Raw genomic sequence first — 57,544 nt, 5'->3', positions numbered from 1 at the left:
TCCGCATCAATTTGGCGAACTTGGTAAGATACTCCATGGCCGTGCCCGTATCGTTCTTGAGGATATAATCCCCAATGGAATTGAGGGAATTGAAGATGAAATGGGGGTTCATCTGTGCCCGGAGTGCTTTGAGTTCGGTATCGGATACCATGGCCCTGAACTCGGCCTCCTTTTTTTGTTCAACCGCATCCCGTCGGCGTTTGTATAGCATAAAACCAAATACCGAGGCTAGAAGCAGGCCTCCGCCCCCCAATAAGGTCGCCCTTTTAAGGGTGGTCTGTCGTTCAATCTCTGCCTTGGTGACGGTCCTTTCCTTTTCAAAATCAAATTCCAGCTGCTTTCGGTTGATCTCCACTCTCCTGTTCTGGCCATTGAGACTGTCCTTCAACACCGAGAACTTTTTATAGGCTTCCAAGGCATCTGAAAAATCTCCATTGGCGGCATACACATCGGCCAGCGTACCCCAGGCCGATTTTTGAAGGAAGAGATTTCCCTGCGCATCGCTGAGTTCCAATGACAGCTTTGCATACTTTTCGGCCATTTCATAGTCGTTGTTGCCCAGATAGGCCATGGAAGCATTGGCATAGGCCGTAGGCCGGACAAACTCGATTCCATAGTCTTCAATGAGTGCCATGCTTTTCTCTGCCGAGACCAGTGCGGAATCCACTTGTCCATCCTGTCCATAGATCAACGAAAGGTTGCTGTACAGATTGGCCTTGTAGGTAGGATTGTTCCTTACCTGTTCCAAACTCAATGCCTTGTTGTAATAATAGATTGCGGAATCCAACTGGTTGAGGGAGCCATAAATATTGGCCATGTTGGCCGTTGCAGTAAGTTCAAGGCTCTTGTCATGCTTCAACACAAGTTTGAAAAAATCCAGGGCCTTCCCATATTCTTCCTGTTCATAGTAGAGGGTACCGATACCGCCATAGATGCTCCAACCGTAGGGACGCAATTGTTCGTCCCCTTCCATGAGGGACAGCGCCTTGTGATAGAACTCTTGGGCCTTATACGGATTGGAAAAAGAATATTGGTAGATGAGGGCCATTCGCTCATAGGCAAGCATGGTTCCCCTGCCGTACCCCATCTTTCTTGAAATTTCAAGGGTCTTTTCGGCAAAGTCCAACAGTGTGGTATCCGAAGGATTTGCAAAAAGGGCCTGCTTGGTGTAGTGGTTCCTCAGGTCCACCGTTGCGGTATCGCTGGCCGATTGGCCTTCCATCAATTGTGAGAGCGAATCCAATTCCCGCCGAAACTGCTGTGCAGAAGCGTGGAAGATGATGGCTACAAAAGAAAGCACGTACAAAAAGTACTTCATGAGAGCAAAGGTTTAGTCTAGTGTCAAGGAATGATGAATGTACACATTTTGACAAAAAATAAACGTTCCCCTGCACAAAATAAAAATACATGGGCGCAGGATCACTATGGGTTTTGAAGGTGGGATGGTTCCCCTAATTTCGAAATCGTAAAACCAAACCTCATAACATGGATAAGGAAACCATCACCCTCTTTTTCACCCGTTCCGAAAAATCACTTTTAGGAGTCTGCAGTACTATTGCCAAAACCTTCAAACTGCCACCGGTAGGGGTCAGGGTGGCCCTCATCGTCCTAACGCTGATTTTTATCCCTTTAGGGATCATCACCTACATAGGGCTGTATTTGGCCTTCAACAAGAAGAAGGGCAAGATGGTGACCTTTGGGCTGCTCGGAGCCTTGTTGGGGATTCCGTTGAGCTATTATTTTCAATCGGATATCATCCAAAATTATGGGGGCAACAGCGGAATGTTCAGTTATCTAAGAAATTTTATCTCCATGGTCGATGAATATGACCGATTTGTGGGCAATGGTTGGGACATTGTCTTCAATGTGTTCCTGAGCATCATTGTATTTGCCTTGGTTGGTGCAGCCATCGGATACTTTATGGACAAAAATGAAAATACCAATAATCAACCTAAATAAAACTCAACCGTATGAAATCCAAATCATTCCTTTTGATGACCGTATCGTTTGCCATCCTAATGCTTTCCTGTGGAAGTTCCCTTGAAAAAGATGCCAAGAAATTTGCCGAGCTGCAATGTGAGACCATGCAAGATGCATTAAATGGTGGACTTGGTGCCATAAATACCTCCAGGGAAGAACTGATGGACGAATTGGAAGCCAAGTACCGAAATTCGAACGAGCTTACAAAATTCAAGCAACAGGTGGATAAAGAGTACAAGGAAAACTGTAAAACAGCTCTAAAATGAAGAGCAATCCAATGAAAAATACACATATACATTTTTTAGTGATTCTGCTGGTGAATCTGTTCCTGTTGGGCTGCTCGAAAAGTGACAACGGGCCGGACGGCGTTGCCAGTGATTATTATTTCCGCTTCAAGGTCGATGGTGCCCAAGTTTCCTATGAATTCACACCCGATACGCAAATCAATCTGACCGGGATTATAGATTATGACAACGAATCGGGCCTACATGCAGTCAATATTGCGGGGATAGACAATATTTTCGAAACCACCTTGACCAATAGACTTACCATTTTTTTGGGAGATTCCAATAGTTTTACCACCGGCACATCGTACACCAACATAGAGGGTCAGGGCGATAGCACCCCTGATTCCCTGTTCAGCATGGGCTATTTTGATGAGGAAGGAAATCTCTACAATGCCGGATTGAACAGTACCCCAACCCCGCTCTATGATTTGGCCACTGTACAGTTTACGGAAATCACGGATTCCCATATCAGCGGATTGTTTTCAGGTGTCCTGAAATGGTATGATACCAATGGCGGCACTGTGGATCTGGTAGGATCGGTGATCATTTCAGAAGGAACCTTCAAAGTGCCCCGTTACTAAGTTTCCCATATATGATTGATATTTCAAAAGAAGCTGCCCAACAGAAATCTGCTTTTTAGGGGAACGATTACATTTCATTTTTGGTCAAAAACAAAAAAACCGTCCTTCCCATCCATTTCTTTATACTTTTTCGCAGTATTTTCATCCCAACTATAAAAAAAAGTATCATGAAACGAACACTGCTATGCCTATTGGTCTTCCAATTGGTGGGATGTACGGAACTCCAACAGGTGGTCAACCAGCTGCCCCAAGGAGGCACAGGAATCGGAAATGCCGAAATAGCCCAAGGGCTGCGCGAGGCCCTCAACATGGGCATCGAGAAACAAGTGAACAAACTGGCCAACGAGAATGGTTTCTTTAGGAACGAACTGGTAAAAATCCTTCTCCCTGAAGAACTTCAAAAAGTGGACAAGACTTTGAGAGATGTAGGCTTGGGAAGCTTGGCCGATGAAGGGCTCAAAATCATCAACCGTGCGGCCGAGGATGCCGTTGGTGAGGCCACCCCTATTTTTGTGGACGCCGTGAAGGGAATTACTTTCAATGACGCCAAGCAAATTTTGCTGGGAGCGGATAACGCCGCTACACAATATCTTGAGCGGTCCACAAAGACCCAACTGTATGGAAAGTTCAACCCGATCATCAAAAATTCGTTCCAGAAAGTGGGTGCAGACAAGATCTGGAGCAACATTATCACCAAATACAACAATTTGCCACTCACCAATGATGTGAACCCCGACCTGACGGATTATACCACCAATGAGGCCTTGGAGGGTGTATATACCATGATTGCGTTGGAAGAAAAGGAAATACGGACAAAAGCCTCATCGAGAACAACAGATTTGTTAAAAAGAGTGTTCTCCCTTCAAGATTAATCACAATTTTTTCACAATAATGCAATAAGTGAAAAATAAGCCCGTTATTAACTCAATAAAAGAGAACAAGTATAACATATTCCTAAAGTTAAATTAACCTCTTGCTGAAGGTTAAACAGGAATTTTGCAACGAGTTAGTTATCTGAGTTAGCATTTTTTTGAGTTAGTTAGTTTAAAAAACCGGTGGGCCACACCGGTTTTTTTGTTCATTGCTTTTTGTAAAAGCCATCAAAGGCAGTGGATACCACTTTTTCACCTTGCAGCACCTCCCATAACTGCCGAACGGTACCATCGCTGTTTTGGGTCCAAGTGATCCGGTTACGATAGTTCTTCCCATCATCTTTAGTAAATTCATCGGATACCAATATCATTTGATCATTCCTCCTATCTCCTTTCAATTTTAAATGAGCACCGGAATTGTCCACCCAGAGCTGTTCCCATTGTTGGGTATCCTTGTTGTAAAAGTTCAAGCTGGTGCCCGTGTACCCTGCAATGGCACTTGTCCAGTTTTCCCTGATCACACAACCGCCCTCTTCCTTACTGATGATACTGGTGCCAGCAGGCTTGCCATCAGTGGAATTCACTACCTCCCATTCCCCTATCCAAAAGTCGAATGCCCGCTGCTCTTCTGAACAGCAGTTGCAGGCATCCTTTTCCTGGGCATTTGACACCGCGAAGACCATAAATGCAAAAAATACCATTCTTTTCATACGCTATCGGTTTTTGTAGCCATCCATACTTATATTAAAGGTACGTTAATTTAAATCTAAAGAAATGTGAGAAAATGTACCCATGGAGGTCGGTTTCGTTAAATTTTAGATAAAATACCTGATTTCTAGACATATATCATCGGAAGCCATCATCCACAAGTCCGTTTTGGACGTATCTTTAGCATAACAAATCTTGGGAACAATGGACAATCAATATTGCAAAGTAGGGGCAGTTACCCCGATCACCAGCGGAAACCAGGCAATCTATGTTCTGGAAGTAATGTACAACAACTTCGTTGAAAAAGCGGCCAATGTATCACAGGCCGATATGCACCTGGGCGAATTTTTCAAAAGGAAAGCACAGAACATCAAAAAAATATTGGAAAGTCTGGGTTGAGCCTTACGGCAATTTGGCCAGTTCCAACTCCATTTCCTCTTGGATTTCCTTTGCCTTTCTAGCAGCAACCTGCGCAAAATCATGCCCGTTCGAGGCATACAATATGCCGCGCGAAGAATTGACCAAAAGTCCTATGTCCCTTGTAATTCCATAAGAGCAGACTTCCTGCAGGCTTCCTCCTTGCGCTCCGACCCCAGGCACCAATAAAAAGCTATCGGGCACTATTTCCCTGATCTCTTTCAAGAAAGAGGCCTTGGTCGCCCCGACCACATACATCAACCTTTGCGAACCCTTATACGTTTTTGAGGTGGCCAAAACTTCTTTGTAGAGTTCCCTGTCCCCCACTTTTTGGGTCTGGAAATCAAATGCCCCTTGATTGGAAGTCAGGGCCAACAAAATGGTATGCCTATCCTCAAATTCCAAAAAAGGCTCTACAGAATCCCTACCCATGTAAGGCGCAATTGTAATGGAATCAAAATCCATTGTCTCAAAAAAGGCCTTAGCATAGCGTGTGGAAGTGTTCCCGATATCTCCTCGCTTGGCATCGGCTATGGTGAAGATTTCTGGATGATTACTGTTCAAGTACTCCATGGTACGCTCCAAAGACTTCCAACCCTTCAACCCATAGGCCTCATAGAAGGCAATGTTAGGCTTGTAGGCCACACAATAGAGGTGTGTGGCTTCGATAATGGCCTTGTTGAATGTAAAAATAGGGTCTTCGTCGTCCAGTAAATGTGCTGGAATCTTGTCCAAATCTGTGTCCAGACCAACGCATAGAAACGATTTTTTCTGACGGATCTGGGAAACTAGGTGTTCTATTTTCATTTCAAAAGGTTCTCGACTGCGCTCGAACTGACATACAAGACCAGTCAATAAATAGTTTAAAAAATCTCGGAAGCCTCTTTCAATTTTTCGGTGTTCTCTACCAGCATCAGCTCATCGATTATTTTTTGGACATCGCCGTTCATGATGTTCTGCAGGTCATAAAGGGTAAGTCCGATCCTGTGATCGGTGACCCTTCCCTGCGGATAGTTGTACGTTCGGATCTTGGCCGAACGGTCCCCACTGCTTACTTGCGAGTTTCGCTTGGCGGCATCCTCGGCCTGCCTTTTGGCCAATTCCATATCGTACAATCTCGAACGGAGTACCTTGAAGGCCTTGTCCTTGTTCTTGTGCTGGGATTTTTCGTCCTGGCACTGGGCCACAATACCTGTGGGAAGGTGGGTCAAACGTACCGCGGAATATGTAGTGTTCACCGATTGTCCTCCAGGTCCTGATGAACAGAAATAATCGATACGTACCTCCTTGGGATCTATCTGCACGTCAAATTCTTCCGCTTCTGGAATCACCATTACGGTCGCCGCACTAGTATGCACCCTACCTTGGGTCTCGGTCTGGGGCACACGCTGCACCCTGTGCACACCAGCTTCAAATTTCAAAGTACCGTACACATCCTCTCCTGTGACCTCAAAATGGATTTCCTTGTATCCGCCACTGGTCCCTTCGCTCAAGTCGATGACGTTGGTCTTCCAGCCTTTGGACTCACAGTATTTGGTGTACATGCGGAACAGGTCCCCGGCAAAGATACTGGCCTCGTCGCCACCGGTCCCGGCCCTGATCTCCATCACCACGTCCTTGGCATCTTCAGGATCTTTGGGAATTAACAGGAACTTGATCTCCTCTTCCAACTTGGGCAATGCACTTTTGGCCTCATCGAGCTGTATCTTGGCCATTTCCACCATCTCAGGATCACTGCCGTCGGCGATGATTTCCTCGGCCTCGTTGATGTTATTGGTCAGAGTTATATAATCTTCACGCTTTTCTGCGAGCACTTTAAGGTCCTTGTATTCTTTGTTCAATTTGATGTAGCGCTGCTGGTCCGAAATCACATCGGGTTGGATGATCAAATCGGAAATCTCATCGAAACGTTGCTTTACTATATGGAGCTTATCTAGCATAGATCAATCTTACTTAGGGATGCGAATTTACGATTTTTTAGTTGGATTCTTTTCCAACAAAATTGGGTCAGTTCCCCACAAAAGTAGTCCCAAGGGTAAAGATAAAAGCGTTGAGGCCATTGCTCCTGTCGTATTGGCTAAAACGGAGGTCGATGGTCTTCAGGCCAAAACTGAACACTTTGGCCGAAGCAAAAATGTCCCTGTACTGCACTCCCATTCCATATTGATGGGCATTATAATCCGACAGGTCATAGTCCGAAGTGTAGTAGCTATCCGTGGACAGTGCTTCTTCCTTGGGATAAAAATAATCAGCTGCGGTCTGAGTGTAGTAACGGTACGTAGGATACAGGGTGAACTTGTCCGTGACCTTGAACGGTACTTCCAAACTGGCCGTATGCGAGGTAATCCCCCAATCGTCCCAATAGAAACGATAATAGGTACGCAACACCACCAGGTCGTTTAGATAGTAGTTCAGCCTACCCCCAAAGGGTATTTTGAACCTACTGTCCGGCAATTGTTCCACATTGTCCGCCAATTGGAAATCATCGATATAAAAATCTTCAAAATCCGCAAAATAGACACGTTGGAACGGGGTGCTCAACAATCCGTTCTGGGAAACCAGGTCCATGAAAAGGGCCCCTTGCAATTTTTTCCCCATGATCTGCGAAAAACTCAACGAAAGCGAATAGGAGTTTCTGCTCTCCTTTTCAAATTCCGAAAAAATGGGATTATAGGTCCCGTTCCCCGTAATCCGATCGTCAAAAAAACCTTCACGCAGCTCAATGGGGTATTGCGGGTTCCATTTGTCAAAAAACACCCGGCCGCTCAAGGTCAGTTCGGTGTTCTTCTCATTGAACAAACGGGTATAGCTCCCTCCAAAACCAAGGGAAAGATAATCGTACTCCGTGGAAAAATAGGCATTGGCGCTCCAGATGGAATTCCTGTCATCGGAACTGTGCTGGTAGCTGGGGTTGATGTAGGTCAAAAGGTCTTTTCTGGATTCCCCAGAAGAAGCATCGAATGGTGAAACACTGGGTCCGCCGTCCAAGGGGTTCACATTGCTGGAAGAGGCAGAAGTATAGGCAGACAGGCCGACATCCACCGTCAGGATATCACTTTCGTTCATGGGCATCCGCAGTACAATGCTGGAAGTGGCATCGGTCAACTCTTCGGTCCCCTCTCCCCCGGTCACCGCGGCATTTTGTCCATCCTGCTTGTAATAGCTGAACAACAGGTCGACCTCGCTGGTCTCCAAAACACGTTTTTGGTAAGAGGTATCGGTCTGCTGCGAACGGATGGCCATACAGCAAAGGAAGAGCAATCCAGAACTGAACAGTGTCCTTTTGGCGACCCCTGTTCTTTTGATGCAATTTTTCATAGTGTCCCGTACCATTTAATTACAACCACAACCGCCCCCTGTTTTGCCTCCATTGGCCCCGGCGGACGCTTCCCGATAAATGTGGAAATTGGTCTCAAAGCGTTCACTGGCCCTGGCACCCAATTGCATCTCTGCATCGTTCAGATAGGCCTTGTCGTACTCACGCACGGCCACACAGGAACTCGAAAGGACCAATATCAGGAGAAAAATCATCGCTTTGATCATGGACTAAATTTACGGATTCATATCGAATATGATACCCGAACTCTTATGAATTTTATTGTCCGAGTCCACGACCACGGCCTCTACCCCATCCATCTGGTTGATCATGTGCAGGCCAACGTCCCTTCCCATAATGAAAACCGCTGTGGCCAAGGCATCACAAAGTTCCGCCTGTTTGGCAAAAATGGACACGCTGTTGATCCCCGTAGTGGGATATCCTGTCCTGGGGTCGATGATGTGGGAATATTTTTTTCCGTTCAGGATGATGAACTTTTCATAATTGCCTGATGTGGCCACCGAGGATTCGATGACGGGCAACCAACTGAACACCTTGTCTTTGCTCAACGGATTGGCAATGCCCACCAGCCACTTTTCCCCTGTCACCTTGGTCCCCCATGTGGTCAGGTCGCCAGAAGCGTTGATGATGCCTCCTTTCACATCCTTGGAAACCATAAGTTCTTTGGCCTTGTCCGCTGCATACCCTTTTCCAATGGCCCCAAACCCGATGCACATGCCCGGTTCCGGCAAGAATACGGTTTGGTTCTTGGGGTCCATCACGATTTTTTGATATCCGATCTTTTCCACGGCTTTTCGGATATCCTCTTCTTTGGGTGCAGTTTCCATGCTGCCATCAAACTTCCAAATATTGTCCATGGAAGCATAGGTAATGTCGAAGGCCCCATCGGTAATCTCAGAAATCCGTATGGAACGCTCAATAAGGCCAAAAAGCTCTGGACTTACCTTGACGGGCTTTATCCCTGCATTTTTGTTGATGAGCGAGGTCTCGGAGTTTTCATCCCAAGAAGAGATGATCTTTTCAATACGCTGGATCTCGGAAACGGCCTCATCAATGTTGATATAGCCAATTTCCTCGTTCGGGGCCACCACGGTGACCTCAAAACGGGTTCCCATCAACTTGAGCGTCTTTTTCACAGTGACATCCTTCTGCCCCAATTGCCCCAAGGACAACAGACAGGATAGGCTGCTCAAAAGAAGGACGACCGCTTTCATTTTATGAATTTGTTGAGAAGAGAAATATATTTCTCAGGGGTAAGCCTGGGGTTGAATCCTGTTTCTCCCAAAACAGATCCATTCTTGTCCAAGACCACGACCAAGGGGAAATAACCTTTGGGATTGTATTTTTCGGCCAGCATTTTGTTCACGCCCGATTTTTCTTCGGGAAGCTGGTTTTGTTTTTTTCGAGGAAAATCGGCATTGTACAGCACATAGTTCTTGGAGGCATAGGTCTTAAACTCCTCCGTATCCAGAATGCTTTTTTTCAAACGGATACAGGGAGCGCACCAATCCGATCCGGAAAATACCAGAACAATGGGTTTGTCTGCTGTATTTGCCCTATCCAGTGCACTGGCATAACTGTCCTGCCACTCCTGTGCGTGCAGGGCACCAAGACTTACAAAAAAAATGAAGGTCAAGAATCGTTTCATAAGATTTGGGACTACAAATTACTCAAAGATCCGGAGTATGGACCCATCAAGTTCGGTATTGAATACTTTGAGGGCACGTGCCGGTTTACTATCCACTTGGTTCAATGGGGTTCCATCTTGCGAAAAGCGGGATCCATGGACATCACAATAAAAAATACCCCCATCCTGATTGACAAACCTTACTTGGTCATACGATTCATGGCTGCACACCTGACTGGCCGCCACATATTCTCCCTGGAGATTTCTGGCCACAACGACCAAGTTCTTTAAGATGAATCCTCCATTTGCCGATAGGGCCTGTCCTTCCTGGGAAGTAAGGTCTACCGTAAAGTCCACACCCGTGGGAACTTCTTCAATATTCCCGTCGATTTGGTCCTTGGAACATCCTTGCAAACAGGGAAAAGTAAGGGCAAATGCTGCACCTGCGCCTAAACTTCTTAGAAAATCCTTCCTTTCCATAGCTCGGGGTTTATAAACAAGAACGCTAAACTGGAACGAATCGTATGCTAATAGTGAAACTTACCATACTCACTCTGGATGGTCAGTTTTTTGGTTTCCGATGACTCCACCCTGCCTATGATCTGCGCTTCTACATCGAAGCTTTTGGAAATCCTGATGACATCTTCAGCAACTTCCTCATTTACATAAAGTTCCATTCGGTGTCCACAGTTGAACACCTGGTACATTTCCTTCCAATCGGTACCGGATTGCTCCTGGATCAATTTGAACAGGGGTGGTACAGGGAACATATGGTCCTTGATGATGTGAAGATTGTCCACAAAGTGGAGGATCTTGGTCTGCGCCCCCCCGCTACAGTGCACCATCCCATGGATTTCCTTGGGTGAATAGGCTTCCAATATCCTTTTGATGATGGGCGCATAGGTCCTTGTGGGTGACAGCACCAATTTTCCTGCATCCAAGGGAGAATCTGGCACGGCATCCGTCAATTTAATCTGACCGGAATATACCAACTCCTCTGGAACGGAGGCGTCATAGCTTTCCGGGTATTTTTTTGCCAAATATTTTCCAAAGACATCATGTCTGGCAGAGGTAAGCCCGTTACTGCCCATCCCACCATTGTATTCGGTCTCATAAGTGGCCTTTCCATAGGAAGCAAGCCCTACAATGACATCCCCAGCCGAAATATTGGCATTATCGACCACTTGGCTCCTTTCCATCCGGGCGGTGACCGTGGAGTCCACGATGATGGTCCGCACCAAATCGCCTACATCAGCCGTTTCCCCACCCGTTGAATGGATGGTGATCCCATGTTTTTTCAGATCGGAGATCAATTCCTCCGTACCATTGATGATGGCCGAAATAACTTCTCCCGGAATCAGGTTCTTGTTCCTTCCGATGGTCGAGGAAAGCATGATATGGTCGGTGGCACCCACACAGATCAGGTCGTCCACGTTCATGATCAGGGCATCTTGGGCAATCCCTTTCCAAACGGACAGGTCGCCCGTTTCCTTCCAGTACATATAGGCCAAAGAGGATTTGGTCCCGGCACCATCGGCATGCATTACAAGGCAATGGTCCGCACTACCAGTGAGATGGTCGGGGACAATTTTGCAAAAAGCCTTGGGAAAAAGTCCTTTGTCTATATTCTTGATGGCACTGTGCACATCTTCCTTGGAAGCGGAAACCCCTCTCTGGGCATATCTTTTACTCGTGTCGGATGACATAAAAATGGGTTTGGGCAAAAATAACGGAAAGCCATCAATTAATCGATAGGCTTTCCGTAGGTTTTCATTTTTTGGGGCTTGTGCTATTTAGCAAACAGCAATTCCCTATACTTGGTGAAGGGCCATAGATCGTCCGCTATGAGTTTTTCCAATTTATCGGACTGTTCCCTGATCTTATCAAAATAAGGTTTTACGTTGTTACAATAGGCCTGTGCCTTTTTGTTGCTCATGGCCATCCCATTGGCACGTTTTCTGGCATCGATCATCTCATCCGTTAGCTTTTTGATCTGGACAATGTGTTCCCCCACCTGTTCCAGAATGTTCAATTGGCTTTCGGCCACATTTTTATGGGCTGCGCCATAGACCTCTTTTAACCCGCTCACATTCTTCAACAGGATATTTTGGTATCGGATAGCAGCAGGGATAATGTGGTTATAGACCATTTCGCCTAGCACCCTTCCTTCAATCTGGATATGAAAAATATACGCTCCCAATTCCACTTCCTGATGGGCCTTGAGTTCCACTTCGTTCATCACGCCCATTTCCTTGAAAAGTTCCAAACTCTCCTTGGAAGTGATTACCTGTAGGGCCTCTGGGGTGTTCTTGTTGTTGCTCAGCTTGCGTCTTCTGGCCTCTTCCTGCCATTCCATCCCATACCCATCACCCTCAAAACGGATACGTTTGGAAGTCTTTATGTACTCGCGGAGCACGTTGAAAACGGCTTCGTCCTTTTTCAGGCTCTTTTTGTCGATCAGCGCATCCACCTCCTTTTTAAAATCTGTGAGCTGCTTGGCCACGATTGTGTTCAGAATGGTCATGGGTTTGGCACAATTGGTCTTGGAACCCACTCCCCTCATTTCAAATTTGTTCCCCGTGAAGGCAAAGGGAGATGTACGGTTCCTATCGGTGTTGTCCAAAAGAATTTCCGGGATCTTACCCACTACGTTGAGCTTGAGCTCCGTTTTTTCCTCTGGCGACAGTTTTCCTTTGGAAACCCCTTCCAACTCGTCCAGCACATTGCTCAATTGTTTTCCGATAAAAATGGAAAGGATGGACGGTGGGGCCTCATTGGCACCCAATCTGTGGTCGTTGCTTGCAGAGGCAATCGAGGCGCGCAAAAGCTCCTCATAAGTGTCCACTGCTTTTATGGTATTGACGAAAAAGGTCAAAAATTGAAGATTCTTCATGGGCGTGCTCCCTGGACTGAGCAGGTTCACCCCGGTATCGGTGGCCAGGGACCAGTTGTTGTGCTTGCCGGAACCGTTGATCCCTGCAAAGGGCTTTTCATGGAACAGTACTGAAAAATGGTGGCGGTCCGCAATCTCTTCCATGACGTCCATGAGCAACAGGTTGTGGTCCACGGAAAGGTTGGCTTCCTCGAACACCGGTGCCAACTCAAACTGGTTAGGGGCCACTTCGTTATGTCTTGTTTTGACCGGAATTCCCAATTTGGTACATTCCTTTTCCAGGTCGCTCATAAAACTTAACACGCGAGGCGGTATCACTCCAAAATAATGGTCGTCCAACTGTTGGCCCTTTGCGGAAAAATTGCCCACCAAGGTCCTACCGGTCATGGAGAGGTCCAAACGGGACTTTGCCAATGCCTTGTCCACCAAAAAATATTCTTGTTCCCAACCCAAGGTGGCATAGACCTTTCTCACGTTTTTGTCAAAATACTGTGCAACCCCTGTTGCGGCCTGGTCCACAGCGTATAGTGCACGTAGCAATGGTGCCTTATTATCCAAGGCTTCACCGGTGTAGGCCACAAATATGGTGGGGATGCAAAGGGTCGTTTTATATATGAATGCCGGTGAGGTCGGATCCCAAGCGGTGTAGCCCCGGGCCTCGAAAGTATTTCTGATGCCTCCACTGGGAAAACTGGATGCATCCGGTTCCTGTTGCACCAATTGTGCCCCTCCAAACTTCTCCATACCCCTGCCATCGGGAAGGATATCGAAGAAGGCGTCGTGCTTTTCGGCGGTGGCTCCGGTCAAGGGTTGGAACCAGTGGGTATAGTGCGTGGCACCCATGCTCAGGGCCCATGCCTTCATCCCTTCGGCCACCTGGTCGGCAATTTTACGATCTATCTTGTTTCCTTGAAAAATGGCGGATTTGACATTGTCAAAAGCTTCCTTGGTCAGGAATTGGAGCATTTTGTCCTCATTGAAAACATTCTTCCCGAACAGCTCGGAACGTTTCCCTGCTTCGTTCATCTCGGTATGCTTTCTGTTGCGGCTTTCTGCCAAGGCTTGGAATCTTACTTTCGGCATTTTATTTGTATTTAGGCCTCAAAATTACAATTAACAATTTAATAATATATGTCCTAAAAAATACTTTTTTTTCACTTTGCCCCACACAAAACAGGGGTATTATAAATTATATCGACAATTTTGTGATTTTACCCCTGCGAAACATTGATTATTAAATGAAAAAACTATTTTTGTCTCCATTAATTTGAGAACGATTAACTACCAAAAATTATGAGCAAATCTAAATTAGAGTATATCTGGTTGGACGGTTATACACCAACTGCCAACATGAGAAGCAAAACTAAAATCGAGGAGAATTTTAGCGGCAAACTGGAAGATTGCCCTATATGGTCATTCGACGGCAGTTCCACTGAGCAGGCCGAAGGAGGTTCCTCAGATTGCTTGCTTAAGCCCGTTGCAATTTTTCCAGATCCGGGAAGGATCGATGGTTATTTGGTGATTGCCGAGGTATTGAACCCAGATGGAACCCCCCACGCGACCAACTCAAGGGCGACCATAGATGATGAGAACGATGATTTCTGGTTCGGTTTCGAGCAGGAATATTTTATTATGGATACCAGGACCCAACTACCTTTGGGCTTCCCTATCAATGGTTATCCAGGGCCACAAGGAATGTACTATTGCTCTGTAGGTGGTAAGAACACCCATGGCAGGGATTTGGTGGAGCGTCATGCGGATATGTGTCTTGAAGCTGGTATCAATTTCGAGGGTATCAACCAAGAAGTTGCTTGCGGACAGTGGGAGTTCCAAATTTTTGCCAAAGGTGGAAAAACTGCCGGTGACCAAGTTTGGGCTGCCCGCTACCTTTTGGATAGATTGACCGAAGATTATGGTTACTATATTGAATATCACCCAAAACCCATCAAGGGAGACTGGAACGGTTCCGGTATGCACGCCAACTTCTCCAACACTACTTTGAGAACCTGCGGTTCCAAGGAGGTTTATGAGAAAATTTGTGAGGCCTTCAGACCTGTTACCGCAGAGCATATAGCTGTCTATGGAGCATACAATGACCAACGTTTGACCGGTAAGCACGAAACTGCTTCCATCCACGATTTCAGCTATGGAGTTTCCGATAGGGGCGCTTCCATCAGGATTCCGATCATGACCGTTGAGAAAGGATGGAAAGGATGGCTGGAGGACAGGAGACCTGCCTCTAACGCAGATCCATACAAAGTTGCGGCCAGGATCATCAAAACAGTAAAATCTGCTAAGGTATAGCCGGTAGCAAATAAATTAGTTGTTGATTATAGATGAAAAACCGTCCCTACCAAAGGGGCGGTTTTTTATTTTACGGTCAAATAGACAAAAGCGATATAGATGGTCAAAAGCACAAGACCGTCCCTCCACCCCAAGCGCAATCCTTTTGGGAAGAACACCAAGGGCAGTATCAAAAAGGAAATGCCCAACATCCAAAAGATATCATTATGAAGCAATCCCGTATCCACTACATTTATAGGCGTAATGATGGCTGTTATTCCCAAAACAGCCAGTAGGTTAAAAATGTTGGAACCTATCAAATTACCCAACGAAATGGCCTTTTCCTTTTTTAGCACTGCAATTACGGAGGCTGCCAATTCAGGAACACTGGTCCCTACCGAAACCACAGTGATGCCAATGATTCTATCGCTCACTCCAAAAACGGAGGCCATGCCCACGGCACCCCTGATCAGCAGTTCCGATCCGCCCCAAAGTGCCGTTCCCCCTATGCCAAGCAACAATACCGTCCTATATAAAGGTAGGGGAACATCATCTTCCGGCCTTTCATCCACAACCGCTGTTTGTTGAAACCTGAGAAGGTACACCAAGAAAAGAAAAAGACAGGATACGAGGATGATACCTTCATATTGCTGCAGAACAGCATCAAAATAAACAAAGCCACAAAACAAGAGGGAAGCGACCATCATCACAGGCCAATCGGTGGAATAGAAACTTTTTCGCACATCTATGCTCCCCAATAGTATGGTAATGGACAGCACGAGCCCCAGGTTTGCAATGTTGGATCCCACTACATTGGCCAGGGCAAGATCTGGAAAACCGTCCAAGGCCGCTTTTATGCTCACGATAAGTTCTGGTGCCGATGTGGCAAAGGAAACCACCGTCATGCCGATCACGATCTTTGGGATGGACAACCTAAGGGATAGGGCCACTGCCGATTTCAACAACCAATTTCCCCCGGCAATAAGAAGGGCCAGCCCAAGGGTAACATAAAGTAGATTTTCCAAAGAATCGAGTTTTGCGTAAAAATAGCGGAAGATTCCATCAACCAAAAACGTTCACAGCAAAATAAAAACTACAAAAATAGTTAACAAACTATAAAAATAGTTGTTTAACTATGGAATTAGTATTATGTTTGGACTGTAATCAGTGAGACTATGCAAAAATTGACCAACAAGGAAGAGGAAGTGATGAAAATTCTCTGGAAGTTGAAAAAAGCCTTCGTCAAGGAGATTTTGGAAGAGATTGATGGCGAAAAGCCCCATTACAACACCCTCTCCACCATTGTGAGAAACTTACAGGAAAAGGGGTACGTAGGGCACGAGGCCTTTGGGAATACCCACCGCTATTTTCCCATGGTAGCCAAGGAACAATATCGCAAAAAGTATGTCAACGCCGCCATTGCCGATTACTATGACGATTCCTATAAAAGTTTGGTTTCCCATTTTGCCAATGAGGAAAAGATATCGGTTAAAGAGTTACAAGAAATCATTGACCTCATCGAAAAAAAGAAATAATGGAGCCTATCATCTTATACTTTGCAAAAACAGTATTGATATCCTCGGTTTTTCTAGGGGTTTACCATGCATTCCTCAAGCGGGACACTTTTTTTATGGAAAACAGGCTCTTCTTGCTTGCCGGGCTCGTCCTTTCGCTCCTCTTTCCCTTCATCAGGATTGAGAGAGTCGTTATGGCCGCAAAGCCCGTTCTGGTCGGTGCAACGAGTAATATAAACGGAACCGATGCTCCCCTTTTGCAAACCGCCTTTACGTTGGAACATGTATTTTGGGCCATCTATGCAATCGGATGCCTCATACTATTGGTGAAATTTTTGATCCAATTGAGTTCACTGAGAGCCTTGGCCAAAAATGCCAGAACCTGGAGGGAACACCCCTACATGCATGTGGAAACGGAAAAACGGATCTCGCCTTTCTCCTTTTTCAACTACATTTTTTACAACCCAGCCTTGTTCAACACAAATGAACTAGGGACCATCCTAGAGCATGAAAAGGTACATGCAAGACAATACCATACTGTGGATATCTTAATGCTCGAAGCCTTGAAAATTTTGTTCTGGTTCAATCCTGTCTTATGGTTCTACACCAGGGCTGTGAAACAGAACTTGGAGTTTTTGGCCGATTCGGAGACCATCAGCCAAATGGAAAACAAAAAAAACTACCAGTACCTCATGCTAAAGCAAGCTGTGGACGGACAGGAATACAGACTCACAAATTCATTCTATAATTCATTAATCAAAAAACGAATAGTCATGTTAAATCAAAATCAATCAAAAAAAATCAATGTGTTCAAAACGTTGTTCGTGCTACCTCTGCTGGGACTATTTCTGGTCAGTTTTAGTATAGAAGAAGTATATCGTTATTCCAGTTCCGAAAGCATTGAAAGCATCATGGCCGATAAGTCTGTGGAACTTATCATCAACAAGGACACGTCCAACGATGAACTGGACAAGATGAAGAAAGACCTGTCCAAGGATGGGATAGATTTCAGTTACACCGCTGTCAGGAACGACCAAAAGGAAATTGTGGAGATCAACTTGAACTTGAGCGGAAAAAATTCCAAAGGGGAAAAGTTCAGTAGCAATTACAGTTCCAACTCCGATGGCCCCATAGATCCATTGACTGTTTTTTATGACGATGAGGCCAACTTAGTCTCTTTTGGCAATGCCAAGCACAACAAGATCCGCATCCATAAAATGGGGGATGATGATGTCACTTGGACCACTTCGGACAAAACATTGATCAGGGTTGATGGTTCCAAGGCCAAAAAGACCGTTATCGTCAATGGGAAGCAACTTAGTGACGACGAAATCAAGGAAATGGAAATTGAGAAAGGGACATCCATTCATTTCGACTCCGATGAAGATGGGGAGAACGTCAAAAAAATAAGAATACGAAAAGTGGAGGACAAGGACAGTAAAAGCCATGTCATGATCATCAAGGACTCTGATGACGATAAGGATATTGAAGTCATTGAAAAGGATGCCAGTTTCTTTTATATAGATAATGATGGAGGTAGCGAACCGCTCTATTATATAGATGGAAAAAAAGTGTCCGGCAAAGACGTACAAAAAATCTCACCCAGCGATATTGAAAGCATGAATGTGCTCAAAGGTGAAACGGCCATTGAGAAATATGGAAAAAAGGCCAAAGATGGGGTCATAGAGATTACCACGAAAAAGGGCAAGCAGTAGAAAAAAACATCCCTAAAAAAAGAAAGGAACCGCTCATAAAAAAGTGGTTCCTTTTTTTTTCGAGCAAACGAGAGGGCCAAAAAACGGCCTTTTGGGAACGAAACCGCCCTAGGTTTTCAAAAAACACCCAAAAACACCCCTACAAAAGTTACATTTATCAATATTAAATGTTATTTATCATTACACTTTAAAACTTATAACAAGGAGTATATTTAATATTCAAGGAGTATCTCGTTCAAAAGACTACAATCTTGTATGCAATTGTATAGATTTCAATCTAAAAGTTTGGCAGCATGAATCTTATCATTTTATATTCGAAAAACACAATCGGTCAACACTAGTTTTTAACCTAAAAAATCAATCGAACAATGATCGCCATAGTAAAGTTTTTCGTCATGCTCCTCATCCATCTCATTACTATTATTTTCATGTAGTAGAGACCCCTGGCTGTTTAGTATATTTGTCATAATCAACACTACAACCATGTTTTACAAGATTCTGGCAAAAATCAACAAGGCAGTTCTGCCTTCCTTCACCAAAAAGGGTCTAGACCTGTCCAAGGCATCCAAGTGGCAATTGGCCGTTATCGGTTGGCGCTACTACGTCACCACAAGGGCGTTGGAAGAAAATTAGTACCGGAGCAACGATTTGATGGGGTACCCGTTGAGTTTCTCTGCCCCTTGTAAAAAGGTAAGATGTATCAAAAAATTACATTGGACCACTTCCCCCCCTAGCCGTTCCACCAATTTACACACCGCTTTGGCCGTGCCACCAGTGGCCAGGACATCATCGTGCACCAGCACTTTATCGCCCTTTTCAATCGCATCGGAATGGATTTCAAGGATTTCTTGCCCATACTCGAGTTCATAAGATTCGGACAAGGTGTTGAAAGGGAGTTTTCCTGGCTTTCGGACAGGTATAAAGCCTGCTCCCTTTTTTTGTGCCAATAACGGTGCAAAAATGAACCCACGACTATCGACCCCAACGACCTTGTCTACCCTCATATTGGCTGTATAATGCAAAAGCAGTTCGGTGGCCGCCTTCAAAGCCTTTGGGTCTTTTAGAAGTGGAGTGATGTCCTTAAAGACCACACCTGGCTTCGGGAAATCTTCTATATCACGTATGTAGGCTGAAAGGTCCATTATTTTTGTATGCCAAGGTTTTGTGGTAAATTTAAAAAGAAATATATTTGCAGCCCATTAAAACGGCCTCGTGGCGCAACTGAATAGCGCATCTGATTACGGCTCAGAAGGTTGCAGGTTTGAATCCTGCCGAGGTCACTAGGTAGCAATACCAAAATAATGGAAAACCTTACAGAACTTATAACTGTAAGGTTTTCAGCGTTTTTAGGGGTACATTTAATTTGTTTTGATTTCATATCAATCGGTAACAAATCGGTCAACAAAATCCAATCGTCAACAGTGTTGACCGAATACTCCCCTAAAGCACTGACACATAGTTGATTTGACTTTCATCTTAACATTTAAACCTAAGATGACAACTATGAAAACATCACACACCTTTTCAATCCTATTCTGGATTAACAAATCACGAGCTATTAATAATAAAGCGGAAATCTTTGTAAGAATAACCGTTAATGGAAAAAGAGCCAATATTGGTATTAAGAGAAAGATCAATATTGATCTATGGGACAACCTTAATAAAAAAGTCAAAGGAAAAACAAAAGAGTCTCAAGATATCAATCGGTACTTAGATCTTGTTCAAGCCAGATTATTGAATATTTACCAAGATTTAAAATATAAGGGCGACCTAATAACTCCCCAATTGGTCAAATCACTTTACAACGGAGAAAATATCAACTCCAAAACTCTATTGGATTTACTGGAATACCATAATAGAAAAATCGAAAACACACTAGCCCCAGGCACCATTAGAAATTTTGGAATCACCGAGAATTACATAAACAGATTTCTTAAAAATAATCTCAAAACATCAGATGTTCATCTACGTCAACTTAATTACAAGTTCATTTCAGATCTTGAAATGTTTTTGGTTAATTATTATCCAAAGGGTCATCCCAAGGCCATGAGCCATAATACGGTAATGAAACATCTGCAAAGGCTTAGAAAAATCATTAATCTTGCTTATCAATTGGAATGGATTGATAGAGATCCTTTTTTACGCTGGAAACCAACATTCGAACAAAAACAAAGAGAATTCTTAAACGCTAATGAACTTAGCAATTTAGAAAACTACGATTTCTTTATTGAACGATTAGATCGGGTTAGGGATCTTTTTGTTTTCAGTTGTTACACTGGAATCAGCTACTCAGACATTATGGAGTTGACAGACAACAATCTTATTGTTGGATCAGATGGTAACAGATGGATTATAACCAAAAGACTCAAAACCAAAACTTCTGTTCGAGTACCCTTGTTGGTACCTGCTAAGAAAATATTGGATAAATATAAAAATCATCCTGTCACTATTTGCTCTAAAACACTACTTCCAAAAATCACCAATGAAAAAACCAATTTATATTTAAAGGAGATTGCAGATGCAGTAGGTATAAATAAGAATTTAACCTTTCATATGGCTCGTCACACATTCGCGACAACAGTTACTTTATCAAATGGAGTACCAATAGAAACTGTTTCAAAAATGCTGGGCCATACCAAATTGTCCACAACTCAAATTTATGCTCGTGTGTTAGATAAAAAGCTATCCGAAGATATGATAGCCTTACAAAAAAAGCTTGAACTCAAGAATTAACTTCTTCGTATTTAATTGATCCATACAAAGAAGGCGGGTAAATAAATTCCTAGGTTAGAATTTACATTGGAAAAAATTCTTCGACCCCTTTTTTGCCATCAACTAAATCCAATATCGTTGTGCTTTCAAGTACATTAATGAACTTAGACTTATTACCTCCTACAAGTTTATGTAGAACACAAAGATTGTCCATATCACAATTACGGATACCCATAACGCATGAATTCAGTCGATTCTCTCCATCTATAACCTTTACAATTTCCAATAACGTGTGCTTTCTATCTTCATCACTCAAATAAAATCCTCCTTTTGGTCCTCTAGTTGAAGAGATAATACCATGCCTTGAGAGTTCTTGTAATAGCTTGGCCAAGTAAGCCTCTGGCACATGAATGGTATCATAAATATCTCTCACCAAGACCTTTTGGTCAGCATTGGAGTTCAATGCTAAATAAAGCACCCCTTTGATGGCATATTTGGAAGAATTGGAAAGCATGACATAAAATGTATATCAAAGATTAAAAGATATTTTTATCCTTTTTATGATTTATATCATGTTATAGGTTACATAGCCTATATAATTTTGGTTTGAAATTCTAAAGTTTAATCCTATGAAAACAATACTAAAAGGAACAATACTGCTCTTTTCCCTTATCATGTTAAGCTGTGGAGGAAAAGACAAAGAAAAAAAAGAGGATGGTTTTAGTGTACAACGAAAAAAAGCTGAAACCGAACAGCCCGTTACAACCAATGCTGCCAGTGAAGTAAAAGCATCTGATCGTATTGATTTGACCACAAAAGGAATCGGTCCAATAAAATCCATTGAAATTCCTACCGAAATTGATCAAGCCATGGCGGCAAAGGGTAAAGAAGTTTATGAGCAAATGTGTTTAGCCTGTCACAGGGTTGGTAAAAAATTTATTGGACCTGCCCCAAATGGTGTACTCGACAGAAGAACTCCTGAGTGGGTAATGAACATGATTCTAAATCCTCAGGAAATGGTACAACAAGACCCTTTGGCCAAAGACTTGCTTCAAGAATTCAATGGATCACCCATGTCCAACCAAGGACTTACCGAAGAACAGGCCCGGGCTATTGTTGAATACTTTAGAACCTTAAAATAAACCCTATGAAATCAACCATTAAACTTAGTATAATAGGGCTGTTTTCACTACTGACAATATTTAGTAGCTGTAAAAATGGACCTCAAAACGAAACGAAGGACTCAGTTCAAAATGAATCCACTGTTGCCTCAGAATACACCAAAGGCCAAGCCTTTATCAAAGATGATGCGTCAACCCCCAACGTTTTGCAGATAGCATTGCAATCCGACGACCACACTACACTTGTTGCCGCTGTACAAGCTGCGCAATTGGAAAATGTTTTGGTCAACGCGGGACCTTTAATGGTCTTCGCTCCAACAAATGCAGCTTTTGATGCGCTTCCCGAGGGAACCGTGGAAGACCTTTTAAAACCAGAAAATAAAGATGCCCTGGCCAATATTCTAAAGCACCATGTAACCCCTGGAAACTATTCAAAGGACTTTTTAAAGAATTTCAAAAAATTGGGGCAGGCCAACAACCAAGATGCCCCTGTGGAAGTCAAGGGTGATGAAGTCTATGTCGGGGGTGCCAAAATTATCGGTAGCATATCGGCAGGAAATGGTATCGTCCACATCGTGGATAAAGTAATCCTACCCCCTAGCCAATAAACACAACAAAAAAACAGATAAATCCTAACACAATGAAAATTAACAACCATTTGCTAGCGACCGTTGGTGCCTTCTTAATGTTGGTTTCCTGTGGTCAACAGAATCAAAGCTCAAACGGGGCTCTGTCGTCCAGTGCTGCCGAAAAGGTTTATGTAGCCCCAGGGGAACAAGATGAATTTTACGCTTTTTTGTCCGGAGGATACAGCGGAAACCTAACCGTATACGGATTACCTTCTGGTAGAATGTTCAAAGAGATTCCTGTATTCTCCCAATTCCCAACTTCGGGTTATGGTTATTCAGAAGAAACCAAACCTATGCTCAATACATCCCATGGATTTGTGCCCTGGGACGATGCCCACCACCCAGACATATCCCAAACCAATGGGGAGTTGGACGGTCGTTGGATATTCATCAACGGAAACAATACCCCAAGAATTGCACGTATTAATTTAAGCACTTTTGAAACTGAAGAAATTATAGAGGTACCCAACAGTGCAGGTAACCACAGTTCTTCCTTTATTACGGAAAACACGGAATATGTCGTTGCCGGCACACGTTTCTCTGTTCCAATTCCCCAAAGGGACATGCCCATAAATGAATACAAGAGCAACTTTAAGGGATCCTTGTCCTTCATTAGCGTGAATCCAGAGCATGGTCACATGGATTTAAAATTCCAATTGTTGATGCCTGGATTCAACTATGATTTATCACATCCCGGTAGAGGTAAATCCCATGGCTGGTTCTTTTTTACTACCTACAATACAGAGGAGGCCTACACACTCCAAGAAGTCAATGCTTCGCAAAACGACAAGGACTTTATTGCCGCTGTCAATTGGAAGAAAATTGAAGAATACGTTAACAATGGAGGTGGCACAAAAATGTCTGCCAGTTATGCACACAATGTGTATGATGAAGGCACACATACGGCTACAACCACTATGAATAAGGAAGTATTAACAGTAGATCCATTAAAAGTTCCAGGAGCTGTATACTTTTTACCTACACCAAAATCACCTCATGGATGTGATGTAGACCCTACTGGTCAATACATCATTGGAAATGGTAAACTTTCCGCCGACTTGACCGTACACTCTTTTGATAAAATGATCGCTGCCATTGAGGGTGAAAAATTTGATGGAGAAGCCTATGGAATTCCAATCCTTAAGTTTGAGGATGTATTGGCCGGACAAGTAAAAAGTGGTGGACTCGGCCCATTGCATACCGAATTTGATGGAAATGGTAATGCATATACCACCTTTTTCATCTCATCTGAAGTGGTAAAATGGAAGTTGGGTACATGGGAGGTCATCGACAGAAAACCAACCTATTACTCCGTAGGGCACTTAATGATTCCCGGAGGCAACTCCAGAAAACCATTTGGCAAATATGTAGTGGCCATGAACAAGATTACCAAGGACCGATATTTGCCCACTGGTCCTGAAATGGAACACTCTGCTCAGATTTATGATATCTCAGGAGATAAAATGGAACTGATATATGATTTCCCTACGCATGGTGAACCTCATTACGCAGCTGGAATACCCGCTGATATTTTGGCTACTAAGTCTCAGAAAATATACAGATTGGATGAAAACGAACATCCTTATGCCGTAAAAACTCCAACAGATGCCAAAGTAGTTAGGGACGGGAACGAGGTTCATATTTATATGTCCACTATCCGAAGTCACTTTACCCCGGATAATATCGAGGGCATCAAAGTTGGGGATAAGGTATACTTCCACATTACCAACCATGAGCAGGATTTCGATGTACCCCACGGCTTCGCGATGATAGGACAGAACACCTCTGAGCTTCTCATTATGCCCGGTCAGACCAAAACTTCGGTTTGGGAACCCAAAAAAGTTGGGGTATGGCCGTTCTATTGTACCGATTTTTGTTCTGCATTGCACCAAGAAATGCAAGGATATGTAAGGGTTTCCCCCGCCAATTCAAATATAGAATTGAAATGGTCACTTGGTGAGTAGTTCGGATTGATTCACCAATGAACAAAGCGGGCTGCGTCTAAGACCTGCCCGCTTTTTTACAAATTGAAATACAACCATCGACCAAAAAACCGCACTCAATTTGTAACCCTTAAATAGAAAAAAATGAAAAAGGCTAGTTTACTTATGATCATTGGCCCGCTCTTCTTGTTGGGGTTATATCTTTTCCCACTTTGGAATATTATGTTGGGCGCACCGCAATATCCAGATCCCTTGGGTTTACATATTCATATAAGTGGGCTGCAAGGTGCCAATGAATTTGATATCCAGAACATTGATGGCCTGAACCATTATATTGGAATGCAAACATTGCCCAAACCTGAGGACATGTGGGAGTTCGGCACCTTTCCCCAAATTATAGGAATCATGGTGGCCATTGGCGTATCAATAGGTCTTTTGGGATACTTTGACAAAGTTAGTTATAAATGGTTTATCGGTTGGTTTGCATTGATGTCCATAATGGGTGTTTTGGGCATGTACGATTTCAACGAGTGGTTGGTGGATTATGGTACCAACTTAAATCCCAACGCCATCATGAAATTGACCAACCCCGATGGAACTCCTATGACATATAAACCACCATTATTTGGACATGTAAAAATGTTGAATTTTGATGTGACTTCCTTGCCTTCCATTGGAGCCTGGTTAATGTTCTTAGGCATGATGCTTACCCTGACAGCGGGCATTTTGGGTTGGAAAAACGCTAAAAAACAATAATCAATTTATTATGAAACCATCTATTATCCTTTTTCTTGTAATCCTAGCGGGTAACATAGGTTGCTCCGTTAGTCCAAAACCCATTGATTACGGTCATGTGGGTTGCCATTACTGCAGTATGACGATTGTTGACAAGCAACATGCCGCACAACTGGTTACCAAGAAAGGTAAGGTCTTTAATTTTGATGCCATTGAATGTATGATGAACCAATTAAAGGATGAAGACAAATCTACCTTGGCAATGTTAATGGTCAACGATTTTGACCAGCCCGGCTCTCTCATGGACGGTACAAAGGCCACCTATTTGATCAGTGAAAACATTCCAAGCCCTATGGGAGCTTTCCTTAGTGCCTTCTCCGAAGAGCAAGCTGCCCAACATGTTTTGAATGAAAATGGCGGGAAGGTTTACACGTGGCTGGAAATTAAAAAAAGGTTTAAACTTTAACACGAGTACAATGATAGATTTGGATACCTTAAAATGCGAACATCTCTTGATTGACAATTATGTCGGTCGCTTGGCCTATATCGCCGAAAACGAACCCTATGTGGTTCCATCGACCTACTATTTTCTTAAGGAGGAAAGGAGTATTCTATGTTTTGCCTCCAATGGACATCGGATCAATTCCCTAAGAAAACACGACAAAGTCACATTTCAAGTCGATAGAATCGAGTCTTTTCGTCATTGGGAGTCGGTACAAGTACATGGAAGATTCGAAGAGCTTACGGGAGATTCCGCCAAGCAATATCTAAAACAATTTGCAGAAGGCGTGCAGCGAACCATAGACCATAAAAATGCGGAGCGTCCTCATTTTTTAAGTCATTTTTCCGGAAGGTTGCAAGAAGTGGAAATGCCTGTGGTATATCGTATTGCTGTGACCCTAATCACAGGAAAGTCAGTTCATGATTTAAACGCAAATTAGGGAAGTAAAGACCCTTTAAATTTCAAACACTTATGTTTCTATTCCATCCAAATAGCAAATACATTTTATGGTTCCTCTTGTTCTTAATGGGGGCACCTATGCGGGCAAGTATATGGAAGGTCTGCAATACCTGTGAAAACAGTTCTATTAAAGAAACAATTGCGCGAGCCCATGCGTACGATACCCTTTTGGTTCAAAAGGGCAGGTATCGAGAATTTGAAATATTGGTGGATAAACCCTTAGTTATAAGAGGAATTGGTTATCCTATCGTGGATGGTGAAAAAAAAGGGGAGATTTTTAGGGTTACATCGGACCATGTCACTTTAGATGGATTTTTCATCGTCAATGTAGGGGTCAGTTATACCAAGGACAATGCGGCGATACGCGTGGTACAGAGCAAAAATTTTCAGATTAAGAACATGGTGTTGGAGCAATTGTTCTTTGGCATCTATTTGGAGAAATCCTCCCATGGCAAAGTGTACCACAATAGAATTATTGGAGAGGCCGTGGACGAATATAATTCGGGTAATGGAATACAACTTTGGTATTCTTCGGACATAGAAGTATTAAAAAACCATATACAGGGCACTCGTGACGGTATCTATTTGGAGTTTTCAGACCGGGTTACCATTAGTGAGAATGTAAGTATGGACAACCTCCGATATGGCCTCCATTTTATGTTTTCGAACAACGATATTTACACGAACAACACTTTTGAAAACAATGGCGCGGGGGTGGCCGTAATGTTCTCCAAGTTCATTACCATGAAGAATAATACTTTTCGGAAGAATTGGGGTACAGCTGCCTATGGCATGCTTCTAAAGGAAATCAACGATGCAGAGATCAAAGGAAACATTTTTGAGGAGAACACCATCGGTATCAACATAGAAGGATCCAACCGAATCAAGTACACCGACAACGATTTTATTGGCAATGGTTGGGCCATACGTGTCATCGGGGCTTGCTATACCAATAGCTTCAAAAGCAATAATTTCTTGTACAATTCCTTTGATATCTCCTACAACAGTAAACTCAACGATAATGTCTTTGAGGGTAATTTTTGGAGTAGTTATACGGGCTATGATCTGGATAAGGACGGCATCGGGGATGTCCCATATCGTCCAGTAAAACTATTTTCTTATGTTGTCAACCGTACTCCGGAGACCATTGTGCTATTGCGGAGTCTGTTCATGGATATTATTGATTTTTCCGAAAGGGTCTCCCCGGTTTTTACGCCCGACAATTTAAAAGATGCCCAACCTTTAATGAAAGTACGATTATGACCATTGAAATAAACAATCTTTATAAGCAGTTTGGTAAAAACGAAGTTTTGAAAGGGGTCGACCTCACCATTGACAAGGGTAACATTTATGCCGTCCTTGGCCCGAACGGTTCTGGTAAAACCACTTTAATCAAGAGTATTTTAGGCATGGTAATTCCCGATAAAGGCAAAATATCAGTATTGAACGAATCCATCAAAAAAAACTGGAAGTATCGCAAAAAAATCGATTACCTACCCCAAATTGCCAATTTTCCGCCCAATATTAAGGTCAAGGAATTGATTGGCATGATCAAAGATCTCAGAAATAGCTCAAGTGAAGAAGAAGAACTCATCGACCTCTTTGGCCTAGAACCGTTTTTGAACAAAAAACTATCCACTCTATCTGGTGGTACCAAACAAAAAGTGAACATTGTTTTGACCTTTATGTTTGATAGTCCATTGATTATTTTGGATGAACCTACCACAGGTTTGGATCCCAAGGCATTGATTAGTTTAAAGGAATTGATCCAAAAAGAAAAAACCAATGGAAAAACCGTTTTGATCACTTCGCACATAATGCAGTTTGTGGAAGAAGTGGCGGATGAGATCGTATACCTACTGGAAGGAGAAATTTATTTTAAAGGAAGCATTGAAAAACTATTGGAACAGACCGAACAAGCCAATTTTGAACACGCCATTGCGGCCATAACAACAGGTAGTCATGCTTAAAATATTGAAGTACAGTTTTTATGATCTTATACGAAGCCGTTGGAGCTATGTTTACTTTTTGTTCTACCTCGCCCTGGGTTTTGTATTGTTGTTCTTGAACAACGATGTATCCAAGGCTGTGATTACCCTAATGAACGTAATCATTGTCCTGATTCCCTTGATCGGAACCATATTCGGAGTAATGTACTATTACAATTCCCGAGAATTTACTGAACTCTTGTTGGCACAGCCCATAAAACGTAGTTCCATTTTTATGGGACAGTATTTTGGCGTGGCCGGTTCACTGACCCTAAGCTTGGTTTTGGGGTTGGGGATTCCATTTGTATTGTACGGGCTTATGCAGAGCAATGCCATTTTTGATTTTTCCCTGTTACTGGTCACTGGGGCATTTTTGACCTTTATTTTTGTGGGATTGTCCTTTGTGATCGCCATATCGAACGAAAACAAGATAAAGGGCTTTGGCTATGCTGTTTTGCTCTGGCTCTTTTTGGCCGTGATCTACGATGGGCTTTTCTTGATGTCGCTCATTGTTTTTGAAGAATATCCTTTGGACAAATTCTCCTTGGTGGCTACTATACTCAACCCTATTGATCTTTCCAGAATATTGATATTGCTAAAATTGGATATTTCTGCACTATTGGGTTACACAGGAGCCATTTTCAAAAAGTTCTTTGGTACCAATCTAGGTTTTCTAATTTCATTGGCCATTCTTTTATTGTGGACCATACTGCCTATATTGGGGTTACGTTACAAAGCTGGCAAAAAAGATTTTTAATCTTGATTAAGACATTTTTTCAAAATATTTAAAGTGAAGGATAAATCATATCGATCGCATCTCCAAGTTGCCATGGTATATTTTCTCGTGGCAGCCATACTTGGCTTATTGCTGCGCTTCTACCCTATTCTTGGCTTTAATTTCAATTATAAGTTTGTTGTCCATGGGCATTCGCACATAGCCCTATTGGGTTGGGTATATGTTGCTTTGACCACTTTGTTACATTTTTGCTTTTTGGAAAAAAAGAAATCCAACCGAACCTACAAACGTATTTTTTGGTGCACTCAAGTCACATTGGTCGGTATGCTGTTGAGCTTCCCATTTCAAGGGTATGCCCTCTTTTCCATTGTTTTTTCTACGCTGTTCTTGATTGTATCCTACGTTTACGTTCATCATTTCTGGAAAAACATCGACCCAAAATACAAACATAGCAAGGGGCTGAAATGTGTAAAAGCCGCCCTAATCTATATGGTGATTTCCAGTTTGGGGCCTTGGGCCTTGGGAGCTATTATGAACAGCATAGGGCCTCAGTCAATCTGGTATCGACTGTCCATTTATTTTTACCTGCATTTTCAGTACAATGGGTGGATGATCCTTGCCCTGGTTGGGTTATTCCTTTTTGTTTGGGAACAATATGTGTTGGAAATTTCCAAAAAAACCTTCGTCCGCTTTTTCTTGAGTCTCAACGTGGGCATTACCTTCACTTTTTTCTTATCAACTCTTTGGACAAAGCCCTCTTTTTGGTTTTATACTCTTGCTGGCGTCGGAGCAATTTCACAACTATATGCATTTGCTTGTTTATGGCAAATAATAAAGCTTCGACGCTCTGAATTATCCATGTCAAAAATGCAATCCTCGCTATTGATGTCGGTGATCATATTGGTGTCAATAAAAATAGTTTTACAGCTATTGACCGTACTCCCCTATTTCTCCAATATGGCGGCCACCATTCTTGATTTGACCATTGGTTATTTGCACTTGACCTTTTTAGGGGTTGTTAGTATAGGTCTATTCTTTCTTATGGATTATTTAAAGTTGTTTCGAATTTCCCAAAAATCATATCTGTTGTATATGTTAGGATTTATCTTAACAGAAATTCTAATATTCTACAAGGGTTTGGCTGCTTGGCAGCAGTGGAGCCCAATTAAAGGGCAAACAATAGTATTGGCTGTTTTCAGTCTTTTAATTATCGTGGGGCTTTCCTTTATGCTGGTTCAAAACTGGAGGAAATCTTGGTCATTACATAATGATCCCGCATGAAATTGAGGTGAGAATTTATCTTAGATTGGTAGGATTCTCCCCAATAAAAATAATAAAGGACAATTTTATCCTATTTAAATAAAAAGATTATCTTTGTATTAAGATTAATTGCTAATGATGTTTTCTAAAGCTTGCGAATATGGTATACGTGCTTCGGTTTATATTGCGCTGCAATCCTTGGATGGAAGGCGTGTAAGTGTTACCGAAATCGCTGAGGAAATTGATTCCCCCATTGCCTTTACGGCCAAAATCCTGCAGCAACTTACCAGGAACAATATTGTGAATTCGGTAAAAGGACCCACTGGCGGTTTTGAAATTGATAGAGAGGAAATGGACAATGTAAAATTGAACATGATTGTCAAGGCAATCGATGGGGATAAAATCTATAAGGGTTGCGGGCTTGGACTAAAAGAATGTGATGCACAAAAACCCTGTCCTTTGCACGACAAATTCGTAGACATTAGAACTGACCTAAGCCGTATGCTTAAAAGTACCAGTCTTTTTGAGCTCGCTACTGGACTAGAGATTGGAATGACCTTTTTAAAACGTTAAAAAAAATTATACTAATAAAGGACAATTTTATCCTCTTAACGAATCAACATTAAAAATCGAAATATTATGAATCATATAATCGAGAAAACAATCGGACAAATGGTAGCACAAGACTACCGTACTGCCCAAGTCTTTAAAAATCATAAAATTGATTTTTGCTGTAAAGGCAATCGCACACTTCAGGAAGTTGCCGATAAAAAGGGTCTGGATTTGGAAACATTGACCGAAGAACTTGATTTGGTGCAAAATCAAGAACAGGGTGACCAACCCAACTTCAAATCATGGCCTTTAGATCTATTAATTGATTATATCGAAAAGAAGCACCATCGATATGTAGAGCAACAAATTCCGATTCTAAAACAGTACCTGAACAAACTTTGCAGGGTTCACGGAGAGCGCCATCCTGAATTACTTGATATTTTGGAATATTTTAATGCTTCCGCGGGAGAATTGTCAATGCACATGAAAAAAGAAGAATTGGTCCTATTCCCTTGGATTCGTAAAATGTCAAGTGGCAATTTAAACGATTCAACGGTGGAGCCACCCCATTTTGGAACCGTAAAGAATCCTATAAAAATGATGATGAACGAACATGACAATGAGGGAGAGCGATTTAGAAAAATCGCCCATTTGAGCAATGACTATACACCACCCTCCGATGCCTGCAATACCTATAGAGTAACCTTTTCGCTACTTCAGGAATTTGAAGACGACCTCCATCGACATATTCATTTGGAAAACAATATTCTTTTCCCCAAGTCAGAAGTATTGGAAACCAAAGTGTTAACCAACTGATTTTAATAAAGCAGGATGACCATTGGGTTATTTAATGCCCTTTAAAAAGTAAATAGAAAGCTATATAAACTAGAATCATGGAAAATTCAACAACAATTTCAATGAGACATTCGAGGTCTGAACATAAAGCAAATGGATGGAATAACATGTACAAACTGGCATTCCGTGAATTTAAAAATAAGCAACTTGGTTATTCTACCATTGCCATTATCGCACAAAGCTGCCTTGGTTCTGCGGCGGCCATGTTCTTGTTGATGGGAGCCCTAGATATGATCTTGAAAATGGTACTTCTCTTTTTCATCACCATTTTCTGCATGGCCTTTAACGGAGCAGTATTGGCTCAATTAAAACCGTTGTATACATTCAATCTTTTGATATTAAGTGTTATTTTCAGTTCGTTGGTCATTATTGCTCACATTATATAATAGCAAAGACTTAAAAAATTTGTGCAAAAAAAAGAAATCTTAAGCCTGAAAGAGATAAAACAGTTGGTCGACCAATTCTATGAAAAGGTTAGAAAGGATCCATTATTGGCCGATATATTCAATGGTGTCATAAAAGATAGTTGGCCTGCTCATTTGGAAAAGATGTATCGTTTTTGGCAAACGGTACTTTTGAAAGAACAACCCTATCAAGGTAGTCCTTTTGCTCCCCATGCAAAGCTTCCTGTGAATGCCAAACACTTTGATAGATGGAAACATTTGTTCTTTGAAACTGTTGACGAAAACTTCTCAGGAAACAAAGCGGAGGAAGCTAAGTTCAAAGCCACAAAAATGGCAGAAATGTTCCAATTAAAAATTGATTTTATACAGCAAAGAGGATGAAACTTGAAATTCACCCATAAGCGAACGCAACGAAGTGGAGTGCTGCAAGCGTCCCAAACCTTACTAAAACTAATACTACTGAGCGAGGCAATTTTACCTATTAATTCGATATACTCTTCTCATCATTTGAAGTAATCCGATGGTTTGTTGGCCTCAATTTTATATCGTTCCAATCTCCATTCCGTTATTTTAAGCTTTAGATTGCTTTTCCATGGTCCCAATTTTGTTTTTTCATCAAATTGCGTCAATTTTTTCGTCAAAAATTCGCAGTGTTTCTAGGGCTTCCCAAAGGATTTACTGTAGATTTCGGAAAAGTCTACTGTAGGCCCTGATTTTGTGCAGTATTCCAATATCTTGTCAATTGACTGGTTTTCAACTTATTGAAGACCTTAAAACAACCGTAATGGCGCAATTTGCGCATCACCCTCTTGCTATTCGATTTTTCACGCGAGCGTGAAAACCCAAATACCTTTCTTTGGTCTACCAAGCCATCAATAAATTCAGTGGTTTTTGTTTATTAGAAGCTGTTGATTAACATCTTTCCACACACCGCAAAAAACCGATACGGACCAATCGCAAAAGTTGAAGGTAAGACTCAAGGCTTCAAAACTGACCAATGACTTATCAGGATTCTAATTATTTCAAAATGGGCTTACTCTTGTTTGAGGTTATTTCAAACATTTAAAATTATTATCTTTATATCGAAAGTTGAATCATCAAGAATTACGACCAAATTAAAAGACAGTAATTCGGTCAACAGTTTTTGTAAGGTCTTAAAAATCCTTTAAATATAGGGCTTGCGGAATGAGGTTTGAATCCTGCCGAGGTCACAAGTAAATAAAGGAGTCAACACGATTTAAGTTGTTGGCTCCTTTTTTCATTTTGCCCAATTTTTGCCCAAAATTCAATGAATTCCACTCCCATCAATGTACAGAAGTAAGTATGAAATTCTCCTGTATTGCTTGCCCTTCCATCGGTTGGGTTGTAGATTAAACCCTACGCTTTCATTTCACCTTGAATTAAAAATCGTTTTATTAGTCCCTCAATTGTAGTAAATAGACCGTCCGACCCCAATATTTGAGTCTGGATCTAATGTTAAAAAAGGTAAATGAATCTCCCGTCCATAGAAGAAAGGTTCCAATCAGGCAATATGGTTCAGCCGTATACTTTGGTCAAGCCCGTGTTCCCGAAGCCAACTTGGAAGCTCCTCAACGCCTAGCTCCTTTTGAGATACCATCACCTTGAGACCCAAGTTGGTCGGAAACTCCAAAATGTTCACCTTCCTTTTCTCCAGAACAGGGCATACAACAAAACGTGTAAAATAGGATAGGTGGGGAAAAATTCATAGAACGGAACCGACATTGGGTCCACATTATAGAATCTCCACCTCCTGTGGGATGTTCAGCATGAACTCGCATCCATTTTCAGAGGTTACCCCGTGCTTATAATTCGTTGGGGTATAAAGATAATCTCCGGCCTCCAAAAACGCTTCGTTCACCTTACAGCTCCCCTTGAGCATAAAAAGTTCCTCACCCCCGGGATGGTTGTGATAGGGATAGGATGCTCCTGGTTCAAATTTCAGCAGTATGGACGGGGAGCGTTTGGTGCTCTCATCATACCGGAGTGACTTTACAAAGACTCCCTTGTAATGTATCCCATTTTCGATCAGCGGCTGCCATTCCATCTTGTGGCTGTTGACGATATAATCAAAGATATTCGTACTCATAATAAATCTGTTTAAATTGTTATGAGACAAATGTATAGCACAAAAAAAACCTTAGGAATGGACAATTTTGGAATAAACATGTAATATTTCCAGAAGGGTCGTTCTTCTGCCGGAAAAAGCAACCTCTGGGCATTTTTAAAACGAATCCTCTGCTTTTCCTCCGCTGTCAGCGGTAATTTCTCCAAGGCTTCCACAGCCTGCGTTAAAGTAAGTTACGGGAAATCCGACCCGAGCAGGATATAGTCAATGCCTACATTTCGCATGGTCCAGACAAATTCGTCCTCAATGGGTGAACCGGGGATTGAAATCAAAACCCAGATTCTGGAAGAACTTCATGGACCTATCAAGGTTCTTGGCGGGTAGGTTGATAAATACTTTTGGTCCCATAACAGTTGTTTTTCTAGATTGTTGAAATGTGCCGAAACTAGCCCAAATACCAAAACAGCAATGGAACGAATCCGACATGGATATCATCTCCTCCCTACCGCATTCAGTCTTCAATGGGTCCTATGCCCTGTTCCCTAAGCTTATCCAAACCATCCCTCATGGCCTGCACCTGCTCTTTTGAATGTCCGTACCATTTGGTGACCTCGCCGACTACCTTAAAGGGATGTTCCGAGCGATAGGATTGGGTCGGATTGCCTGGAAACTTCTTGTCCGTGACATTGGGGTCATTCTCCAAAGGGCCCGTCGGTTCCACCAGATAGATTCTTTCCTTGGTGTTGCCCAGTGCAAGTTCCGCTCCCCAAATGGCCGCATCCAAGGTGGCGGTCAGATAAACGTATTTCGCTTTACTCCTTTGTCCATAATTCGAGTTTAGACCGACCCCTATAAGATCTCCCAGATTCAAGTCCGCCTTTGTGCCGTGGAAATAGGTTTGGGAAAATGGGCTTTGTCCATGCCCTTCCGGTTCATTCCTGCTCTTGTCCTTTTTCATTTTGCCTGTCATTTATTGGATGGTCGATTCGTGATTGAAAAACACTTGCACATCCTTTTAACCATATTTATAGGGCATGGTCTGCTTGGTACGCTTTCGGCGACTTGCCCGCATGTTTTTTAAAAAAGTTCGAAAAATAAAATGGATCGGCAAAGCCCAATTTGTAGGCCACTTCCTTGACAATGAGCTTTTCATAGGTCAACAGGCGTTTGGCCTCGGATACCGTAAGCCCGTATATTACGTTCTGGGCCGTTTTGCCCGCATGCAGCTTGGCCTGTTCGTTCAACTTGGCTTCCGTTGTCTCCAGTAGTTCAGCATAACGGCTCACCGGGTAATTGTGCTGAAAACTGGACCGTACCAACTCCAGAAACTTCAAGAACAGGGCATCGGGCCTCCATACTTCATCGCCCCTTTCTATCTTGGAACGGTTGATCTCCACCAAGATCAGTTCAATCCTGGAATGGATCGAGATCAAGTGTTGGTAGGGCTCTTCCTTGATTTCCGTTCCAATGCTCTGCATCTGTTCCTCCAAAAACCTGTAATCCCCCCTTAGAGGAATTACCTCGTTCATCGCAAAATGGCAGAACAGTCCGTTTTGGAAAATAAGTTCAATGTCGCTATCGGTCTTGCAAAAAAAGTCAAGGGTAAATTCTAAAATATAGCCTTGGGCATTGGTAAAATCCTTGAAATAATGGATCTGTCCAGAGGTAATTGTCAGCACCGAATTGCCCTGTACCTCCAGTTGCTTCTCATCGACCACCACTGTTGCCCGACCCTGTGAGCACCAAATGAGAATGTACTTCATCAACCGTTTTGGCAGGTCGATGTCCTTGTATTCCCGAAAGGTTCGCAGGCTTACCATATTGACATCATTGTTTCTTGGTTCCACATTCCCCTTGTTCCCATAAGGTGACACCACTTCTCTCTGCCTGACAGGGATTTCCATATGTTTTGCCATCACATCCGCATACAGGGTCATACTCCATTGTACAGGGGCCATCACTTATTCTGGATACATCGATACACTCCTCCTGTTTGGCAGTGCCACAGGAAACCAATATCACCAAACAGAACAAGGCGGGTAGGCCCCATGCATATTTTATAGGATTTTTAGCCATTGTTCATTCTAACGTATTGTTCGATATGTCAACGACACCATACCCGATTTGTGGCTCTCCGATTTTACCAGCTCTAATTTTTTTCTGTCCGATATCCCATTGAACAAGGGTTTGCCTTCACCTAGAATGATGGGACTAACGGCCAGCCTTAGTTCATCGATCAGGTCCAGGTTGAAAAAGGTCGTTATCAGTCTTGCCCCTCCATAAAGCCAAATGTCCTTCCCTTCTTGTTGTTTTAATTGCCCAATGGCCCTTTTGATTTCGGACTGTACCACATTTGGATGACCATCAAACCTATTTTTAGTGGACGAAAACACATATTTGGACATGTTGCCCGTCTTTTTGTAGAAACTCCTCTCAAAATCCGGGCTATCACTTTCGGGAGTATATGTGCCCCACTTTTCGTAACTGATACGACCATATAGTATGGTGTCTATCTCTTCAAGAAAGCTGTGCAACACTTTTCCGGTTTCCTCGGAAAAAGTGAGCCAGTCGATTTCGCCGTTCGGTCCTTCAATGTAGCCGTCCAGTGAGACGGCCAGGTTCAATATCACCTTTCTATTGTCCCGTCCTTTTTCCATCTTACCTTGATTCCTTTTATTTCCTTTTTCTCCAATTTGATCTCATCTAAAATTTCAAAACCGTTCTTTTGATAAAAACCGATCGGTGATTTGTAGCTATGGCCGTTCTCCTTGGTCTCCTTGTCATTATCTATCACCCAACCGTTAAGTTCCTTGTTTCGCCTTTTCGCCAAATTCAAGAATTTTGACCCCAATCCCTTCCCTTGTTGCGAAGCATCGATCAACATGGCGAACCATCGTTCCCCATCCCGTATAAAGTACATGAGCCATCCTCGAACTGAGTTGGTCTCGTCGGTCAGTATGATATGGTTTTTATCCCCAAGTCCTTGCAAATAGCTTTCAAAGTCAACCAATGTAGGTAATTGCAATTTCTTGGGATACTCTTGGTTCCACAAGAAAATTATATCCCTTTTTTGTCTTTTGTTCAGGATTTTGGTCTCGGTAAATTCCATACCCTTAAAATTCATTGTTTTGAACCACGCTTTACCACAGGGCCATCCGGCAACACTTCGATTTCATGCCCCAATCCTTTGATCGCCCCAATGATCAGTCCGTTTCAATACCACTACCTTGTTGCTCAATTCTCAAAATAGAATAACAGTCTTCCAGATCAAAGTTGATCTTGCAATAGGGAAAACCCTATTGAGATTTGTAAGGATCAGATCGAATAGATAGCAACAATAGCAAAAATCAATGAGACAATGGGAAACACCGATCAATTTTTCCCTGTCCCAAGCCGTGGCACCAGGTTCGCATTGGCGAACATCGGATTGTTCAAAAAGACGCAAGATATCTCCCAATGTAGGAACAACGGCTTTTTATAGGTTATGGGCCATGATCTGTTTAACATTGAAATATTTTATCGGTAATTGGCTATTGCTATCTCCCGCAAGGGATTCCCGCCATCTATATACAACCTCCCACCAGGCTTTAGAGCCTTTGCGATTTGACGAAGGGCTTTTTGACCTATCTGCGGATGCCTACCGTCAAGGGCGCCCACCCGGATCGCAAAGGCGAGATCGAAGTGTTCTTCCCCTGGTTCAAGCTCAAAGTCCTCAATGGCCACCTGCCGAAACTCCAAATGACCGAAATTGATTTCTTCCCTGGTATTTCTTTCAGCTTGTACGATGGCCTTTTCGGATCGGTCAATGGCCATCCGATCAAATGGGCCACGGCCCGTGCAGCAGGCCCTGGACCACAGCCGATTTCCAGCACTCGCATTCCCGGCCGCAATGGCAATGCTTTGACAACCGCTTCCAATCTGGGCGAAATCCTTATTTGCTTCGGTATCATCTGATCTCAATACTCAATTTCCGTTTGTCCACAATATATAAATATATCTCCTTTAGTATGGGCCTTTGATTCCCTTATACATCTGTGCACATCGCAAAGGCCATCAGTCTTGTCACTCACTTTCATCTTCCTTTTGGCCAAGATGGTGTTAAGTCAGGGGATGGGGATGGCTGCAATCATAAGGTATCGTGACTCTTGTCGTTGTCTTTTGCTTTAGTTCTCCACATACTTTTTAAAATTGTCCATGATGGCCTGCCAACCATCTTTTTGCATTTCGATTGGGTTTTGGCTTTCCGCATCGAAAGTGGTCGTGAGTCTGGTCTTACCATCCGTATCCTCAAACGTGGTAACGGCCTTTCTACCGTCAGTCATCGTATATGCGATTTTTTCGTGTTTGACCACTTGGTCATAGATGGCCTCAAAATCAAATCCGAAACTGCCGTCCTTGGCCTCCATTCTCGATTGGAGTTTTCCGCCTGTCCTTAAATCGTTCTCAGCCTTTGGACAGTGCCAGGAATCATCGGCAAAGTTCCATTGGGTAATGTGTTCCGGTTGGTTCCAATACTCCCAGACCTTTGATCTACCGGCCTCGATGGTGTTACTTACTGTGATTTTGGTTACTTCCATTTTTCTTAATTTTAAATGTATAAAGTCGTTCGTTTTTTGATGATTATTTGCGGTATTCGTCAACCGTTCTATCGTCCGTCTTGGCCATTGGCCTTGATTTTGCGATTGTATATGTACGATACGGCGAGAATAGCACCGATCACAATGGGCATTGCCATGTAGCCGATGTTCTTGTCCACTGCGGCATGGCTTATAAGGGCAAAAACCAAATTGAACGTCAGTCCTGCATAGGCCCATTCCTTTAGTATAGGGTGCAGTTTGGGAATGACCAGTGCTGTTGCCCCCAATACCTTGCAAATAATCAAGGCATGGGCAAAGTAGTCAGGATACCCCAATGGTTCGGTACCTGCGGTAGCGTATTCGGGAGCGAACACCAGGGTGCCCAATGGCATAAGTCCCTCAAAAAGGAAAATGATTACGGTAGCTACCCAAAAGATGATCTTGTTTTTCTTCATGATAAATTGTTTTTTAGGTTGTTGTATGTTGCTTAAAAAAATAAAATTCCAAAATTTGGTTCGTTCGACATAGAACAAATCGGACATGTAGGATTCCTACGGTGTTATTGTCATATGAAACAAAGATAGCTGGGTATTGTTCAAAAAAAGGGTGTGATAACGGCGGTTACAAGGGGCGGTTCTGCCAAATTAAGCCATTAATCGGATACGATTCAATCCACTCTATGGCAAAAGACCTCAAACAGGAAGAATCAATTTAAGCTTGCCATTTCATTGTTGTACCGATTCTTGTAGTCCAAAGGGGTCAACCCGGTCACTTTCCTGAATACATCACGGAAAGCCTTTTCATCCGCATACCCCACTCCATACATGACCTCACTGATGGTCTTGCGCGTGGTCTCGAGCTCTTTTTTGGCCACTTCCATTTTTACCCTTTGCACATAATCCAAAGGAGTATTTCCCGTGGCCCTGATAAATCTCCTGTCGAACTGTCTGCGGGTGACCGGAAATTTTGAGGACAGGTCTGAAATGGAAATTTTTTCATGTGTGTTCCCCTCAATGTAGGCTTGGGCCTCCCTTACCAATTCGTCACCGTGCATTTTTTGGCCCTTGAATATGATGAAGGAAGACTGGCTCTGCCGATCCATTTCGATCTGGAACACTTTGGAGCAGAAAATCGCCGTCTCCCGATCATAGTACTTCTCCACCAGATAGAGCATCAGGTTCAAAAAGGAATAGGCACCCCCATTGGTATAGATCCCGTCCTGATCGGTAATCAGCTTTTCGGTCCTTATGTCCACTGTGGGAAACCTCTGCTTTAAATCGGGCGAAGCCGCCCAATGTGTGGAGCAGGTCTTGCCATGCAACAGGCCGGCCTCGGCCAAAAGAAATGCCCCGGTACATATGCTCGCAATTTCCGAACCCTTATTATACCGTTCCCTAAGCCAATGGATAAGTTTACGATTGTTCTCGATGGCCGCTTCATAATTGTGGTTGAGCGATGGGACGATAATCAGATCGGCCCTTTCCATTTTTGCCATATCGACCCGGGGCCTAACGCAGAAAAGCCCGTCATAGAAATCCACTTCTTTGGAGGTTCCCACCAAGTGGATATCGAACAATTTTATTTTGCCCCGCTCCCTCCAATGGGCATTGGCCCTTGAAAAAATTTTATAGGGTCCCACAATACTGCTCAGATTGTTCTCGCCTTCCGGTACTATAATGGCCAACTGTTTCATGGTTTCTTTTTGTAAAGATAACAGGATAGTATGTCCAAATCAACCTGTCACAAAGTCCATTTAACAACTCTCTGGCAGTATTATTCAATAGTACTTTTGGCTCCAACAGTAATTCGTAAAAACCGGATCATTGAATTCATGTAAAAAAATAGTGGCTCAACCAAAAAAACAATAAAATGACAGACATCATTCATAGAGTGGGCATTAAGGCCCCAATTTCAGAAGTATACAAAGCATTGGCATCGGTTGAAGGCGTCGCATCTTGGTGGACCCGGTCCACCACAGGCAACTCAGCCGTGGGAAAAACCATCCGTGTTCAATTCAATTCAAAGGAAGGGAAAGAGATAGGCAGCATGGACATGTTCGTGAAGGCCCTAGAACAGGATAAAAAGGTACATTGGCACTTTACCGGGGGACCAGAGGAATGGATAGGTACAGATGCGGTGTTCGACCTACATGCGGAAGGGGACCATACCATCGTTCTCTTTGGCCACAGGAACTGGAAGGAAGCCGTGGAATTCACCGCACACTGCAGTATGAAATGGGCCATATTCTTGTTGAGTCTCAAAAATCTGGTCGAAACCGGTGAAGGCAGCCCCTCTCCCGATGACATCAAGATAGACAATTGGAACTAGTTCCCCGACCCATAACATCAATGATCGGAAGATTGGACCGTGACAAGTAGGTCACGTTCTGGATTAAACCTTCACGGTTTTTCCATTTTCCCCTTGAAAAGGGCCATAAGATAAAGATTCCAACACCGGTCTCGGAGACAATTACGGCCCAGAACATCCCGGAATAGCCCCATTCGAATTCCAGAGCGAGTAGATAGGCCAAGGGTATCTGAATCAGCCAGAAAAAGACTAGATTGATCTTGGTGGGCGTTTGGGTATCGCCCGAACCGTTAAAGGCCCGGACCGAGACCATCCACCAACCATAGACAAAATCGGAAGCATTTCCAGATATTATATCGAATTAAAAGTGCAAAAAACCTGCACAGCGGTAATGGCTCATGAAAAATATAGGGAAGGTGTTGTGCCGGTCCATCTTTTAAAGGCCCGCACAAAGGCGCTCGACTCATTGTATCCCAACGAATAGGCCACATCCTTCACCTGGTTGTTCTTGTCCTTCAAGTATTCCATGGCCAGCTCCTTTCGAACATTGTCCACAATTTCCTTGAACGAACTGCCTTCATCCTTGAGTTTCCTTTGCATCGATCTGGAACTCAGGTTAAAATTTGCGGCCACATCATCAATGGACAATATCCTTAAATAGGAATTGTTCATGATATAAGCGGCCACCCTAGTTTTCAGGGGTTCCTCCCCAAGCCGGTCCACTCCGGGTCTTTCCCGTAACAAGGCCAGCAGATACTGTTGCATCCTATAATTTGAGGTAATGACAGGAATGCCCAATAGTTGGACATCAACCATAAAGGAAATGCTTTCGGCGTACTGGTGCTCGCCACAACGCAGCACCCGACAATATTCATCCAAAGTGCTCTCGGCAAAAGGCATAGATATGCGCAGCGGGCATACCTTATCCACGATCAATCCATCCAGTTCATGGATGAGCAGAGCCCCAAGAAAATCCTGCATATGCTTGTGGTAATACGGGTATTGTGCAGCCATTTCCCCACTACTGCCCAACTCCACCTTGATCGTCTCCCCCACCACTTCGGAACCGATATGAAACCCCTCGGCCACCAAGGAAACCATGGACGCTCCGATCATCAATGCCTCACCTACCGTATTACTAGTGGAAATGATATGGCCCACGATGCCCAAGGCGGTCAACTGCATGGATTCCCCAAGGTGAAGCCCGAAAAGTTCATCCCCGGAACCATGTTCAATCTCTTTCCAAAGGATATCCCATTCTTTCATCGTCGGCACATAATGATCATTGGTCAGCTTGGACAAAAAGGGTTCTTCCAATGCAAGGTCCCTAAGACTGCAATAGGCTTTTAGCGTTGATATAAATTGGGTTCGTAAATCCATGGGCTATCAAAAAAAACCGTCGTCAAATGACAATCAATTGGCGTGTAAAGATAACCGAAACCAAACTATCCCCACTACTTTTGGCACATAACCTTTAACATTATTTATCATGTTCTCATTATCCAACATTTTAAAAATCAATGCCATCAGTTCTGGTTTGACCGGGCTGCAATTGGTAATCTTTTCAAATTTTGCGGCCGGGCTCTTTGCAGTCGATACACAGGTCCCTTTCCGCATCACCGGAATCTTTCTGATCGTATTCGCCTTGTTCGTAATCCATCAAGCGTATCAAAAGCCCATTAGGCCAAAACAGGTCGTTCATATCATCTGGATAGATCGGCTTTGGGTATTGTCCAGTATATTGTCCGTACCCTTGTTGTACAATACCATTTCGGTAACGGGGCTTGTTTTGATCGTTGCCATTGCAGCATGGGTGGCCCTGATGGCCTATTCGCAGAATTATAAATTGATCAGGTTGTAAAGGCGGGTTCCCATATCCGTTTTATCATAGTCCTTGGTAATTTCAAACAGCAGCTCCTTTCGGGTTCTTTATCAAGGAAAACCAATAACCAAAACGGCAAAAATCTGCTTGGTCTCCGGCAATTATTTTAATTTGACAATACGATCGTTATGGATGAGCTCACTATCATAAAAAACCTCTACAGACCCTTGCAGCCCACTATTGGCCCATCGGATGATGATGTATCCTATAGGGAAATAAAACCGAAACAGACCCTAAGTGACATGGTATATTGTTTTTGGCAGCTTAGGACGATCAGGCCCTTGGGGCAGCAGTTCACCTATAGAGTGGTCGCCGATGGGTGCATCGACATTTTTTTTGACATGGCAGAGACGGGGAAGAGTTTTATCATGGGATTTTGTCAAAAATATACTGAGTTTCCATTGGCCGATACTTTCAATTATGTCGGTATACGGTTTTACCCGACCATGTTTCCCCAACTGTTCCATATCAGTGCCAAGAAGCTTAGCAACAATGCCTTTGAACTGGATCAAATTGTCCCGGAACTGGCAAAATTTATCAAAAACAAGATCACTGCCGATATGGAACTGCCCCAAATAGTGGTTCCGCTCAATGCTTATTTGGCAGAAGTGGTCTCCAATACCGAGCTGCATATGGACAATAGGCTTTATGGTGCCTTGCACTTAATTCTTCAGAATCAAGGGATTTTGAAGATTGAACGGGATTTGGACACAGGGATAAGTCCAAGGCAATTGCGCCGGCTCTTTGATTATTACATTGGAACCTCTCCAAAAACGTTCAGCAAAGTCATCCAATTTCAAAACGTACTTAGAGCACAACTAACGGTGCAAAACCTTAGAACCAATAAAGTATTCTATGACAGTGGCTATTCGGACCAAGCCCACTTCATTAGGGATTTCAAAAACTTCTACGGTGTTACACCAGCAACGGCCTTTAAATAAGTTGTCCGATTTATTCAATATCCCATCAATACTTGACAATACCTTTGGATATAAACATTAAACCATGAAAAAAGCAATTTTCTTTATCGGGGTAATGGTATGCACCGTTGCCCTATCACAGCAATCCAACAAAAAAACAGGTGCCATGAAGCTAAATGCAGGAATAATTACCGAAAAGATGGAAGAGACCAAGAAGTTCTATACCGAGATACTAAACTTTGGCGTAAGCTTTGAAAACGAATTCTATATTTTATTGCACACACCCAACGGGGAAGCCCAGCTTAGCTTTTTACTTCCCGACCACCCCTCCCAAAAACCAATATTCCAAAAACCTTTTAAGGGACAGGGAATGTACCTCACCATTGAGGTAGATGACGTGGATGGGCTCTACAGTGAACTGAAACAAAAAGGGGTGGCAATGGAAATAGAGCTGCGGAACGAGCCATGGGGCGACAGGCACTTTGCCATCGTCGACCCCAATGGTATCGGTATCGATCTTGTTACCTATACGACCCCAGAGGAAAAATAACTGCTCCTAAAAATATTGTATAGAAAAGGTGGGGGCGCTCAACCCAACCAAAAAAGTGAAGGTGAAATGCCTTCAAAACCACCTAAATTTTGTACACGCCCCAACATAACCAAACTTCATCTTAAGGAGCCTTAAGGGTCTGGCACATTTCTCTCTTCTTCATGGATGAAAATTCTAGAGCTATCGATTACACGGCTTGACTGTATTTTTACAATAGAATCCCAAGCACCTGAAAAGGTTTTCGACACCAAACCGTAATAAGAAAAACCTGCTACTCCCTTACTTTTTTGTTACATAAAAAACAATAAGTGACTTTATTGTTAAAAAACAAATAACACTTATGTGGTCAAATTTTGCCCCCATTTAGTCCCAGCCACCGCAAAGTGTGGTCTAAACATTTCTTCAGAATATCATATTGATCATTTTTTAAGCCTATTTTTTAAATCCATTAACAATACGTGTTAATTTTTTGATAATTTTAACTAATATTGTTCTTTGATTGAGATAACATGCACAGTTACAATCAAACTAAATAAACTAAACTTATGAATCAAAACAAAAATCAGATTTTGGCAAAATGGGCCGATTCCATCAAAACGTTTCCAGCCTTTCTTTTGCCAATTGCATTGCTATTGATGTGGGAATCCGCTTTGTCCGCGACCCCAAACTTGGATGGAACCACAGCTCCCTATCAGATAACTGTAACGGGTACGGTTGTGGACAATCTTGGTAACCTTTTACCTGGCACCAACGTTATTGTAAAAGGTACCACTAACGGTACGCAAACAGATTTTGATGGAAAATACACCATCACTGCTGCCTCCGATGCTACCTTAATTTTTTCGTATGTGGGATTTAGGACCATTGAAGTGCCTATCAATGGGAACTCTACCGTAGATGTCGCTATGGAAGAAGATGCCGCTGCCCTCGATGAAGTGGTGGTTACTGGTTATGGCACCCAAACAAGAGGTGAGTTGACGGGTTCTGTCGGCACTGTGGATGTTTCAGAAGCCACCAAGACACCTATTGTGAATGCTGCCGAAGCCCTCCAAGGCAGGGTGTCCGGGGTCACCATTACAAACAACGGATCTCCAGGTGCCTCACCAGTGGTACGTATTAGGGGTTATGGTACTGGTAACAGTAACGACCCCCTCTATATCATTGATGGGGTACAAACAGACGATCCTGGCATCCTAAACTCCATAAATCCAGCGGATATCCAACAAATGAACGTTTTGAAGGATGGGGCTGCAGCTATTTATGGTGCCCGTGCATCCAACGGTGTTGTCATCATCACCACCAAGACGGGGGGCTACAATCTAGATAGAGCAAGAGTTTCGCTGGATATGTACACAGGGTTTTCCGTCGCGACCAACTTGCCCGAATTGTTGAACCCACAACAGCATGGACAAATGATCTGGCAAAGTATTTTGAACGATGGGGGTACGCCCTCCCATCCCCAATATGGAAACGGTGCAAATCCAGTCGTCCCTTCAACGATACAGGGAGATGTTCCTGTGACCATGAATGTAAGACCAAACGGAACAGATTGGTTGGATGAGATCAACAGAACGGCGATTACCCAAAATGCTTCCATTACTCTGGAAAATGGTAACGAAAAATCGAAATTCCTTTTTTCCGCAGGGTATTTGAACCGCCAAGGCATCCAAATCCATACAGGCTTTAAAAGGGGTTCTGCAAGATTGAACTCTGAATTTAAAATTGGAGAAAAAATCAAGATTGGGCAACATGCCAATATTTCTTTTGACCGAAGAAGTGGAGGACAATCGTGGTACAACTTTGCCACTAGGATGTCTCCTTTGGTCCCTGTTTATGATGTAGAGGGCAACTTTGCGGGTAGCTACAGCAATTCCAATGGCCTTGCCAACCCCAATAACCCTGTGGCTGAAGCTACTCGACAAGCTGATGATTTCAGAAAAACCTTTAGGGTGTTCGGTGACATTTATGCCACGTTGGACATTTTGGATGGCCTTCAGTTCAAGACTTCCCTCGGTGGCTCCATAAGGGCCTATAACGACAGGCGTTTTAGGGCATTGATACCCGAATCTCCCGAACCTATAGCAACAAACACGTTGACCGAGGCCGATCAAGATACTTACGAATGGGTTTGGACCAACACATTGAGCTACAACAAGTCATTCGGCAATCATAATATCAACGCATTGGTAGGTATAGAAGCGTTGGAAGTGCACGGTAAAGGCAAGGAAATTTCAAGGACAGGTTATTTCTTTGAAACACCTGATTACTATCTATTGAGTAATGGAGGTGGTGCTGCAAATGTTGCATATGCCTATGACAATGCATCTTCCCTGTATTCCTTGTTTGGGACCGCCAATTATGACTATGATGGCCGTTACCTCTTGACAGCGACTGTAAGACGCGATGAGTCATCGAGATTTGTGGGGGACAATAAAAGTGATATTTTCCCATCCTTCAGTGCGGGGTGGGTTGTGAGCAACGAAGCCTTCTGGCCCGATGACAGTTTTGTCAGTAGATTGAAATTCAAAGGATCCTGGGGTCAATTGGGCAATCAAACACTGCCAGTGGACAACCCTACCATCAATATCTCAGTTTTGAGTGAGCAATATGGAAACTATGTGTTCAATGGTAGCGGTGGAGCCACACAAGGAGCAATTCTGTCAGCGGCCGGAAATCCAAACCTGAAGTGGGAAACCAGTGAAACTACCAACTTTGGTGTTGAATTGGGCTTCTTTGACAATAGATTGAATCTCGCTGCGGAATATTTTACGATTACCACAAAAGACCTGATCAATCAGGATGGAAGTCTGTTCAGTTCAACCTCAATTGATGCTACCCCTCCCTATGTAAACCTTGGTTCCATTGAGAATAAAGGAGTGGATGCCACTCTAAGTTATTCCGATCAGACCGATTCTGGTTTTAGTTATGGTATCGATATCAATTTCTCCAGCTATAAAAATGAGGTTGTTGATCTGATCAGTGCCTTCCAAACTGGTTTTGGCGGTTTTAGAACAACCGGAACGGTCACAAGGACACAGGAAGGACAACCTATTTCTTCCTTCTACGGTAGAATAGTGGATGGGATTTTTGCTTCAGAATCCGAAGTAGCCAGTGCGCCAGACCAAGGGTTCGACACCGATGCAGATGGAGTCGGAAGGTTCCGGTACAGGGATTTGAACGATGATGGCGTAATCAACGATGACGATAGGACCTTTATCGGTTCGCCTCACCCCGATTTCACCTATGGGGTAAACATCACATTGGGGTATAAGGGCTTCGATATGTCCGCCTTCTTCCAAGGTTCCCAAGGAAACGAAATATTCAACAACGATAAGGTATATACCGACTTTCCTACTTTCTTTGATGCCAACAGAAGTGTAAGGGTACTGGATTCATGGACACCAAACAATTTGGATGCCGAATTGCCTGCTTTGAGCCAGAGCATTACAAACAATGAAGGCTCGGCAAACTCCTTCTTTGTCGAAGATGGTTCCTATATGAGGCTAAAAAACCTACAAATCGGATATACTTTCAATCAACAAGTGTCCAGTATGCTGGGCATGGACAGTGTACGGTTATACCTGCAGGGCACCAATCTATTTACCATAACTGGTTATGACGGTGTCGATCCTGAGCTACAGCCAAGATTTTTGGACAATGGGGCCATCGACAACCTCACCATTGGGGTCTCGGACAACAACTATCCTTTAGCTTCAATTTACTCCTTCGGGATCAATTTAAAATTTTAAAGAATGAAAAAGAAAGTAATATATTCAACAATACTGGCAGGTATTCTATTATGGACCTGTAGTGAAGATTTCACAGAGAAGGCAGCAACTGGTGCGCTTTCCGATGAAGCCCTCCAAAATGCGACAGGTGTGGACCTTAAACTGACGGCCGCTTATTCTGCCATGGATGGCGAGCGCATCAATCGACAAGGGGAAGGTGTTGCCGCAGGTGGGGATAACTGGTGGGCCGATGTGGTCTCAGACGATGCCCATCGTGGAAGTGAGGACGGAGATAATACGGCTCTGTTCAATGTCGAGACCTTGGACTGGCAGACAGGAAACAACTGGTTCTTGGGCAGATGGAGTGCCATTTTCGGAGGAGTGAACCGATGTAACGCTGTTCTTGACCTTATCAGTCAAATTCCTGATGGGGATTTTACCCAACAAGAGGGTGAGGCACTTTTCCTAAGAGGGTATTTCAATTTTGAACTCCAAAAATTTTGGGGCAATGTGCCTTTCATTTCCGTTGAAAATTTGGTGAACCAAGAATTTAATCAACCAAACCCTGGCCCAATCTGGACAGAAATTGAAGCAGATTTTCAAGCGGCCATCGAAAAGCTCGGGGACGAAATCATAGTAGGACGGGCTAATAGTTGGGTTGCCAAAGCCTTTTTAGGGAAGGTTTACCTGTACCAAGAAAAATATGATGAAGCCCTACCTTTATTCAATGATGTGATCAATAACGGTCCTTACTCATTGAACGAGGAATTTGTGAACAACTTTAATTTCGCAGGAGAAAATGGTCCCGAATCCATGTTCGCCATCCAGTTTTCTTCGGATACCGGTCGTTCTTTCAATGGAAATGGAGCTGGTACCTTGAATTTCCCCGGTGGTGGGCCTTTGGGCACTTGCTGTGGTTTTTACCAACCTACCCATGACTTGGTGAATGCCTTCCAAACTGACGGTTCAGGACTCCCATTACTGGATTCCTATGCTGCAACCGATGTCGAAAACGATTATGGCATTAACAGTGATGCTCCCTTTACACCACATGCCGGACCACTTGATCCCAGACTGGACTATACTGTTGGTAGAAGGGGAATCGATTATAATGGTTTTGGCTTAAACCCTGGAAAAGAATGGATCAGGGCATCTTTCGGTGATATTTCCGGGCCTTACCTTCCCAAAAAGAACATGTATCAAGCGGGTGAGGTAGATGCCAACCGAGGAACCGGTGGTTGGGGCTCCGACTGGTCGGGCATCAATTATAATGTAATGCGGTTCGCGGATGTGTTGCTAATGGCCGCTGAGGCCGCTGTGGAAAAAGCTGCTCCAGACCTTCCATTGGCATTGGATTATGTGAACCGGGTCCGCAATAGGGCCAAGAACATGACTTATGTGCAAACCGTGGATGATACAGGGGATGCTGCCAATTACCAAATTGAGCCCTATGCTTCCTTTCCCAATCAAGACTATGCCAGACAAGCTGTACGCTTTGAGCGCCGTTTAGAGTTGGGCATGGAGGGACACCGTCTGTTTGATCTCAGAAGATGGGGCGTTGCTATGCAAACCATCAATACCTATATCCAAAATGAGGGTGAGGATTTTGATCAATCTGGGTATGGTTCAAAATTTGGCACCTATCAACCCAAACACGATTTGTTCCCAATACCAGTCAACGCAATAGACCAAAGTGGTGGTGTATTGACACAAAATGAAGGATATTAAGAATGTATAATAGCTTGAGTTAGTTTAATTTTGATTTAAGTAAGATAGGTTGCCAGTTTATATTGGCAGCCTATTTTGATTATAGATGGATCGCATTAATTAAAAATTAATCATTATTAGTAGATTGTTAACCATCAAGGGGTAAAATGCTGTATTTGAATTTGTAATTTTAATTCTTGGGTATCGCCATCAAATGAAAGTGAATCCGATTGTATTGGATAAACGATTGTTCTGCAGCATGCAACCAAAAGCATTATATCAAAAATTGGTCAACCCGTAAAAACTTCAGCACAGTGAATAAAAATCATATTTTAATTGCACTAGCCTTATTACTGATTATTTCTTGCTCAAAGAGAAAAGAAGATACTTTGTTCTCAAAGGTTTCCTCAAATCATTCGGGTATCACATTCAACAACCAAATTGTTGAGACCGATAGCTTCAACATCCTTACCAGTGAATACATCTTCAATGGCGGAGGGGTGGCCGTTGGTGACTTTAATAATGATGGAAGACCAGATCTTTTCTTTACGGGAAATCAAGTGACCAATAAGCTGTACCTCAACCAAGGTAATCTCGAATTTGATGACGTCACTGAAATTTCCGGTGTGGAAGCAAGCGACAAATGGAAAACAGGCGTTGCCGTGATTGATATCAACAACGATTCCCTCCTTGACATCTATATCTGTGCAGCGATGTATGCTACGCCGGAAGAAAAAGCCAATATCCTGTTCGTGAACCAGGGAATTGATGAAAATGGTATTCCAAAATTCAAGGAAATGGCCAAGGAATATGGTATTGCAGATACCGGAAACAGTATGAACGCGGCCTTTATTGACTACAACAAAGATGGTTTTCTGGATCTTTACGTGCTCAACAACGTGGACATACATGTGCTGCCCGCAAATTACAGGGAGAAGATAACCGACGGTACATCATTGAGCAATGACCGTCTATATAGGAACAATGGAGACAATACCTTCACGGACGTTACCATGGAAGCAGGCATCACCATAGAAGGTTATGGCCTTGGCGTTGCAGTTTCCGACCTGAATTATGACGGCTGGCCAGATATTTATGTGAGTAATGATTACCTGAGCAATGATATCCTGTACATCAACAATGGGGACGGTACGTTTACGGATAAAATAAGCCAATTCGTCAAGCATCAGAGCAAATTCTCGATGGGCTCCGACATCGCCGACTTTAACAATGACGGTTTTCTCGACATTGTTACCCTTGACATGTTGGGTGAAACAAATTACAGGCTAAAGACCACGATCAAGGAAAGTCGCTACAACGATTATTATATGAACGATAAGTTTGGGTACGACTACCAATACATGAGGAACATGCTCCAAATGGGCCAAGGTCCCAATATGCCCTTCAGTGAAATCGGGTTAATGGCCGGAATCGCCAAAACGGACTGGAGTTGGTCCCCCCTCTTTGTGGATGCCGATAACGATGGGCTCAAGGACCTATTAATCACCAATGGTTTTCCACGGGATATCACCGATCTTGATTTTGGTGAATTTCACTTCAACGTGCGCAAATACCTTCGCCCTTCCCAGATTTTGGATTCCATACCTGTGGTCAAAATACCCAACTATGCCTATAAAAATGAAGGAAACGGACAGTTTAGGGATGTCGGAAAAACATGGGGGTTGAACATTCCCTCGTTTTCAAATGGTGCAGCCTTTGCCGACCTTGATGGTGATGGTGATTTGGACTATATAGTGAACAATATCAACGATGAGGCATTTCTGTTCAAGAATAATTCAGAGACCAGGAACAAGGGGCAGAACAACTTTGTCCAGTTGGACCTAAAAGGTCCAGCCTCCAATCGGGCAGGCTTGGGCACCAAGGTCGCGATCAGGTTTTCCGACGGAAGTTTTCAATATTATGAACATCAGTTAAATAGGGGCTACTTATCCACCGTCCAGGGAATGGCCCATTTTGGTTTGGGTGCCCACCAGACCATGACCTCCATTGAGATATTATGGCCCGATGGGAAATTTCAATCTTTAAAGGACATTCCAAGCAACCAAATCCTAACCATCAATTATGGGGAGGCCGTTTCGCCAAGTTCCCAACAACTGGCATTTCCCCTTGTTCCAAAGGAATCCAAACCAGTCTATAAAGAGGTTTCCGATCAACTTGGAATTGATTATGTGCACGAGGAAGAAGACAAGGTCGATTTCAATGTACAGCGTACACTCCCCCACAAACTCACACAGAACGGTCCTTGCATTACCAAAGGGGACATCAATGGTGATGGCCATGAAGACTTTATCATCGGTAGCTCATCTGGATACTCCCCCATGATTTTCTTCCAAGAATCCTCTGGATCGTTTACCAGCACTCCCTTGTTTCTGGACGACAAGAACAAAGGGCATGAGGAAACGAGCATTGCGCTTTTTGACTTGGATAACGATGGTGATCTGGATATGTATTTGGTTTCCGGTAGCAATGAGTTTGACTTGGAATCCCCTTACTATACCGATCGGTTGATGATCAACAATGGCAAGGGAAATTTTACGCTTTCAACAGATAAAATGCCCAAAATAAATGCAAGTGGATCGGTGGTCAGGGCAGAAGATTTTGATGGGGACGGCTATACGGACCTGTTCGTAGGTGGCCGCACGCCTTTTTCACAATATCCCACGCCCGAAAAGAGCTATCTGTTGAAAAATGAAAAAGGTATTCTTATCGATGTGACGGAAACCTATTGCAAGGATCTCAGAAGCCCTGGAATGGTAACTGATGCCAAATGGGCCGATCTGGATGGAGACAACCTAAAGGACCTGATATTGGTCGGCGAGTTCATGCCCATTACCATTTTCATGAACAGGAAGGAAGCCTTCCAACGTGTCGAAGATACAGGTATCCATCAACTATCAGGTTGGTGGGAGTGCGTTTTGGTCGAAGATTTTGACGGGGACGGGGATATGGATATCATAGCAGGAAACTTGGGCGCCAACAACTTTTATCGTCCCACAACAGAAAGACCCGTGACCATGCTGGTGAAGGATTTTGACAAAAATGGATCTAGTGACCCCATCCTTTTTGCCTACTTCAGGGAAAGTTTTGAAGATTCGACCTTTACTTCCTATCCCGTAAATTTCTGGGGGGACCTGATAGGACAGAGTCCATTGTTCCGAAAAAAGTTTGACTACTTTAAGGAATACGCCAATGCGAACAAAAATGATCTCTTTACGCCGGAAGAGCTGGAAGAAACCTTTGAACTGGCAGCAAACCATGACCAAACCAGCTATTTCATCAATAATGGAAATGGGCAGTTCAGTATGGGTGAACTTCCCTGGCAAACACAGTCGGCACCCATAAAATGTATGATCACAACACCATCAGGTGGGGACGCTTTCGCAAATGTGCTGATGATCGGCAATGATTTTGGCAATGAAGTGTTCATAGGTCGCTACGATGCCTTTAATGGTGGGGTGCTACTTGGAAATAAAAAGGGTGGTTTTGAATTTAAAAATGCCGAAGACAGTGGTTTTAAGGTCCCTGGAGATGCAAAGGACATGATATTGGTCGAGAAAGCAGGGGGGGGGGCACCCTATGTTGTGGTGACACAAAATAAGGGCAAACTGCTGGTATTTTCCAAAAATGAATGATTCATACCTGAATTAGGAACTATTTCAAGGTATTTTCCAGAACCATCATATCGGTCAAAGATCCACTCCATTTTTGGGACAGGTCCTTGGGAATCGGGCTAAAATAATAAGTAAAGGTACTTAGTATAATATCCTGGTCTCCATCGGCATCAACGTCCGCTGCCTTCATCAAAAACCATTTGCCATCAATTTGACCTGGGAATACCCTCTCGGTAAAACCAAACCCATCTGCGCCTGTGTTTTCGAGATAGACAAAAGATTTCACAGGTCTGTCCCCATAGTCGGGAAATGTAGAAACAAGCGCTATATCCAAATCCCCATCTCCATCATAATCAAAAGTTTCACTTCTGGTGGCACCATACATGGGATAGAAAAATGATTCTTCAAATTCATTTTTACCGTTGTTCAAGTGAATCCGCAACCCATGGTAAGGCTTTAGTATTTGGGTCTTATCGGCATTGTCGCCATGCACGGTGATAATATCCTCATCTCCATCGCCATCAAAATCCATCATTTCAAACCAACTGGTGCCCATCAAAGGGCTGAATCGCAATAACGTATTGGCACTGAAGGTCAAATCATCTTTTTGGTAAAGTACCATAATAGCCTCATCTCCCTGTGCCTTCATGAACACAATATCATCCTTTCCATCACCATCCAGATCCCTTACAATGGACCGCATTGATCCTGGACTCTGTATCAGTGTTCTCTTTTGGTAAATGCCGATGGAATCTTTTTGTAATAGGGAAAGCTCCCCTGTCAAATGGCCAAACTCGCAAACAACGATTTCTGAATTCCCATCCTTATTGAAGTCATGCACCAAGCTATGCACTGGCCTATGGAGCCCAGTCACCAAAGTATCCGCGGCTTCTCCCTTCCTTAGCAACAAAGCCCCCTCTTTTTGCTCTGAAGGGTTCAAAATCCCCACAGCGGTAACAATGTCGCCAAAATCTGTTGGGTTAAATGCGGTCACAGCACTTTGTGCCCTAAAAATGTTCTGGGATGTGCCCTGCAAATAATCGAATGTGTTTACGCTCCCATCCAAATTCCCGATCAAAATATTCTGGCTGTCCTGATCATACCCCAGAAAGGAAATTGCCGCGCCCGGAACACTATCTATGGATATGGGTTTAAATTCGAATTGTTCCAAGATCTTTGTTGATGGATTTTTGGGTATACTTGGAAGTTCATCTGGTGCATTTGCCAAGATATAGTCCTTTAGCTTTATCCAATCTTCTTGGGAAATTGTGGGCCTAAGGCTATATATCCCTGACTGTTTCATTTCATATTGCTCTGCGTAAGTATATCCTTTATAGGGGTCATAGCTTGGGTCTTGAATTCCCATTCGGGCACCCATGTCCGGCAAAATTGAATTCTCCCAAAGTTCTTTGGTCAAATGGTCTATTTTAGGAACTGTATGGCAGCTGGCACAATGGGTAGCATATAACCTTTCACCCTGGTTCTGGGTTGGCTTTGCACATGATGCAACAATCAGACAAAGCAGAAAAAATTGAAGTCTCATTCAATTCGTTTAACCGCAATATAATATTATTCGCCTTGCTCTCCAATTATATATACACGCTATCAGAAAGATAACGTATTCCACATTCGGGTGCATGACATCAAAATCCATCTTCATTTCAATGGAACCAGGGTTTTTCTATACCACTCAATCAATAAGGGACATCCGTATAAAAAAAGCGAACCCCTTAAAAGAGGCCCGCTCCGAATTAACTAAACTAACTCAAATCCTCTCCGTGGTGCCCATTGCACAGGTGCCCTCGAAGAAGTCTCAGTCATTCCTTTCGATCAAGTAATCAAATTTCCGTTCTCGTCCCATTCGGCCACGATGTTGCGCTTGCTTTGGTCCACGCACTTGGCCAGCCACTCCGGGTCATAGGACACCCCGTGCTGTTCCAGTACATCGTCCGGCACCCCGTCCCACACATTGGGCATGTTCCCTTTGTAGCCCAGCTCCTCTATCCCGATCTTCGAGGTGTAGAACCCTGTCATGGTCAGGTTCCTTACCATGGAGAAGAAGTTCACTTCAAAGGGCCGCTCGTTGCCCGGCACCTCCGGGTCATAATACGCAATGGTGTCCAATATGGCCTTCTGCTGTTCTTTGGTGGCCGCCTTGAACTCAACCCCATGGTCCAGGTTGCTCCTGTGGTCAAGCCACATCAGGCCACCGCGAAGGTCCACCTGCATCGTTGGCATGTCCTTGGCCATGAACTCTATGAAAGATACCACATCTGCATCCGAGGCACTTTTATATTCCTCGCTGCCGGGCAATATCAGGTCACACAGCACCGTGAGGGTCTCCGCCTCATGGGGATTGAAAAACTGCTCTGCATGCAGTTCGGCCAGCTGTTCGTTCTCCTTCGGCGTCCGCCACTTCAGCATAGGGACCTCTTGTGCCCCTACTTCAGGAACTGTGGGCTCCGGCCTGCAGCCATGTATGGCCAATCCTCCGGCCACGGACCCCAATACTATCGATTTCAGACTCTTCCTTCTGTCCATTTCCTTACAGGTTTTGTTGTTTCAATTGCTCCACTATGTATTCCGAGGCCCTCCACGAGAGCGCCAATATGGTCCAGGTACAGTTCTTGTCCGCCTGCGAGGTGAACACCCCGGCGTCCACCACAAAGACATTGTCCACGTCGTGCAACTGTTGGTACCTGTTGGTCACCGAGGTCTTTGGGTCGTCCCCCATTCGGGTGGTGCCCACCTCGTGGATGATCCGACCGGGAGCGTGGAGTCCATAGTCCCGTTCCTTTCCTGCCTTGCCACCGATCACCTCACCGCCCATGTTGGTCAGGATCTCCTCGAAGGAGTCCTGCATGTGCTTGGCCTGCTTACGTTCGTTGTCCGACCATTTGTAGTGGAAGCGCAATACGGGAATCCCCCATTCGTCCACCACCGCAGGGTCGATCTCGCAGTAGTTGTCCTTCAGGGCGATGGATTCCCCCCTCCCGCTGAGGCCCACCACCGCCCCGTAGTATTTCTTGGCATCGCTCCTGAGGATGTCCCCATAGCCGCCCACTTTTGTCCCGAAGAACTTGTTGAACTCGTTCACGTTGAAACCGAAACCATAGCCGGGCATCCCCATGCCGCCCCATATCTCGATGTGGTAGCCCCGGGGAAAGTCCAACTTGGAGTTGTCGCCCCACCAGGGGGAATAGACGTGCATACCGCCCACCCCGTCCTCGTTGTAGGACACCTTGCGGTTCATCAGGTCGGGCACGAAGGCCATCAGGTCACCGCCCGTGGAGTCGTGCAGGTATTTGCCCACATGGTCGCTGCTGTTGCCCAGTCCGTTGGGGTGCTGTGGGCTCTTGGAGTTCAACAGGATGCGGGCCGTGCTACAGGCCGAGGCTCCGAGCACCACTACCCTGCCCTTGAGCTTGTATTCCTTGCGGTCCTCCTTGTTGATATAGGACACGCCCGTGGCACGCCCTTCGCTGTCCACGGTGACCTCCCTCACCATACAGTTCACGAACAGGTCCACCTGGCCACGGCTCTTCTGCGCTGGGAAGATCAGGCAGGTACCTGCCGAAAAGTCCGCATACACCTGACAGGCCCTTGAGCACTGTCCGCAATAGAAGCACACCCCGCGCTCGTTGTTGATACGCTTGGTGAGCATCGACATCCGTGAGGGGTACACCGGCACCCCGGACTTCTTCGCCCCCTTGATGTAGAACAGCTCGTGCAATCTTGGTTTTGGCGGGGGAAGGAAGAATCCGTCAGGGTCGTTGCGGAGCCCCTCGTTGGTGCCGAACACCCCGATCAGCTTGTCCACCTTGTCGTAATAGGGCTTTACATCGTCATAGCTGATGGGCCAGTCATCCCCATGCCCATCGATGCTCTTGTGCTTGAAGTCGTCCGGGCCGAAACGGAGCGATATCCGCCCCCAGTGGTTCGTGCGACCGCCGAGCATGTGTGAACGGAACCAATCGAACTTGGTGCCGTCCTTGTGCGTGTAGGGCTCCCCTTCTATCTCCCAGCCCCCATAGGCGGCATCGAA

Annotated in this window: 59 protein-coding genes and 1 tRNA gene (1 of these 60 cut by a window edge); 32 read left to right on the top strand and 28 right to left on the bottom strand. The window is 43.8% G+C overall.

The window, feature by feature from the left end:
* Positions 1-1,318, bottom strand: the 5' portion of a protein-coding gene (locus tag D2V93_RS08230; protein WP_119619119.1) for a tetratricopeptide repeat-containing sensor histidine kinase. The gene continues 476 nt to the left of window position 1, outside the view; only the first 1,318 of its 1,794 coding nucleotides appear in the window; it begins with the start codon at positions 1,316-1,318; its stop codon lies beyond the left edge, outside the window.
* Between the two features lie 167 nt (positions 1,319-1,485).
* Between D2V93_RS08230 and D2V93_RS08225 the strand changes: the two genes are divergently transcribed.
* The 4 genes from D2V93_RS08225 to D2V93_RS08210 all read left to right on the top strand — a co-directional run bounded on the left by D2V93_RS08225 (position 1,486) and on the right by D2V93_RS08210 (position 3,720).
* A complete protein-coding gene (locus D2V93_RS08225; RefSeq protein WP_119619118.1) occupies positions 1,486-1,959 on the top strand; it encodes a PspC domain-containing protein in 474 nt (157 codons plus the stop codon).
* An 11-nt stretch (positions 1,960-1,970) separates the two neighbouring features.
* Entirely contained in the window at positions 1,971-2,246 is a 276-nt protein-coding gene (locus tag D2V93_RS08220) for a hypothetical protein (protein WP_143070762.1), read from the top strand.
* 11 nt (positions 2,247-2,257) lie between these two features.
* The gene (locus D2V93_RS08215) at positions 2,258-2,848 is read left to right on the top strand and encodes a hypothetical protein (protein ID WP_147377387.1); all 591 of its coding nucleotides are present in this window, start codon (positions 2,258-2,260) and stop codon (positions 2,846-2,848) included.
* Between the two features lie 167 nt (positions 2,849-3,015).
* Positions 3,016-3,720: a DUF4197 domain-containing protein gene (locus D2V93_RS08210; protein WP_072879342.1), complete on the top strand. Its 705-nt coding sequence runs from the start codon at positions 3,016-3,018 to the stop codon at positions 3,718-3,720.
* A gap of 206 nt (positions 3,721-3,926) precedes the next feature.
* Here the strand turns inward: D2V93_RS08210 and D2V93_RS08205 are convergent, their stop codons facing one another.
* Positions 3,927-4,430 (bottom strand): hypothetical protein, encoded by a 504-nt coding sequence (locus D2V93_RS08205; protein ID WP_119619116.1) that lies wholly within the window; start codon positions 4,428-4,430, stop codon positions 3,927-3,929.
* 202 nt (positions 4,431-4,632) lie between these two features.
* On the opposite strand from D2V93_RS08205, the gene D2V93_RS08200 reads away from it, so the two are divergent.
* Positions 4,633-4,827, top strand: coding sequence for a hypothetical protein (locus tag D2V93_RS08200; protein WP_119619115.1), 195 nt, complete (start codon positions 4,633-4,635; stop codon positions 4,825-4,827).
* Positions 4,828-4,830: 3 nt separating this feature from the next.
* Here D2V93_RS08200 and pyrF read toward each other — a convergent pair whose 3' ends face one another.
* The 9 genes from pyrF to D2V93_RS08155 form a co-directional block, all read right to left on the bottom strand.
* A complete protein-coding gene (gene pyrF / locus D2V93_RS08195; protein WP_119619114.1) occupies positions 4,831-5,652 on the bottom strand; it encodes an orotidine-5'-phosphate decarboxylase in 822 nt (273 codons plus the stop codon).
* Between the two features lie 56 nt (positions 5,653-5,708).
* Positions 5,709-6,785, bottom strand: a complete 1,077-nt coding sequence (prfA, locus tag D2V93_RS08190; protein ID WP_119619113.1) for a peptide chain release factor 1 — start codon at positions 6,783-6,785, stop codon at positions 5,709-5,711.
* Between the two features lie 67 nt (positions 6,786-6,852).
* A complete protein-coding gene (locus D2V93_RS08185) occupies positions 6,853-8,163 on the bottom strand; it encodes a DUF3570 domain-containing protein (protein ID WP_119619334.1) in 1,311 nt (436 codons plus the stop codon).
* 15 nt (positions 8,164-8,178) lie between these two features.
* Positions 8,179-8,388 carry a DUF4266 domain-containing protein gene (locus tag D2V93_RS08180; protein WP_072878845.1) on the bottom strand — a complete coding sequence of 70 codons (210 nt, stop codon included), beginning with the start codon at positions 8,386-8,388 and terminating at the stop codon, positions 8,179-8,181.
* Between the two features lie 9 nt (positions 8,389-8,397).
* Entirely contained in the window at positions 8,398-9,396 is a 999-nt protein-coding gene (locus D2V93_RS08175; RefSeq protein ID WP_072878844.1) for an FAD:protein FMN transferase, read from the bottom strand.
* On the bottom strand, positions 9,393-9,830 hold the full coding sequence (locus D2V93_RS08170; RefSeq protein WP_072878843.1) for a thioredoxin family protein: 438 nt from the start codon (positions 9,828-9,830) through the stop codon (positions 9,393-9,395). Before D2V93_RS08170 ends, D2V93_RS08175 begins: the two co-directional genes overlap by 4 nt.
* An 18-nt stretch (positions 9,831-9,848) precedes the next feature.
* Positions 9,849-10,289 carry a QcrA and Rieske domain-containing protein gene (locus tag D2V93_RS08165; RefSeq protein WP_072878842.1) on the bottom strand — a complete coding sequence of 147 codons (441 nt, stop codon included), beginning with the start codon at positions 10,287-10,289 and terminating at the stop codon, positions 9,849-9,851.
* Positions 10,290-10,336: 47 nt separating this feature from the next.
* Complete coding sequence (locus D2V93_RS08160; protein ID WP_072878841.1) at positions 10,337-11,515, bottom strand: AIR synthase related protein; 1,179 nt, start codon at positions 11,513-11,515, stop codon at positions 10,337-10,339.
* A gap of 83 nt (positions 11,516-11,598) precedes the next feature.
* A complete protein-coding gene (locus D2V93_RS08155; RefSeq protein WP_072878840.1) occupies positions 11,599-13,785 on the bottom strand; it encodes a glutamine synthetase III family protein in 2,187 nt (728 codons plus the stop codon).
* Positions 13,786-13,995: 210 nt separating this feature from the next.
* Between D2V93_RS08155 and D2V93_RS08150 the strand changes: the two genes are divergently transcribed.
* The gene (locus tag D2V93_RS08150; protein ID WP_119619112.1) at positions 13,996-15,006 is read left to right on the top strand and encodes a glutamine synthetase beta-grasp domain-containing protein; all 1,011 of its coding nucleotides are present in this window, start codon (positions 13,996-13,998) and stop codon (positions 15,004-15,006) included.
* A gap of 65 nt (positions 15,007-15,071) precedes the next feature.
* Here D2V93_RS08150 and D2V93_RS08145 read toward each other — a convergent pair whose 3' ends face one another.
* Entirely contained in the window at positions 15,072-16,010 is a 939-nt protein-coding gene (locus D2V93_RS08145; RefSeq protein WP_119619333.1) for a calcium/sodium antiporter, read from the bottom strand.
* Positions 16,011-16,160: 150 nt separating this feature from the next.
* Here D2V93_RS08145 and D2V93_RS08140 point away from each other — a divergent pair, with 150 nt between their 5' ends.
* From D2V93_RS08140 to D2V93_RS08130, 3 genes are all read left to right on the top strand, one after another.
* Positions 16,161-16,520 carry a BlaI/MecI/CopY family transcriptional regulator gene (locus D2V93_RS08140; RefSeq protein ID WP_119619111.1) on the top strand — a complete coding sequence of 120 codons (360 nt, stop codon included), beginning with the start codon at positions 16,161-16,163 and terminating at the stop codon, positions 16,518-16,520.
* Positions 16,520-18,214, top strand: coding sequence for a M56 family metallopeptidase (locus tag D2V93_RS08135; RefSeq protein WP_119619110.1), 1,695 nt, complete (start codon positions 16,520-16,522; stop codon positions 18,212-18,214). Before D2V93_RS08140 ends, D2V93_RS08135 begins: the two co-directional genes overlap by 1 nt.
* 483 nt (positions 18,215-18,697) lie before the next feature.
* Positions 18,698-18,847 (top strand): SsrA-binding protein, encoded by a 150-nt coding sequence (locus D2V93_RS08130; protein ID WP_072878833.1) that lies wholly within the window; start codon positions 18,698-18,700, stop codon positions 18,845-18,847.
* Here D2V93_RS08130 and D2V93_RS08125 read toward each other — a convergent pair.
* Entirely contained in the window at positions 18,844-19,356 is a 513-nt protein-coding gene (locus D2V93_RS08125; protein WP_119619109.1) for an adenine phosphoribosyltransferase, read from the bottom strand. The two genes, D2V93_RS08130 and D2V93_RS08125, sit on opposite strands and share 4 nt — an antisense overlap.
* A 64-nt stretch (positions 19,357-19,420) precedes the next feature.
* Between D2V93_RS08125 and D2V93_RS08120 the strand changes: the two genes are divergently transcribed.
* Positions 19,421-19,494 (top strand) — tRNA-Arg (locus D2V93_RS08120).
* Between the two features lie 223 nt (positions 19,495-19,717).
* Complete coding sequence (locus D2V93_RS08115) at positions 19,718-20,947, top strand: site-specific integrase (protein WP_119619332.1); 1,230 nt, start codon at positions 19,718-19,720, stop codon at positions 20,945-20,947.
* A gap of 61 nt (positions 20,948-21,008) precedes the next feature.
* Here the strand turns inward: D2V93_RS08115 and D2V93_RS08110 are convergent, their stop codons facing one another.
* The gene (locus D2V93_RS08110) at positions 21,009-21,440 is read right to left on the bottom strand and encodes an RrF2 family transcriptional regulator (RefSeq protein WP_119619108.1); all 432 of its coding nucleotides are present in this window, start codon (positions 21,438-21,440) and stop codon (positions 21,009-21,011) included.
* Between the two features lie 115 nt (positions 21,441-21,555).
* Here D2V93_RS08110 and D2V93_RS08105 point away from each other — a divergent pair, with 115 nt between their 5' ends.
* The 14 genes from D2V93_RS08105 to D2V93_RS08040 all read left to right on the top strand — a co-directional run bounded on the left by D2V93_RS08105 (position 21,556) and on the right by D2V93_RS08040 (position 32,491).
* Positions 21,556-22,068, top strand: a complete 513-nt coding sequence (locus D2V93_RS08105) for a c-type cytochrome (protein ID WP_119619107.1) — start codon at positions 21,556-21,558, stop codon at positions 22,066-22,068.
* A gap of 5 nt (positions 22,069-22,073) precedes the next feature.
* Complete coding sequence (locus tag D2V93_RS08100; protein WP_119619106.1) at positions 22,074-22,655, top strand: fasciclin domain-containing protein; 582 nt, start codon at positions 22,074-22,076, stop codon at positions 22,653-22,655.
* Positions 22,656-22,687: 32 nt separating this feature from the next.
* Positions 22,688-24,640: a Sec-dependent nitrous-oxide reductase gene (nosZ, locus tag D2V93_RS08095; protein ID WP_119619105.1), complete on the top strand. Its 1,953-nt coding sequence runs from the start codon at positions 22,688-22,690 to the stop codon at positions 24,638-24,640.
* Positions 24,641-24,763: 123 nt separating this feature from the next.
* Positions 24,764-25,375 (top strand): hypothetical protein, encoded by a 612-nt coding sequence (locus tag D2V93_RS08090; RefSeq protein ID WP_119619104.1) that lies wholly within the window; start codon positions 24,764-24,766, stop codon positions 25,373-25,375.
* Positions 25,376-25,385: 10 nt separating this feature from the next.
* Positions 25,386-25,820 carry a nitrous oxide reductase accessory protein NosL gene (locus D2V93_RS08085; protein ID WP_119619103.1) on the top strand — a complete coding sequence of 145 codons (435 nt, stop codon included), beginning with the start codon at positions 25,386-25,388 and terminating at the stop codon, positions 25,818-25,820.
* A gap of 10 nt (positions 25,821-25,830) precedes the next feature.
* Positions 25,831-26,295: a pyridoxamine 5'-phosphate oxidase family protein gene (locus D2V93_RS08080; RefSeq protein WP_182849970.1), complete on the top strand. Its 465-nt coding sequence runs from the start codon at positions 25,831-25,833 to the stop codon at positions 26,293-26,295.
* A gap of 98 nt (positions 26,296-26,393) precedes the next feature.
* Positions 26,394-27,578: a nitrous oxide reductase family maturation protein NosD gene (locus tag D2V93_RS08075; protein ID WP_245978145.1), complete on the top strand. Its 1,185-nt coding sequence runs from the start codon at positions 26,394-26,396 to the stop codon at positions 27,576-27,578.
* Positions 27,575-28,285 carry an ABC transporter ATP-binding protein gene (locus tag D2V93_RS08070; protein ID WP_119619100.1) on the top strand — a complete coding sequence of 237 codons (711 nt, stop codon included), beginning with the start codon at positions 27,575-27,577 and terminating at the stop codon, positions 28,283-28,285. Before D2V93_RS08075 ends, D2V93_RS08070 begins: the two co-directional genes overlap by 4 nt.
* Positions 28,278-29,060 (top strand): ABC transporter permease, encoded by a 783-nt coding sequence (locus D2V93_RS08065; RefSeq protein ID WP_119619099.1) that lies wholly within the window; start codon positions 28,278-28,280, stop codon positions 29,058-29,060. The genes D2V93_RS08070 and D2V93_RS08065 overlap by 8 nt, the downstream gene beginning before the upstream one ends.
* Positions 29,061-29,093: 33 nt before the next feature.
* Positions 29,094-30,320: a hypothetical protein gene (locus D2V93_RS08060; protein ID WP_119619098.1), complete on the top strand. Its 1,227-nt coding sequence runs from the start codon at positions 29,094-29,096 to the stop codon at positions 30,318-30,320.
* 117 nt (positions 30,321-30,437) lie between these two features.
* Complete coding sequence (locus D2V93_RS08055) at positions 30,438-30,872, top strand: RrF2 family transcriptional regulator (RefSeq protein WP_119619097.1); 435 nt, start codon at positions 30,438-30,440, stop codon at positions 30,870-30,872.
* A gap of 66 nt (positions 30,873-30,938) precedes the next feature.
* Complete coding sequence (gene ric, locus D2V93_RS08050) at positions 30,939-31,667, top strand: iron-sulfur cluster repair di-iron protein (RefSeq protein ID WP_182849969.1); 729 nt, start codon at positions 30,939-30,941, stop codon at positions 31,665-31,667.
* A 77-nt stretch (positions 31,668-31,744) separates the two neighbouring features.
* Positions 31,745-32,092, top strand: coding sequence for a hypothetical protein (locus D2V93_RS08045; protein ID WP_119619096.1), 348 nt, complete (start codon positions 31,745-31,747; stop codon positions 32,090-32,092).
* Between the two features lie 21 nt (positions 32,093-32,113).
* The gene (locus tag D2V93_RS08040; RefSeq protein WP_119619095.1) at positions 32,114-32,491 is read left to right on the top strand and encodes a group III truncated hemoglobin; all 378 of its coding nucleotides are present in this window, start codon (positions 32,114-32,116) and stop codon (positions 32,489-32,491) included.
* Positions 32,492-33,863: 1,372 nt separating this feature from the next.
* Here the strand turns inward: D2V93_RS08040 and D2V93_RS08035 are convergent.
* From D2V93_RS08035 to D2V93_RS07990, 10 genes are all read right to left on the bottom strand, one after another.
* A complete protein-coding gene (locus D2V93_RS08035; RefSeq protein ID WP_119619094.1) occupies positions 33,864-34,217 on the bottom strand; it encodes a cupin domain-containing protein in 354 nt (117 codons plus the stop codon).
* Between the two features lie 490 nt (positions 34,218-34,707).
* Positions 34,708-35,154: an NAD(+)--rifampin ADP-ribosyltransferase gene (arr, locus tag D2V93_RS08030; protein ID WP_119619330.1), complete on the bottom strand. Its 447-nt coding sequence runs from the start codon at positions 35,152-35,154 to the stop codon at positions 34,708-34,710.
* 67 nt (positions 35,155-35,221) lie between these two features.
* Entirely contained in the window at positions 35,222-35,959 is a 738-nt protein-coding gene (locus D2V93_RS08025; protein ID WP_245978169.1) for a helix-turn-helix domain-containing protein, read from the bottom strand.
* Between the two features lie 64 nt (positions 35,960-36,023).
* Entirely contained in the window at positions 36,024-36,140 is a 117-nt protein-coding gene (locus D2V93_RS18835) for a Kazal-type serine protease inhibitor family protein (protein WP_245978167.1), read from the bottom strand.
* Positions 36,141-36,280: 140 nt separating this feature from the next.
* Positions 36,281-36,853, bottom strand: coding sequence for a dihydrofolate reductase family protein (locus D2V93_RS08015; protein WP_072878760.1), 573 nt, complete (start codon positions 36,851-36,853; stop codon positions 36,281-36,283).
* A complete protein-coding gene (locus D2V93_RS08010; RefSeq protein ID WP_119619092.1) occupies positions 36,823-37,320 on the bottom strand; it encodes a GNAT family N-acetyltransferase in 498 nt (165 codons plus the stop codon). The genes D2V93_RS08015 and D2V93_RS08010 overlap by 31 nt, the downstream gene beginning before the upstream one ends.
* 392 nt (positions 37,321-37,712) lie before the next feature.
* Entirely contained in the window at positions 37,713-38,156 is a 444-nt protein-coding gene (locus D2V93_RS08005; protein ID WP_220473631.1) for a methyltransferase domain-containing protein, read from the bottom strand.
* A gap of 203 nt (positions 38,157-38,359) precedes the next feature.
* The gene (locus tag D2V93_RS08000) at positions 38,360-38,773 is read right to left on the bottom strand and encodes an SRPBCC family protein (RefSeq protein WP_072878757.1); all 414 of its coding nucleotides are present in this window, start codon (positions 38,771-38,773) and stop codon (positions 38,360-38,362) included.
* 68 nt (positions 38,774-38,841) lie between these two features.
* Positions 38,842-39,228: a DoxX family protein gene (locus D2V93_RS07995; protein WP_119619328.1), complete on the bottom strand. Its 387-nt coding sequence runs from the start codon at positions 39,226-39,228 to the stop codon at positions 38,842-38,844.
* Between the two features lie 251 nt (positions 39,229-39,479).
* Positions 39,480-40,466, bottom strand: a complete 987-nt coding sequence (locus D2V93_RS07990) for a GlxA family transcriptional regulator (protein ID WP_119619091.1) — start codon at positions 40,464-40,466, stop codon at positions 39,480-39,482.
* Between the two features lie 176 nt (positions 40,467-40,642).
* On the opposite strand from D2V93_RS07990, the gene D2V93_RS07985 reads away from it, so the two are divergent.
* Entirely contained in the window at positions 40,643-41,101 is a 459-nt protein-coding gene (locus tag D2V93_RS07985) for an SRPBCC family protein (protein ID WP_119619090.1), read from the top strand.
* Positions 41,102-41,476: 375 nt separating this feature from the next.
* Here D2V93_RS07985 and D2V93_RS07975 read toward each other — a convergent pair whose 3' ends face one another.
* Positions 41,477-42,460, bottom strand: a complete 984-nt coding sequence (locus D2V93_RS07975) for an AraC family transcriptional regulator (RefSeq protein WP_119619089.1) — start codon at positions 42,458-42,460, stop codon at positions 41,477-41,479.
* 109 nt (positions 42,461-42,569) lie between these two features.
* Here D2V93_RS07975 and D2V93_RS07970 point away from each other — a divergent pair, with 109 nt between their 5' ends.
* From D2V93_RS07970 to D2V93_RS07945, 6 genes are all read left to right on the top strand, one after another.
* Entirely contained in the window at positions 42,570-42,941 is a 372-nt protein-coding gene (locus D2V93_RS07970) for a hypothetical protein (protein WP_119619088.1), read from the top strand.
* 149 nt (positions 42,942-43,090) lie between these two features.
* Entirely contained in the window at positions 43,091-43,903 is an 813-nt protein-coding gene (locus D2V93_RS07965) for an AraC family transcriptional regulator (protein ID WP_119619087.1), read from the top strand.
* A gap of 145 nt (positions 43,904-44,048) precedes the next feature.
* Positions 44,049-44,432: a VOC family protein gene (locus D2V93_RS07960; RefSeq protein WP_119619327.1), complete on the top strand. Its 384-nt coding sequence runs from the start codon at positions 44,049-44,051 to the stop codon at positions 44,430-44,432.
* Between the two features lie 545 nt (positions 44,433-44,977).
* Positions 44,978-48,181, top strand: a complete 3,204-nt coding sequence (locus tag D2V93_RS07955) for a SusC/RagA family TonB-linked outer membrane protein (protein ID WP_119619086.1) — start codon at positions 44,978-44,980, stop codon at positions 48,179-48,181.
* A gap of 3 nt (positions 48,182-48,184) precedes the next feature.
* The gene (locus tag D2V93_RS07950) at positions 48,185-49,888 is read left to right on the top strand and encodes a RagB/SusD family nutrient uptake outer membrane protein (protein ID WP_119619085.1); all 1,704 of its coding nucleotides are present in this window, start codon (positions 48,185-48,187) and stop codon (positions 49,886-49,888) included.
* Between the two features lie 368 nt (positions 49,889-50,256).
* Positions 50,257-53,520: a VCBS repeat-containing protein gene (locus D2V93_RS07945; protein WP_245978143.1), complete on the top strand. Its 3,264-nt coding sequence runs from the start codon at positions 50,257-50,259 to the stop codon at positions 53,518-53,520.
* A gap of 19 nt (positions 53,521-53,539) precedes the next feature.
* Here the strand turns inward: D2V93_RS07945 and D2V93_RS07940 are convergent, their stop codons facing one another.
* From D2V93_RS07940 to D2V93_RS07930, 3 genes are all read right to left on the bottom strand, one after another.
* A complete protein-coding gene (locus D2V93_RS07940) occupies positions 53,540-54,916 on the bottom strand; it encodes an FG-GAP repeat domain-containing protein (protein ID WP_182849968.1) in 1,377 nt (458 codons plus the stop codon).
* 413 nt (positions 54,917-55,329) lie between these two features.
* Positions 55,330-56,040 (bottom strand): gluconate 2-dehydrogenase subunit 3 family protein, encoded by a 711-nt coding sequence (locus D2V93_RS07935; protein WP_119619066.1) that lies wholly within the window; start codon positions 56,038-56,040, stop codon positions 55,330-55,332.
* Positions 56,041-56,044: 4 nt separating this feature from the next.
* The coding region (locus D2V93_RS07930) for a GMC oxidoreductase (protein ID WP_147377386.1) at positions 56,045-57,544 on the bottom strand (1,500 nt) is incomplete at its 5' end.

The sequence above is a fragment of the Flagellimonas taeanensis genome (genome assembly GCF_003584105.1).
Taxonomy (GTDB): domain Bacteria; phylum Bacteroidota; class Bacteroidia; order Flavobacteriales; family Flavobacteriaceae; genus Flagellimonas; species Flagellimonas taeanensis.
This window is presented reverse-complemented; position numbering and strand designations above follow the sequence as displayed.

What these genes read in the sequence shown, in the direction of transcription:
- D2V93_RS08225 (WP_119619118.1), top strand. Translation starts at nt 1,486, where the DNA reads ATGGATAAGGAAACCATCACCCTCTTTTTCACCCGTTCCGAAAAATCA.
- D2V93_RS08220 (WP_143070762.1), top strand. Translation starts at nt 1,971, where the DNA reads ATGAAATCCAAATCATTCCTTTTGATGACCGTATCGTTTGCCATCCTA.
- D2V93_RS08215 (WP_147377387.1), top strand. Translation starts at nt 2,258, where the DNA reads ATGAAAAATACACATATACATTTTTTAGTGATTCTGCTGGTGAATCTG.
- D2V93_RS08210 (WP_072879342.1), top strand. Translation starts at nt 3,016, where the DNA reads ATGAAACGAACACTGCTATGCCTATTGGTCTTCCAATTGGTGGGATGT.
- D2V93_RS08205 (WP_119619116.1), bottom strand. Translation starts at nt 4,430, where the DNA reads ATGAAAAGAATGGTATTTTTTGCATTTATGGTCTTCGCGGTGTCAAAT.
- D2V93_RS08200 (WP_119619115.1), top strand. Translation starts at nt 4,633, where the DNA reads ATGGACAATCAATATTGCAAAGTAGGGGCAGTTACCCCGATCACCAGC.
- pyrF (WP_119619114.1), bottom strand. Translation starts at nt 5,652, where the DNA reads ATGAAAATAGAACACCTAGTTTCCCAGATCCGTCAGAAAAAATCGTTT.
- prfA (WP_119619113.1), bottom strand. Translation starts at nt 6,785, where the DNA reads ATGCTAGATAAGCTCCATATAGTAAAGCAACGTTTCGATGAGATTTCC.
- D2V93_RS08185 (WP_119619334.1), bottom strand. Translation starts at nt 8,163, where the DNA reads ATGAAAAATTGCATCAAAAGAACAGGGGTCGCCAAAAGGACACTGTTC.
- D2V93_RS08180 (WP_072878845.1), bottom strand. Translation starts at nt 8,388, where the DNA reads ATGATCAAAGCGATGATTTTTCTCCTGATATTGGTCCTTTCGAGTTCC.
- D2V93_RS08175 (WP_072878844.1), bottom strand. Translation starts at nt 9,396, where the DNA reads ATGAAAGCGGTCGTCCTTCTTTTGAGCAGCCTATCCTGTCTGTTGTCC.
- D2V93_RS08170 (WP_072878843.1), bottom strand. Translation starts at nt 9,830, where the DNA reads ATGAAACGATTCTTGACCTTCATTTTTTTTGTAAGTCTTGGTGCCCTG.
- D2V93_RS08165 (WP_072878842.1), bottom strand. Translation starts at nt 10,289, where the DNA reads ATGGAAAGGAAGGATTTTCTAAGAAGTTTAGGCGCAGGTGCAGCATTT.
- D2V93_RS08160 (WP_072878841.1), bottom strand. Translation starts at nt 11,515, where the DNA reads ATGTCATCCGACACGAGTAAAAGATATGCCCAGAGAGGGGTTTCCGCT.
- D2V93_RS08155 (WP_072878840.1), bottom strand. Translation starts at nt 13,785, where the DNA reads ATGCCGAAAGTAAGATTCCAAGCCTTGGCAGAAAGCCGCAACAGAAAG.
- D2V93_RS08150 (WP_119619112.1), top strand. Translation starts at nt 13,996, where the DNA reads ATGAGCAAATCTAAATTAGAGTATATCTGGTTGGACGGTTATACACCA.
- D2V93_RS08140 (WP_119619111.1), top strand. Translation starts at nt 16,161, where the DNA reads ATGCAAAAATTGACCAACAAGGAAGAGGAAGTGATGAAAATTCTCTGG.
- D2V93_RS08135 (WP_119619110.1), top strand. Translation starts at nt 16,520, where the DNA reads ATGGAGCCTATCATCTTATACTTTGCAAAAACAGTATTGATATCCTCG.
- D2V93_RS08130 (WP_072878833.1), top strand. Translation starts at nt 18,698, where the DNA reads ATGTTTTACAAGATTCTGGCAAAAATCAACAAGGCAGTTCTGCCTTCC.
- D2V93_RS08125 (WP_119619109.1), bottom strand. Translation starts at nt 19,356, where the DNA reads ATGGACCTTTCAGCCTACATACGTGATATAGAAGATTTCCCGAAGCCA.
- D2V93_RS08115 (WP_119619332.1), top strand. Translation starts at nt 19,718, where the DNA reads ATGAAAACATCACACACCTTTTCAATCCTATTCTGGATTAACAAATCA.
- D2V93_RS08110 (WP_119619108.1), bottom strand. Translation starts at nt 21,440, where the DNA reads ATGCTTTCCAATTCTTCCAAATATGCCATCAAAGGGGTGCTTTATTTA.
- D2V93_RS08105 (WP_119619107.1), top strand. Translation starts at nt 21,556, where the DNA reads ATGAAAACAATACTAAAAGGAACAATACTGCTCTTTTCCCTTATCATG.
- D2V93_RS08100 (WP_119619106.1), top strand. Translation starts at nt 22,074, where the DNA reads ATGAAATCAACCATTAAACTTAGTATAATAGGGCTGTTTTCACTACTG.
- nosZ (WP_119619105.1), top strand. Translation starts at nt 22,688, where the DNA reads ATGAAAATTAACAACCATTTGCTAGCGACCGTTGGTGCCTTCTTAATG.
- D2V93_RS08090 (WP_119619104.1), top strand. Translation starts at nt 24,764, where the DNA reads ATGAAAAAGGCTAGTTTACTTATGATCATTGGCCCGCTCTTCTTGTTG.
- D2V93_RS08085 (WP_119619103.1), top strand. Translation starts at nt 25,386, where the DNA reads ATGAAACCATCTATTATCCTTTTTCTTGTAATCCTAGCGGGTAACATA.
- D2V93_RS08080 (WP_182849970.1), top strand. Translation starts at nt 25,831, where the DNA reads ATGATAGATTTGGATACCTTAAAATGCGAACATCTCTTGATTGACAAT.
- D2V93_RS08075 (WP_245978145.1), top strand. Translation starts at nt 26,394, where the DNA reads ATGCGGGCAAGTATATGGAAGGTCTGCAATACCTGTGAAAACAGTTCT.
- D2V93_RS08070 (WP_119619100.1), top strand. Translation starts at nt 27,575, where the DNA reads ATGACCATTGAAATAAACAATCTTTATAAGCAGTTTGGTAAAAACGAA.
- D2V93_RS08065 (WP_119619099.1), top strand. Translation starts at nt 28,278, where the DNA reads ATGCTTAAAATATTGAAGTACAGTTTTTATGATCTTATACGAAGCCGT.
- D2V93_RS08055 (WP_119619097.1), top strand. Translation starts at nt 30,438, where the DNA reads ATGTTTTCTAAAGCTTGCGAATATGGTATACGTGCTTCGGTTTATATT.
- ric (WP_182849969.1), top strand. Translation starts at nt 30,939, where the DNA reads ATGAATCATATAATCGAGAAAACAATCGGACAAATGGTAGCACAAGAC.
- D2V93_RS08045 (WP_119619096.1), top strand. Translation starts at nt 31,745, where the DNA reads ATGGAAAATTCAACAACAATTTCAATGAGACATTCGAGGTCTGAACAT.
- D2V93_RS08035 (WP_119619094.1), bottom strand. Translation starts at nt 34,217, where the DNA reads ATGAGTACGAATATCTTTGATTATATCGTCAACAGCCACAAGATGGAA.
- arr (WP_119619330.1), bottom strand. Translation starts at nt 35,154, where the DNA reads ATGAAAAAGGACAAGAGCAGGAATGAACCGGAAGGGCATGGACAAAGC.
- D2V93_RS08025 (WP_245978169.1), bottom strand. Translation starts at nt 35,959, where the DNA reads ATGAAGTACATTCTCATTTGGTGCTCACAGGGTCGGGCAACAGTGGTG.
- D2V93_RS18835 (WP_245978167.1), bottom strand. Translation starts at nt 36,140, where the DNA reads ATGGAGTATGACCCTGTATGCGGATGTGATGGCAAAACATATGGAAAT.
- D2V93_RS08015 (WP_072878760.1), bottom strand. Translation starts at nt 36,853, where the DNA reads ATGGAAAAAGGACGGGACAATAGAAAGGTGATATTGAACCTGGCCGTC.
- D2V93_RS08010 (WP_119619092.1), bottom strand. Translation starts at nt 37,320, where the DNA reads ATGAATTTTAAGGGTATGGAATTTACCGAGACCAAAATCCTGAACAAA.
- D2V93_RS08000 (WP_072878757.1), bottom strand. Translation starts at nt 38,773, where the DNA reads ATGGAAGTAACCAAAATCACAGTAAGTAACACCATCGAGGCCGGTAGA.
- D2V93_RS07995 (WP_119619328.1), bottom strand. Translation starts at nt 39,228, where the DNA reads ATGAAGAAAAACAAGATCATCTTTTGGGTAGCTACCGTAATCATTTTC.
- D2V93_RS07990 (WP_119619091.1), bottom strand. Translation starts at nt 40,466, where the DNA reads ATGAAACAGTTGGCCATTATAGTACCGGAAGGCGAGAACAATCTGAGC.
- D2V93_RS07985 (WP_119619090.1), top strand. Translation starts at nt 40,643, where the DNA reads ATGACAGACATCATTCATAGAGTGGGCATTAAGGCCCCAATTTCAGAA.
- D2V93_RS07975 (WP_119619089.1), bottom strand. Translation starts at nt 42,460, where the DNA reads ATGGATTTACGAACCCAATTTATATCAACGCTAAAAGCCTATTGCAGT.
- D2V93_RS07970 (WP_119619088.1), top strand. Translation starts at nt 42,570, where the DNA reads ATGTTCTCATTATCCAACATTTTAAAAATCAATGCCATCAGTTCTGGT.
- D2V93_RS07965 (WP_119619087.1), top strand. Translation starts at nt 43,091, where the DNA reads ATGGATGAGCTCACTATCATAAAAAACCTCTACAGACCCTTGCAGCCC.
- D2V93_RS07960 (WP_119619327.1), top strand. Translation starts at nt 44,049, where the DNA reads ATGAAGCTAAATGCAGGAATAATTACCGAAAAGATGGAAGAGACCAAG.
- D2V93_RS07955 (WP_119619086.1), top strand. Translation starts at nt 44,978, where the DNA reads ATGAATCAAAACAAAAATCAGATTTTGGCAAAATGGGCCGATTCCATC.
- D2V93_RS07950 (WP_119619085.1), top strand. Translation starts at nt 48,185, where the DNA reads ATGAAAAAGAAAGTAATATATTCAACAATACTGGCAGGTATTCTATTA.
- D2V93_RS07935 (WP_119619066.1), bottom strand. Translation starts at nt 56,040, where the DNA reads ATGGACAGAAGGAAGAGTCTGAAATCGATAGTATTGGGGTCCGTGGCC.